Source organism: Halosimplex yunnanense, from assembly GCF_054504345.1.
Genome location: NZ_JBTJEL010000036.1, coordinates 446508 through 503121, shown reverse-complemented (window position 1 = coordinate 503121; position 56614 = coordinate 446508). Strand labels below are relative to the sequence as shown.

Sequence of the window (56614 nt, the reverse complement as noted above, 5' to 3'; positions counted from 1 at the left end):
AGGGTGTTCTCGCGGGTCAGGCCCACTTTCTGGAAGTAGTCTTCGACGCCGCTGGCGCGAGTGAGGTAGCCGTTCTCGGCGAGCCACTCGTTGACGTAGAACTCGGTGGTCGTCGCCGCGGCGCCGTGGTCGGACATGACGACGAGGTTAGTGTCTTCCAGTTCGGCGAGTTCGCCCAGCCACTCGTCGACGAGTTGCCACGCGCGCTTGGTCGGCTCGTCGTCCCAGAAGAAGTGGTGCAGGACGTTCAGGTAGAACAGTGTGACGTGGGTGAATTCGAGATCCTCTTCGAGGAAGAGGTCCCGGGCGACTTCGAGGCGGAGTTCGAGCAGGCGGAGGATCTCCTCGACCTCGGCGCCGCGTTCCTCGTTCGAGGACAAAAGCGGGTCGGGGTGGACCTGATAGTCGTAGCGGTCGGCGAGTTCCCGCTCGAACTCGGGCGGGTGCGTGTAGCCGGTGTCGAGCGAGCGGTACTCGCCCTCGACGGCGTCCGGCCCCCCCGAAACGACGTACCCGTCGATCTCCCGGGGCGGGTACATGGAGGGCATGTTCACGACGCCGGCGCGCTGGCCGTCGGCGTTGAGGTAGTCCCACAGCTCGGCGGTCTTGTAGTCGCTGCCGCTCATGATGTCGATGCGCTCGTCGGCAAGATCGATGCGCTCCCACCAGAAGACGCTGTGTTTGCCGGGGTTCTTGCCCGACGCGTAGCACTTCCAGTTGGGATAGGTCACCGGCGGGAGGCAGCTCCGGCTCGTCGCGTACGTGCCGGTCTCGCGGAGTTCGGCCAGGTTGGGCAGGAGCCCCTCGTCGATCCAGGGCTCGGTCAGCAGCCAGCTGGCACCGTCGAGGCCGACGACGAAGGTCCGCGTCATCGTCCGAAACCCCGCGAGGGTTCCCGATATACGTTTCGTTCGTCCGAACGGTAAGTGCCGACTACGGCTCGCTGTAGCGGGTCCGCGAACGGTGTCGAGCGGTCGCGAGGGTCACCCGTCTTCCCCGCGCCGCGCGAGCACGTCGGCCATGTCGAGGTTCGCGGCGGGGAGCCAGCCCAGCAGCGCGGGGAGGTAGACGCCGAACGAGCGGTCGACGAGGATCACGACCGGCGCGAGTTCCGGCGCGACGCCGAGACTCACGAACACGGCCGTCGCCGAGGCCTCTGCGACGCCGACACCGCCCGGCGTCAGCGGCAGGACGGTCACGCTGTAGGCCATCACGAGGACGACCGGCAGGAGGACCGCCGGCGAGAACTCCCCGCCGAGCGCAGTGAGCACGAGCCAGACGCGCAGCGCGGGGAAGACCATCAGGGTCCCCGCCCACCCCAGCGCGTAGGGGACGACGACTGACGGGCGGGTGGACAGCGCCCGGAAGATGCCCGCGGAGTCGGCCGTGAACGACGGGAGCGCGTCGGCGACGCCGGCGAGGCGGTCGCCGATCTGCGGGATCCGACCGAGCAGTCCCCCCAGCCGACTCGCCAGCCGGCCGGCCACGTCCATGCGTCGCCCGGCGAGCAGGACGAGCGTCCCCGCGGCGAGGTAGATGCCCGTCGAGAGGAGGATGACGACGAGCCAGCCGCCCGCGAGCTGCGTCGCGAACGCGGCCAGCCCGATCAGGGCCACCAGCCCGTAGAGAGCGGCGTACAGCCCCGTGTTCAGCCCGGCGATGCTGACCGCCTCGGTCCACTCGGCGTCGGTGTAATAGCGCAGGACCAGCGGCGCGACGGAGTGGCCCGACGCCTTCGACGGGACGACGTGGTTGACGAACTTGATGACGAGATCGACGCGGGCCGTCGTCCCGAAACTCGTCGGTTCGCGCCCGTTCAGCAGCGCGTACCACATCGAGAAGCGCGACCCGAACTCCAGTGTCGTGATGAGTAGCACGCCGCCGACCACGAGCGGCCCGAGCGTGCTCAGCTCGGCCAGCGTCGCCTGCCAGTCGACGTCCCGGGCCACGTACCAGAAGGCCCCGACCGCGACCGCCCACTGAACGATCTTGATGACGGTCTTCCGCCAGTTTCGGCCTCTATCGGGTGATTCGGTCGAGGAGCGACCGTCGGGGCTCCGTTTACTTCCACTCCCGCTCTCGCTCCCGCTCACGGTCACTCACTCCCGGTCGGCCCGACTCGCGCGGCGAGGTCGCCCACCGGGACGAATTCGAAGGGCTCGTCGAGGATCCGGCGGACGGCCTGACGCATGTAGGCGCCGGTCCGGACGTACACCCGCTCGGGGACTCCCTCGACGGCGGGTAAATCGACGAGTTCCCAGGGATGGACGTACAGTACGGGCGGGATACCGCGCCGTGCGAGCAGGCGCATGCCGAGGATCGTGTAGCTGACGCCGAAAAACCGGATCCAGGTGCCCGTCAGCGGTAGCCGCAGTCCCGGCATCACCGACACCGGGACCTCGGCGACCTCCGCAGGGGCTTGTGGATCGACCTCGCGAGCGGGCGACGGCAGTTCCGTCTCGAACTCGCCGCCGTACCAGCCGGGGATCGACCGGCAGGGGACGACGCTGGAGTCGTACTCGTAGCCCCGATCGGCGAGCGTCCGGAAGTGTTCTGGGCCCATGTCGAACGACGGCGCGCGGAAGCCGACGACGTCCTGACCCGACGCGTCCTCGAGGCGCGCTTTCGACGTTTCCAGTTCTTCGCGACGTTCGGCCGCGGAGAGCTCCGAGAGGTGCTGGTGGGTGTGCGTGTGCGACCCGACCTCGTGCCCGGCGTCGGCGATGCGACCGAGCACGGAGGGGTTGGTGTCGGCGATCTCGCCGACGGTGAAGAACGTGCCCGTCGCGTCCGCCCGCTCGAAGGCGTCGAGGAGGCTCGTCACCCCGTCGAGACCGACTTCCGGCAGGTCGGTGGTGCCGCGGGCGCCGCGGTAGGCCGGCAGGTGGGTGAAGTACTCGAAATCGACGGAGAGTGCGGCCTGTGGCGTTGACATCGACGGGTCGACCTGTCGACGGCTACACTCCCGCCGTACTTGGACGGTGCGGTTATCGATCAGCGTCCTGATGGATCGCGCGAGCGACTCATTCATTTCAGCCGACGTATTCACATGGATCGGCAGATTCAAATTCCAGACACTCGACGGACTAAACAGGCATGATAGCCGCTGGTTCGGCGCTTTTCGACGCCTTTCCTGGATTAGAGAACCAGACACTGACACTGCTGTTCGTCGGGCTAGCGGTTGCGGTGCTGCTGTGGGGATTCGACCGGTACCGGACCACGTTCTCGAAGGCCGAGTTCGGCCTCGCGATAGCCGTCGCCCTCGGACTCCTCACCGTCGGACTCGCCCCGGGAATCTACGGGACGCTCGCGAATGCGTTCAACCTCGAAAGCCGGTTCCTGCTCATCCAGATCTTCGTCGACGCCACCTTTCTGTTCCTGATCCTCTATCTCGTGAGTCGAATCGCCAATACACGGTCTGTCGTGAACCGACTCACGCGAAAACTGGCCGTCGAGCAGGCGCCTCGCGAGGACGAGTACACGCGGAAATCGATCCATATCGTGATCCCGGCCTACAACGAAGCTGACACCGTTGGGGACGTGTTAGCCTCCCTGCCCGAGACGGTTCGCGAGCACACGGTTCGACCGGTCGTCGTTTCCGACGGTTCGGACGACCGGACGCGGCGGGTCGCGGAGAGTTACGACGCGATCGTCGTCGAACACCCACTGAATCAGGGGCAGGGCGGGGCCCTGAAGACCGGGTTCGAGATCGCCCGCCAACACGGAACTGACGTCGTCGTCACCATGGACGCGGACGGACAGCACCCGATCGACCAACTCGAAGCGCTCGTCTCCCCGATCCTCGACGACGAAGCGGACTACGTGATGGGGTCACGCTACCGAGGACGGGACCGGTCAGGCAACTCGGTGACCCGGAGAAGCGGGATCCGTGCGTTCACCTGGCTTATCAATCGGCTCACCAAGTCCGAGATCACCGATTGTACGAACGGATTTCGGGCGATCCGTGGGTCCGCTCTCGGCGACCTGACACTGACCGAGGAGCGGTTCTCAGCCCCGGAACTCATCATCGAGGCTCGCAAGAACGGCCTCCGGATCCGGGAGGTTCCCGTCACCATCCACGAGCGTGAAGCCGGGCAAACGAAAAAACCGGGTCTCGGATACGCAGTCGGACTGGCCCGGACGATCGTCGTCACCTGGATACGGTGAGAACGGTTCACCCGCCCGTCGGTCTCAGCCGGCGTCCATGTACCCGAGGTCCTGCAGTTGTTCCTCGAGTTCGCGGTCGACGTCAGCGCGCGCTACCTCATCCAGATTTCCGCCGGCCTCGATACTGACGTCCGCGTCGCTGGCGACGATTTTCGTCTCGTAATCCTGCCAGGCGACGGTCGCCGTGTCGTGCCACGGTGCGACCGTGATCGCAAACGGGGATTCGGTCGACTGCAGATCGGTCCCGTCCCAGGAAGACGGTGCGTCGACGCCGACGGCCTCTACCAGCGTCGATGGGATATCCAGCAGGCTCATCGGTCCGTCGACGTCGAGCCCGCCGAAGATAACCGGAACCTCCGTGATGTAGTCCGCGACGGAGCGTTTGTGACCCTGATGGAAGTAGAACCCGTCTTCACCGAACGCCTCGCCGTGATCGGACGTGACCGCCAGTAGTGGATCGGCCTCTATCTCCTCGATTAGATGGCTGATATCCCCGTCAGCCCGTTCGATTGCGTCACGGTACGAGCCCTCGATCTCGGCTTCTTCGTCGTCGGTGAGCTTCTCGGGCTTGAAGAACGCTTTCTGGTCGAGCTGTTTCGATATCGCGTCGTCACCGACACCGTAGGGACGATGCGCTTCCATCAGATGGACCCAGAGAAATCTGGGCGGTTCGGCGTCGTTGAACGCCTCTATTGCCGTTTCGATGACCTCACGGTCCCGGGGTCGGTTCTCGCTTTTGGCCTGCGGGGGATAGATCTTGTAGTAGATCCACCGGAGCGCATCGATGCTGCCAAGATATTGCCGGAGTTTGCTACCACGGTTTCCCGGCTCGACGAACGTCTCGAAGTCGTCGAAGCCGCGGTCGAAACCGAACCGGGAATCGGTATTGGGGGTCGGTGCGTATCCGAGACAGGTGTATCCCGCGTCGGAGAGCACTTCCGCGATCGTCGGTGAGACGACTTCCGTCTTGATGGCCGCCCTGTAGTCTGCAGACAGTAGGCTTGCCAGACTGGGGCGCGTGTAATGGCTGGCCGTCACGCCGGTCTCGACGCCCTGAGGAGCGAACGACGAGAGTGCGTCGGCGTGGTCGCGACGCACCGAATCGATAGTAACCAAGACGATGTCGTCCATTGCGTCGTACAGTACTGTCGTCACGCGGATATACAATACCTTCGAACTCAATGAAGCGACATATCCAGAAATCGACGCCACGTTCGTGTAACCGCGTCCATTAGACGTTCACGACGCGTCGTAGCTTTTCACGGACCCGACCGGAAATCCCGACGAGGGTCGAACCGTAGATCGCCGCTCCGGTTACGACGGCGAGAAGGGTCCCACCCAGTCCACCCGGCAACAGGGGAAGGATCGGCTGTAGGGCGACCGCCATCACGACGGCGGCGAGGAATTGGCGAGCGATCTCGCCGACCGGGAGTTCGACGTGGCCCACCTCGGCGACGAGGAGACGCCAGGCTACGAGCAGATACAGCACCGTCGACGAAAGGGTCGCGATAGCGGCCCCGTACCAGCCGATAGCCCAGACGAGGACGAAATTGAGGACGACGTTCGAGCCGAAGAACACGGCGTTGATCCGGAAGGCGACTTCGGGGTAATCGAGGCCATTGAGGGCACCGGCGAACTGGCTCCCGAGGCCCTGAAACAGGCGCGCAGCGATGAGTAACACCAGAATATTCGCACCGATCGCGAACTCGCTTTCGTAGACGGCGAGTACCCTGTCACCGACGATGAGTGCGCCGAACACGCCGGGAATGAGGAAGATACCGGCGAACATCAGCCCGTCGTTGATGAGGCTGGTCGCCCGGTCGTAGCGTTCGTCGGTTCCGAGTTCGCTGAACTCGGGGAACAGCGTCTTCTTTATCGATTTGTTCGCCAGCGAGAGAAACGAGGCGAGCGTCCACGCGGCGGTGTAGATCCCGACGAGATCGTCGCCGACGAACAGCCCGAGTACCAACACGTCCATCCAGTTGAGGGCAACACCTCGGAGGTTCCCGAGCCAGGAGTACTGTGCGAAACGACGCAGATCGGTGAAATCGCTCGCGCTCGGGATCACCAACCGGTCCCGAAGCAGGAACAGGCCGATCAGCGTGAAGACGAACAGTGAGACGATGTGTCCGTACACCAGTCCGATGACCAGCGCCCCGCCGAGGACGAACGCGACCTGGCTGATAAGTCGAAGGATCTGCTCGAAGGTCCCGAGCCAGCCGGAGATGGCGACGCGTTTGCGCCCGACGAACCCACTTTTGACGAGGTCGAAGACGATGTTCACCGCTAGCAACAGTATCAGGAAATGCGTCGCATCAGCCCCGAGATAGCTGTTGACGTATCCCTCGAGCGCGATGGCGACGACGCCGACTGCGACCCCGTATCCGAGGGCGGCGATCAGACCGGCCGAGAAATGGCCGGTTCGCTGGTCGGTTTCGGACATCCGCTTGGAGACCGCAGTCTTGATGCTATTGCTCGGAAGCTTCAGCCAGAACAGGAGCGCCAGTATCTGCGAGTAGAAGCCGACTCCACCGGCTCCGAAGTATCGTGCCGTGAACAGCGTCGTCCCGAACCCCGCCAGCGACCGAACGATCTGGGCGAAGAAATGCAACACTGCCGTCCGGTCACGTCGCATGCCCGAAGACGGGTCAGCGTCACCAATAATAGATGCGATTACCGACGATATCACCCGTGTGAACACATTTCAATCGGCATTACCGCCGTGCCAGCGGGTCAGCGGAGGTATCCCAGGTCGGAGAGTCGTTCCTCGACTTCCGTTTCCACGTCGCGGTCGTCCGCGCTCCCCAACCTGACAGCAGCATCGGAGAACGATCCAAAGACCGACTCGACGACCTGGTCGTCGGTGTCGCTCAGTTTCCGTGTCGTCTGCGCGTTCGGAATTTCCAGTGTGATCGCGTCGTCGCCCCGGCGGGCGTACTTTCGGACTCCGTCTCCCGATTCCGCCGGTCTGTAGACCGCCCGCCACGGACCGAAATACTTCTCGCGTTCGGACTCCTCGAGAGCGAGTTCGTCGCCCGGAGGGCGGATACGGAACGTGGAACTGACCACGTCGCCCGACGGGCTGAAAGCCGCGATCGGGTCCGCACCGTCGAGTGCCGCGTCGACCGCCGCCGGAAACTGCGTAAGCGAAACGGGGTCGCGTATTCTGTTCCCGCCGTCTGCTTCCGGCGTCCGGACGAGCAGCGGGACGTGGGTGAGCAGTTCGTCGATGCCGTAACTGTGGTGGCGCAGTCGGACCCCGGAATCGAGTTCGCTCCGCTCGGCGAATCCCTCGCCGTGATCGCTGGTGACGACCAGGAGTGTATCGTCGAGGACGCCTCGTGTCGCCAACGCCTCGACCAGTCGTTCGACCACCGCGTCTGACTGCCTGATCGTCCCGTCGTACAGCGGCTCCAACGCTTGCAGGTCCCGCCAGAACTCGTCGGTGAACGGGTCCGGGCCGTCAGCCGATTCCATGCGGTCGCGGGCTTCGTGGGCGGATTCGTCGCTCCAGCGGTCGTGTTCTGGGTCGGGGACGAACGGCGTGTGCGGGTCCATCAGGTTCAGGCAGGCGGCCCACGGTCCGTCACTGCCGTCGACCCACGACAGGAGGTCATCGACGTACGCGTCCCCGTGCTCCGAGTCGGGGTCCTGACTGCCTCCACGGGATTCGAATTTCTTGTAGATGCCGTTGAGAACGGATCGAACGGGCGCATCGTCGGCAAGTGCCTCTCTGAGATACTCCTTCGCGGTGAGACTGCCCTGGATATCCAGCGGAGCGAGCCCTTCTTCGAAGAGGCGGAAATTCGCTCGTTTGGGCCCGACGTAGGTATCGAACGAGTCGGCGAGGTTCGACGTCTCGGAGACGATGACGTTGGCGGTGAACAGACCGGTTTCGTACCCCGCTTCGGCGAGGCGGTGCCAGACGGTCGCTTCGGGTTTGACGAACGACTTGTGCTCGGTGGCGTTGTGTTGCTCGACGTGATACCCGGTGAAGATACTCACGTGGCTGGAGATGCTGTGGATGCTGGGGGCTCGCGCCTGGTCGAAGACGACGGCGTCGTCGGCGAGTTCGGAGAGGAAGGGCGTCGTCTGGTTGTCGTGCCCATACAGGCTACAGTTCTTCGCGCGAACGCTGTCGAGGATCACCAGCAGGACGTTTGGCGCGGGCATCTATCGGGTAGAACTTATCCGGATTCGATTTATATCTCGCGATTTGAAGGACGTGACGGTCACTCGACAGTACGGCCGAGCGAACGGTAGACGTCGCGGTGAATGGTCAATGCTCGATCCAGCGTGAGGTCCATCTCTTCCATCGTTTCGAGGCCTCGCCGGCGCTGTGCCGCGTAGTATTCCCGGTCTTCGACTAGCTCTCTGACCGTCTCCAGAACCGCTTCGGGCGTCCGCTCGGCCCAGACGTAGGTTCCGCGGTCTCGAAAGACGCGTTCGATCTTGCCGGATGCGGTCGTGATCATGGGCGTCCCACACGCGATAGACTCCAGTCCGACGTTCGACGTCTTGTCCTCTTTTCGGGGCGCGACGGTTACGTCGGCGAGGTTGTAATACTCCGGCAGTTCTTTGTTGTCGACGAATCCGGCGAACGTGAGGTCCTCACGGTCACGAAACCGGTCTTCCAGCGGACCGGAACCGGCCACGATAAACCGATAGGTATCGTCGTCAGCCGCCAGCCTGGCCATCTCGCTGACGAGATGGGCCCCCTGTCCCTCGTTGAGCGTCCCGACGTACAGCACGACGGTTTCGTCGTCGTCGATGCCGTGCTGGTGGCGTAGCTCACGGATTCGCTCGTCGTCGTACGGGTAGAACTGATCGCGGTCGATCGTCGCGGAACAGACGACCGTCTCGTAGCCGGCGCGGTCCCACTTCTCGTCGATCTCGAGTCCCTTCACCTTCACGTCGATCCCCAGAAGCCGGCCGAGATACCGATGGAACGGCGTCGGTTGGATTCCGGGGCCGACCCCGGCGACCAGCGGACCGTAGTAGACGAGTCTCACGAACAGCACTTGGTAGACGTTGATGGGGACGTGGACGACGTCAGCGTCGGCGAACGCCCGACGCGTCGTCAGGAGAGTGCGACCGAGATCTGAGAGCGAGATGTGGCGAACGTCCGCGTCGGCGGTGATCTTCTCGGGCTCGTTCGTGAGGACCACTACCTCTTCGTCGCCACTGGCAGCGATCCCGTTGATGATGTCTGCCGCTCGCGTCCGGGGGCCGGTTCCCGAGAGACGATAACAGAAGTACCCGACCTTCATACGGTAGCCCCCGAGAGAAGGCAAGAAAAGGGTTTTGACCCTCCGCTTGGGTCGTCCACTCCCCCCTTCGTCTGCACAGCGGCGATCGACCGTGTGAGAACCCGAACGAGTTTTCCTCTTTGCCATAGAACGTCTCGACATGACCGTCGTCGTCTTGGGGATCGACGCACTGGACCCGGATCTGGTCGATCCCGAGAAGCATCCGAATCTCTCGCTTGACCACCACCGGTCGATCGAGACGCTGGTCAGCCACACCGGTGAACCGAGCACGCACGAGCTGTGGCCAACTATCATTACCGGGCTCCCCCCGTCCGAACACGGTCTCGAGCTCGACGACGACGGCGTCGCGTGGGGGAACCCGTTGCTGGAAGCCGGTAGCACCGTCGCCGATTACCTCCTCCCGGACAGTCTCCAGACCCGACTCGGGGCGTGGCTGCTGACGAACACCAGCAGTGACGCTTTCCGAACGCCGGTGAGCTACTACTCGGAACAGGGAATCTCGACCGTGTTCGACGGCAGCGAGGCGACCGCCATCGGGGTTCCGAACTACGTCGTCGACCCCGATACCGGGGACCGCGAACACGCGCTACGGCGGAGTCTCGGCGACCTCTTCGAGCGCGACCCCGAGGCCGCTGGCGGTCACGCTACTTCCGATCTAGACGCGTTTTACGAACAGTGTCTGGAGATGGCGATGATCCGGATCGCTCGTGCCCGGCGGGCGACTCGCGGTGGCCGGCACGAACTCGCGTTCGCCTACACGAGCGGGCTCGACCTCATCGGTCACGTTACCAGCGATAGTCCCGACGTGCAAATGCGAGCCTACGGGGAACTCGACGAATTCGTCAGTGAGCTCCGCGCCGACCTCGCCGACGGCGACGAGTTGTTGCTCGTCAGCGATCACGGCCTCCAAGACGGCGTCCATACCAACGAAGCGATGGTCGCCGGAACGGACGAGGGGATGGTCGAGGCTATCGAGAGCGTCTTAGACGTTCGGGCTGCCATCGAAACCGAACTCGACCAGTCCGACCACACTGCGTCCAGCCGCGACGAAGGGCTGGCGATCGAGAGCGACAGGGTTCAACAGCAGCTCGAAGACCTCGGCTACACCTGAGCGGCCCCGTCTCGACTCGCTGGCAAATTACGACGTGATACTGCGGTAGAGGTCGCGGTATCGCGTTGCCACGTGTTCGACGGTGTATTCGCGTTCGACGAGTGAACGGCCTGCCGCGCCGAGTTCGGCCCGTCGGTCGGGGTCGTCGGCGAGTTCGAGGAGGCGCTCCGCGAGTGTCTCGTGATCGCCCGGGGGATGGAACAGGGCAACGTCGTCGTACGGCAGCCTGAACGGCGGAATGTCCGAAAAGACCGCGGGCGTCCCCGAGGCGAGCGCTTCGACGGCCGCCGCGCTGAATCCTTCCCACAGCGACGGCATCGCGTACATGTCGACCGCTGCGAGCATCGCGTACACCTCGTTGCGGTCGATGCGTCCGAGGAAGTGAACGGCGTCGTCGATCCCGTGTTGGACCGCGAGGTCGCGGAGATCGTCCTCGAGCGGTCCGTCGCCGGCTATCACGAGCTCGATCGCGCTGTCGGACCGTGATCGTGCGGCCGCGACGCCACGTATCAACGTGGCCTGGTCCTTCTGTTCGTCCATGAGTCCCGCAGTGCCGACGAGGATGGCGTCGTCGTCGGGCGCTACGGGACTCTCGTTATTCGAGATCTCGTCGAGTGAGAGCCCGCCCTCCGTGGCCGCATCGATCCGGTCGAGGTTGACTCCGTTCGGGATGATCTCGATCTGCCCGTCGGAGAGTAACCACCGCTCCCAGCGGCGAAACGACTGCCAGACGGCCCGGGAATTACAGACGACCCGGTCCGTCAGCGGGTTCGTCAGCCCGTTCAATACGAGGCCTTCGCGAGTGAATCCCCGACGCATGTTTCCCTCGCGAGAGACCAGCGGAATCCCCTCCCGGGCGGCGATCAGCTTCGCAAACGACCCGGAGTGGTTGTGATGGGCCTGTACGATGTCGTATTCGCGGAATATCCCGCGTGCTCGTCGGGCGGTTTCGAGGTCGATCCCGAGCCTGGTATCGGGCGCGTCGAGACACGTGACGCCGATACGATCGTCGCCGTGGAACCCGTTCGCGTTGAACCACGCGAGGATATCGACCTCGATATCCGTGTGGTCGACGAGAGTGCGGGCGATGTCCGCTGGGACGCTGGTCTCGTCGACGGCGTTCACGACGTAGCAGGCCCGGAGTGACATGAGTCGGGATTATCCGGTCGGGAGTTTTTAGTTTTCGACGTAGCCGAGTGCAGCGAGCCTGTCGGTGACGTCGTCGGCCCCGTCGGCGTCGCTCGACGGTTCGAAAACGACCCAGGGCACCGCCTTCAATCCCGGTATCGACACGCCCATCGGGTGTTCGACGAACCCCCGCTCGCCGAAAACCTCCCCGTGATCGGCACTGATGACGACGCGATAGCCCTCGTCGGCGGCGGTTGCCGCGAACTCGCTTGCGCGCTCCCACGCGAACCGGACTGACCGCTCGTACGATCGACGAGCGGTATCGAGGTCGAGGTAGCCGTTGGTCAGCAGCGCCTGTAGCTTCTCGTCGTGTAGCTCCTCGTCGAAGTACCTCGGGTGAAGTCCACCGGGAATCGGGCGAGTACGACCCCCGATGTTGCAAAGGTGTGGATAGTGCGGTTGCAGGGTGTGGACAACGACCCCGTCACCGTCGCCGAGACGCTCCCTCGCGGCCTCGTACAGCGGTTCCGGGGGGACTGTCGCGAGACCGTCGTCCCAGCTGTCTTCGAAGGCAGGGACGTGTTCGACGTCCCCCGGGAGGTTCGCATCGGACTGCGGATTGCCGCTGACGTAGACCGTCCCGTCGAAGACGCCGCGTTCGCGAGCACGCTTGAGGAATTCGGGCGTCGCACTGGCCGGGGACGTCGTCCGCCCGATGACTGCATTCGAGGCGACGTCGTCGAGCACGTCGTATCGGCACGCATCGAGGAGAACGACGACGTCCCACTCGATCTCGTCGAGGCGGTCGAACAGATCCGGTCGTCGATTCCGAGCAGGGAGGCGTTGCCAGAGCCACTTCCAGGCGCGGTATGGGAACGGTTCCGATAACGCCTCATCGGCCTGGAGATCCTCTCGCCACAGTCGCCATATCTTGGCGGGATTGGGGAGTCTCATAGCTGGTGGCCGTACCGACCAAAAACGCCACTACACCGGTACCCGTACTGCATCGGTTCTCCGTACCGACAGCACACAGATAAAGGACTCTGTTCGAGTTCGACCCGGTCGTCACGGGGCAAGGACGGATAAATTCGCAATATTACTGTCTGACTTCGCGGCTCTCGTGCTCCCAGATGAGATCGAAGTACCGCTTGAGACCGGCGACGAACGCCCCGTTGTCGGTGATCGCGGCCTGGCGCATGTGGTTGGGAACGTCTTCCTCCTCGACGAGGAGGATCGCCCCACCGGTCTCGTACTCCATGCTCGGGTCGGCGATATTGCCGCGGAACGGGAGCTTCCCGGTCGAGAACCGGATTTCGACAGACGGATACTCGGTTCGGATTCGCTCGACGATCCCCCGCTGGATCGCCGGTTCGTCGCGCGGGTCGGTCGAGAGGAACTCGGGGACGAGCATCAGGATCGAGACGTCGACGCCCCGCTCCAGCGCGTCGGCGAAGGCCGGTTCGACCGAGTCGAAGTACTCGAAGCTCTTGGTGACGACGCAGACGCGTTCCTCGGCGTCGTGGTAGAGCTCGCGGGTCTCGCGCTCGCTCGGCTCGCCGACGTCGACGACGTGGAACAGTTCCTCGGTGGGCGTGATGTCCTCGCTGGCCTGCTCGTAGCGGGGCTGGAACTCCGCGAGGAAATCCTCGCGGAAGCCCTCGATCGTGCCCGCGAACTGCTCGTAATCCTGTCGGTGGTTCTCGACGGCACGGTCGAGAATGGCTTCCGGGGGCTTGGGCTGGTACTCCTTCGGTCGCCCGGGGATGATCTTGATGAAACCGCGGTCCGAGAGCGAATCGAGGACCCCGTAGATCCGCGCCTTCGGGATGTCCGTCGCCTCGGCGAGGTTGGGTGCCGTCGTCCGACCGAGCGTCAGCAGCTTGCGGAGGGCCGTCGCCTCGTATTCGGTCAGGCCCAGCGTATCGAACCACCCGGTGTCCTCGCCACTCATAGTTCCCCCTGTGCCTCGCCGCCCCCAAAAGGGCGCCGAAAGGTTATTAACTGACTGGGGCGTGGTTACTCACGAACTGAGTAACTATGGCAGAGTTAAACCGCGCGGACGGCGATGCGGTCGTCGAGGGGGACGGCGAAGACGTCGAGGCCGAAGCCGGGCGATCGGAGACAGCCCACCTCGAGAACGTCGAGGACGGCTGTGGCTGCACGGAGATCTGGGAACATTTGAGCGACCAGCGCGACGAGGACTGACCGGTCGCCGCGTCCGCGGGGTGGCCCGCCTGCGGCCAGCGCGAAAACCGCTGGGCCGCGTATTCGACGGGCCGAACAGGGAACCTTTTTCTCCGGCAACGTCGAAGCGGGGACGATGGTCGAGTACGACGACGTCTGCGTGCTGGTGCCCACGCTCAACGAGTCCGAGACGATCGGACCAGTCGTCGAGTCGTTCAGCGCCGAGGGGTTCGAGAACATCCTCGTGATCGACGGCGGTTCCACCGACGGCACCCAGTCGATCGCCGAGGAGAACGGGGCCAGAGTCGTCCAGCAGCGCGGTTCGGAAGGGAAAGGCCAGGCCCTGCAGGAGGGGTTCGAGATGACCGACGCCCCGGTCGTCCTCATGCTCGACGGCGACCAGACGTACCGCGCCGAGGACGCCCGGGCGATGCTGGAACCCATCTTCGAGGGACGCGCCGACCACGTCATCGGCGACCGCTTCGCCGACATGGAAGCGGGAGCGATGACCCGGCTCAACCAGTTCGGAAACCGGGTCATCAATCGGGCGTTCGCGATTATCCACGGACGTGACTATCAGGACATCCTCAGCGGGTATCGCGCACTGACGCGGGAGTCGATCGACCGCATCTCGCTGACGGAGGACCACTTCGGCATCGAGACGGAGATGGCCGTCGAGTGCGTCAAACACAACGTCCGCACGGAGGTCGTCCCGATCACCTACTGCGCCCGGCCGGACGACTCGGAGACGAACCTCCGGCCGTTCCGCGACGGGGCGGACATCATCCTCACGCTCTACAAGATGGCGAAGACGAACAACCCGCTGTTTTACTTCGGGAGCGTCGGGGCCGCTAGCACGGTCATCGGTCTCGTCCTCGGTGCGTACGTCGCGTACGAGTGGATCGTCCCCCCGAAGACCTCCCACGAGGTACTCGCCTTCCTCGGCGGGTCGGCGATCATCTTCGGCGTGCAGTTGCTGATGTTCGGCGTCCTCTCGGACATGATCGTCACGGTCAACCGCGAGCAGACGCGCCAGCTCGAAGACCTCGCACAGCGGTTGACGGACAACGAGACGGTCGGGAGCAGGTCGGGCCCGTCGACCCGCGACGCCGTCTCCCGGAGCGGCGAACCCGGCGAGACATCCGTCGACGGCGCGGCAAACGGCGACTCCCGCGTGGAAGAGCCCTCGCAAGCCGAACAGGGATAGGCCCACTAGAAGGGATTCTCGGGGAGGTCACTTTCGACCCGGTCCGGACTGCCGACCGGCGAGACCGGCGACGATCAGAAGGGAACGAGCCCGCGGAGCTGTCTGAGCAGGCTGGTCGAGGCCGCCTGTCGCTTGCGCTCGAAGACGGGATGGAGGGCGTTGAGCAGGTCCGCCTTCGAGTCGAAGGACTCGCGGTCGGTCTCCGCGAGCGCCTCGCTGACCGCGATCTCGTTGCCCGCCGCGTCGTACGGGACCGTCGCCGTCCCGAACTGCGATTCGAGTTCGTTCGCCGAGGCGGGAAACTCCGGCTCAGCGCCCTCGAGCCGCGCGTCGAGCGCCGCGATCCCGAACTCGACGACGTCCGGTTCGTCGTCCACGTCGTTCGACGGTGGCCGAACTCCCATTGGCGAACACCACGGCGTCGCCCACCGAAAATCCTGTGCCTGCCGGGTTCGGCGGACGGCCTCCCCGCGACTCACGGGTCCACGTCGCCCGAATCACACGACCGAACGCCGACGGCGCCACCAAGGATAACTTACCGGGATACTTTGTGGTGCGTATGTTGCAGTCGTCGTCAGCGTCGGTCTCGCGGTGGATTCTCGGGTTGCTCCCCTGGCAGCAGCTGTTCCTCGTCGTCGCCGTCGTCGGCTCGATAGCCGTCGCTCGCCGCCTCGCGTCCAGCGAACTGGGATGGGGCGAGCGCCTGCGTCGCCGCTGGGTACTCGGCGTGCCGTGGGGGACGCTGCTGACGGTGCTGGGCGTCCTGATCGTCTACTGGGTGGTCCAGGGTGGGTGGGAGCACCCGCGGAGTCCGATGGTCGTCCCTTTCCGCTCGTGGTCGTACTTCTACCCGCTGGGGACGATCGTCGCCGGATTCGCCCACAACGGCGTCGGCCACATCACCGGGAACCTCACGGGAACGGTCCTGTTCGCGCCGATCGTCGAGTACTACGTGGGCCATTACCCCGACGAGCGCGGCTCGGAGTCGTTCTCGACGCCGCTGACCAACCCGTTCATCCGACTGCTCGCCGTTCCCGTCGGGTCAGTCCTTGCCGGGATCTTCACCGGGCTGTTCTCGCTCGGACCGGTGATCGGGTTCTCCGGCGTCGTCTACGCGTACGTCGGCTTCGGGATGGTCACCCGGCCGATCCTGACGGTGTTCGTCCTCGTCGCCGAGCGGGTCGTCGACCTCGTCTACGCCGGCCTGCGCAACCCGCTTGTCACCCGGCAGCCGCGGCCCAGTTTCAGTTCGCCGTGGTGGGCCGACATCGCGATCCAGGGGCACGCCATCGGTATCTTGCTCGGCGTCTGCCTCGGGATCGCCTTGCTCGCGCGGCGCGAGGACTACCCCAACCCGCTGTCCCTCTGGTTCGCGGCGCTCGTCCTCGGCATCCGCCAGTCGCTGTGGGCGATCTTCACCCCCATCGGGTCGAACACGTACGTTCTCTTCCGGGCCATCGGGGTGGGAACGGTCTTCCTGTTCGCGGCGCTGATCGCCGTCGCCGCGTCCGCGTCGAACCGGTCGTTGAAGCCCCAGCTAGGTGAGTCGGGTTCGGACCGACTCACCCGCGGGACGGCCGTTCGCGCCCTCGTCGCGGCGCTCGTCGTGCTCAGCGCCGCCGCCGTCCCGTTCGGCCTGACGACCATCTCCGGCGACCTGCCGGGCGACGCCTCGACCGTGGAGGTTCGCGACTACACCGTCACCTACGTCGAGGGGGTACCCAACCAGTACGTCTCGCTGGTCAATCAGTACCTCTTCGACGACGCCCAGGAGATCAGGTCCAGCGGAGTCGTGGTGTTCAGCGAACAGCGTCGCGTCTGGATCGAAGCCGTCTCGAAAGGACAGCTCGGTCACAGGGGCCGCGCGACGGTCAGAGTCGGCGGCCTCGGCTGGCGGGAAGCAGTGTACGCCCAGCGGGAGGGGTGGTCGCTCGTCGACAACGGCTCGGCCTACCAGGTGACGCTTCGCCGCGAAGGGGGACGGGCGGTGTCGGCATACCGAACGGACCGGGTCAGGGCAGCGCCGACGATCGCCGGACGGAACGTTTCCATCGAGCCGAGCCCGCAGGGGTTCGACGCGGTCGTCACTCGGAACGGATCAGAACTCGGTCGGGCGCCCATCCCTGTCGCGTCGAACACCACGGCCGTCGGCGGACTGGCGCTGAATCGCACTGACGGGGACCTCTTCGCGATCCACGACGACACTCGCGTCCGGGTCGCAAGCAAGTCCGTCCCGCGGGCGCGGCAGAACTAACCGCGAGCGAAAAGCAGAGCGCGTCTGGTAGGCTCTCGGTTACTCGGCTTCGTCGTCCCACTCGATGCGGAAGACTTCGACGTCGATGGTCCGCGATTCGGCGTCGTGGAACTCGAACTGGTGTGGCAGGTCGAGTTCCGCGGCGAACGCGTGCGTGACCGTCCCCCCGTTGTCGCCGGCGAAGGATTCGACGAACTCCTCGCTGCCGGCGTTGTGGATCGAGTAGGAGACGTCGCTGATCTCGGCCGCGGCGGCGAGGAACCCGCGGTCTGCGTGTTCGTTCCCCGACTGCGCGCCGAACGGCGGGTTCATCACGACTGTGGTCGGTCCCTCGGGGTCGAGAGGTACTTCGGTCGCGTCACCGCGGACCCATTCGACGTCGGCAGCGGCCGCGACTCGCCGCTCGTTCGCTCGCGCCGTCGCGAGCGGATCGGGGTCGAGGTCGACGCCCACGACGGTTTTGGGGCCCCGGAGCACCGCGCCGAGCGCGAGCATCCCGGTTCCCGTCCCGAGGTCGACGACGATCCTGTCCTCGATGTCGCCGTGCAGGTCGGCCGTGTGAATCAGGTGCGCGGCGATATCCGGCGGGGTCCGGTACTGTTCGAGGTCCACCCGCGGGTCCTCGAATCCGGCGACCACGCCGAGTTGCTGTGCGAGGCGTGTCTTCGTGCTCATGGTCCCCTCCGACGTCGCTGGCGCCCCCTCGCGGCCGTGACAGTCATCGGCTACTAATTTCTCCTGTGTATCCAAAAACGTTGTTGAATGCATAATAGTAATCTCTCGATGGCGAGCAGTCCGTTCGTTCCTCAGCATTTATGTGTTCGGTCGTGTTTGCGACGAGGCATGAGTCTCTTCGTCGCGGTGGTGGCGGTGTTCGCGGTCGCGCTGGTGGGCTGGAGCGGGCTGTGGTACGCCAAGCGGACGCACGACCAGCTCGTCGACGCGCGGGAGAACTGCGAGACCGCGTGGAGCAACGTGGAGGTACTGCTCCAGCGGCGCCATGACGAGGTCGGCAACCTGGTGGAACTGGCGGGGGAGTACATGTCCATGGAACGGGACGTGCTCGCGGGCATCGTCGAGGCCCGCGACAGCGCGATCGAGGCCAACTCGCCCGAGGAAGCCGCACTCGCCGAGGCGGAGATCCGCGATTCGATCCAGGAGTTCTACTCCATCTCCGAGGAGTACCCCGAACTCAGGACCGACGAGAAGTTCGCGGACGTCCGCGACGCGCTACAGGAGGTCGAGCAGCGACTGGAGAACCGTCGCGAGTACTACAACGACGCCGTGAGGCGGTACAACGCCCTGCTGGAGAAGGTCCCCGAGCGCTACGTAGCCGCCCGCAGGGGGTACGAACCGCGCGACCCGTTCGAGGCCACGGAGGCCGCGAAGCAGGACTTCTCCGTCCGCGACCGCCTCGAAGCCGAATAGATGGTCCTCGGAGTCGTCCTCTACGCCGGCCTCGTGATCGGCTCCGGGTTCGGCGTCCTCTGGGGGATCGGGTCGCTGCTGATCGGATTCGATCGCTACCGGGAAGGAACGGCTATCCGGGACACTCCGATCTCGCCGCTCGATTCGATCGCCGTCGGTCCGGTGGCCGTCCGCGGCGAGATCGAACCAGTGGGCAGCCCGGAGACGCGCATGTACGACTGCCCGGAGTGCGTGGCCTACGACCTCTCGGTGCGGGACTTCGGTAGCGGCGACTCGCGGACGCACGTCGACCGGACTCGGGTGATTCCGTTCGACATCGCGACCGACGACGGGTCGATCCGGGTCGACGACGACGCGTTCGACTTCCTCGCCTCCGACGAGCGCGAGTGGAAGCGCGAACGCGAGAGCTACGAGTCGCCCGACGAGGACCTGTGGCACTTCGAGCGGTCGTGGGACATCGACGAACTCCGAACTGGTGACGAGCGGGTCTACGAGGCGACGTACCTCTGTCCCGGCGACGAGGTGTACGCTTACGGCACCGCCGAGATCGACGAGCGGCGGATCGACGACGCTGACAAGCCGCTCCGGCTGACCGACCGCGACGGGACCTTCTTCGTCTCGGACCGGGAGCCCGACGCACTGCGCCGGGAGCGGCGCTTCGCGCTCGCGAAGGAAGTTGCAGTGGGCGTCGTCGCCGCCACCGTCTCGCTGACCGCGTTCCTCTGGCTGACCGGCATCGCGCAGTTGTTCCTCGGCGCCTGAACGGCGGAGGACAGGTCACACCGGCCGAAACCCGAGGCGTCCCTTACTCGCCGGTTGCCGACCGGACCCGGCCGATCGCGCTCCGCCCGAGGAAGGCCAGGAGTCGCTTGGCCGTCTTGTAGAGATACCACGCGAGGACGAGCGAGACGAGGATAACCCCCCAGGCCATCCGATCCGACTGGCTCTCCCACGGTCCGAAGAAGAACTCGACGACGGGCAAGACGAGCAGGACCGAGACGAAAAAGGAGATCGCGAACCCGACGACCAGGCCGATGAACCGACCCGTGTTCGCCGCGTCGTGGAGGAGACTCTGCCAGAGGTAGTCCACTTTCCCTTGCTCCTCCGGCGGTTCGTCGTCGCGCTCGTCCGACGGGTCCGCGGCTGCGCTCGCGTTCGAATTCGCGCTCGGACTCGAATCCGCACTCGACCCCGAAGCGGTGTCGGCCGTCCCGCGCTCCACGTCGGGTGGCCACTCCACGCCCGCGAGCGCCGCACGGCAATCCGCGCAGGGCGACTCGTCGGTCAGGTCGAGTTCCCCGACAGTCGGGGCCGTAGTGAAGACGCACTCCCTGTCGTCGCACTGCTCCGCTCCGAGGAGTCTGCCGGCCTGTTTGACGGCCTGCTTTCGCACGCGCGCCTCCGAGAGCGAAGCCTCCGTCTCGGGATCGGTCAGTCGCGCGGTCGAGAGGACGGCGAACTCGCCCCCGAACGCGCCGACGCCGAAGACGTAGTTGCGCCGGTGTTCGAAGAGGTCCACGCCGGTCACGGCGAGGACCGGCGCCGTCCCGACGAACTCCCGGGCACCCCGGGCGAGGTCGCTGGCCCGGTACTGGTCGCGCGAGTCGTCGTAAGCGTCGTCTGTGACTGCGGACAGCGGGACCGATCCCGGTGCGGTCGTCGCGTCGAACGGCAGGTGTTCGTCGACCGCTGCGGCCGCCGTGGTGACGACCTCCTCGTCCACGTCGCCGACCGCCACGACGGACAGCTCGCTCGAATCTCCCGGCGTTCCGGGATCCCTGACCCGGACGCGCCAGTCGTCGGGCAGCAGCGGTGAGTCACGCCCTTCCAGCTCCGGTCGGCACTCGGCGCAGGGGTCCGGACCGATCCGGTCGAAGTCGGCCGGCTCGTCGGCGACTTCGAACAGACAGCCGTCCCCGCAGGCACCCATCCCGACGAGGTAGCCGACGTGCTGGGACGTGACGGTGCGAAGTCGGTCGTCGAAGGTCGAGTCGTCCGGATCACCGAGGCGAGCCGTCGAGACGATCCCGATGGACCCGCGGCGCATGGCGAGGCCGAAGGCCGGCTCGCCGCGCGGTTTCCCGATGTCGAGGTCGGTCACCGCGATCACGGTTCCCCGGCCGCTCCGCTTGCGGGCGTATCTGGCCAGATCGAGCCCGTGGACGAGTTCGTCGTCGATTCCCTCGAAATCCGCCCCGTCGAACCCGGCCGGATCGACCCGGTCAGGATGAATCCGTGCGTCGACGGGCAACGTCTGCGCCGCCCCGTCGGCAGCCGTTTCGAGTGTCTCGCGGTCGACATCGCCCACTCCGACGATCCACAGCGGCTCCACGTCCGTCGTGTCGCTCCCCCCGAACATCGCTTTCCAGCGGGTTTTCGGGGGCTGATAATAACGCTCCCGGTTCTCCGGGCGTCGAGGTGCCTACCAGGTGTCGTGGAAGGTGTCGAACTCCAGGGCCTCCAGCGGCTCCTCGCCGATGGCGATACGGTACTCCTGGGGCGTGAGCATCGGCTGCTTGAACTGCGGGCCGTCGTCGGTCGTGATCCGCGGACAGCCCGTGTTGACGTAGGCGTCGAGACCGAAGTTCGTCAGGCGGTCGGGCGTCACCTCGTCCATCGTGATGAGGTAAGCGTCGTCGTTCTCCTCGACGATCTCCTGGGCGGTCTCCCAGCGGCCTTGCCCGATCTTGGTGCAGAAGATGACACCCCACTCGTCGGCGTCCATCGCGCGGTGGACCGCGCCGTAGCGCTGCTTCATGAACTTCTCCGTGTCGGCGACGGAGACGGCGTTGTTGACGGGGTCGGCGATGACGACGTGCTTGTCGGGGTGTTCCATCGCGAGGCCGAGCGGGTGGAACTTGCCGCCGCCGACGTAGAGCATCTGGTCGGCGTCGACGTCGGCGCTGGCGTAGTTGCAGCCGAGCACCTGCCCCTCGTGGGTGAGCCGCTCGTCGCCCTTCCGCGTGTGGACGGTGTAGCCGCGCTCTTCGAGCCACGAGCGCATCTCGTCGAACTTGTTCATGTGCTGGGCGGTCGTCACGAGGCCCACGTCTGGGTCCTCGTCGGCCGGGGTGAGCTGCTCGTCGACCGCACGCTCCATGATCGGGAAGACGTCGACGTTCGAGAAGAGGGGGACGTAGATGATCTTGTCCGACTCCTTCATCGGGCTGTGGCCGAAGTGGACGAACACGTCAGTGCGGCGCATCAGGTAGGTGTCGAGATCGCAGGCGCCGTAGCAGGGCTGCCCGGAGATCATGACGCTGACGCCGTCCGGCAGCTCCGAGCGGAGGTCGTCGGCGACGCGCGGGCCCCTCCGTTTCAGTCCTTCGGGGAACTGCAGGCCGACCGTCTCGGCGTCGCGCTCTTCGACGGCGTCGACAATGCGGTCGAGTTCGTAGTCCCACTCGCGGTCGTGGCGGAGCGACATCCCCGTCTTGGTGAGGTCGCCCTCGGTGCGAGGCGCGTCGTCGGCCTCGCCGCGTGAATCCTGGCTCATTGACGCCTCGTATCCGCTGGCGGGGTAAAACCCCCGCGGTCGAGAGTTGCCGCTGTGAGAGCGTGACAGCGTCCGCTCTCCGTACGGACCGAGCGGAGAGGACGGGAGCGGGGTGGCGCCCTATGGGTCAGGGATCGTCGATGAGTAACGTGTCGTCACCGCTACCCGAGCGGGTCAGCGCAGAGACGATGGCGTCCTGAAACCGGAGGAACCCGAACACCAACACTGCGAGCAGCCCACCGACCACTAGTTCAGAGACCATGCTCCGCCTTTCGGGTGCCGGCCGGAAAAGCCCTCGGACAGCAGCGAACCACGCGGGATTCCGAGTCGGGTCGACCGATCCGAATCGACGGCCGGGGCATCACGTTTACCCGCTCTCGCCGGGTAGCGTCAATCGATGCTGGTCTCCGTCCCGGCGGTCCTCCGGATGGCGGTCGTCACCGCCGTCTCGTTCGCGCTCGCGGCCGGTAGTGCGGTCGCCGTCGTCCGGCTGGTCGTTCGGACTCGATTCTTCTCGGTCCCCGAACGCCTGCCGAACACGTGGCACGGGCGACCGTTGCACCGGGCCGACAGCGAACCACACGACGGGCTCAACCCGTTCCTGCTCGGGTTCGTGACCTTCTGGGTCGTCTTTGGGGTCGCGTTGATCGCGCTCGACGGACCGTCTCCCACGTGAAGGGACCGAGTCGATGACTCCCCTCGTCCGATTCCCGTGTCCGTGAATCGCCAGTCTCCTACCCGGTGCCGTTCCGGCGGACGTTTGCCTCCGGCGTCCGAAGGCCGTGTATGTCACTTCGGTCGATACCAGCGGCGACGGCGGATCTGCTACTCGCCGCTGCGGGACTCTACCTGTTCCTCGCGCCCGCGTTCACCGTCCTCTACGCGCTCGCGACGGGGACTGACCTGTTCGCGGGGCCGCCCCAGACGGCGGCGGCCGTGGTCGCGGTCGGTGGCAGCTATCCGTTCGTGACCGGCGACTGGTCCCACCGGCGGCTGGGCGTCGCCGTCGTCGCGCTGTACGTGGCGAGCGGCGCAGCGGGGCTGGCCGGCCTCGCCGTCCTCCGATCTGTCGACGTCTCCCTCCCGTCGCCGGTCATCGCCCGCGCGGGCGCGCTGTCCGCGGCCTATCCGGTCGCGTTCGCCGCCGCCTTCCGCAACCGGCTCCGCGAGCGACTGGGGTTCCGGCCGGTCGACGCGACCGACTCGGAGTGGCGGTAACCGCCCGGAGTCGGCACCTTGAAATCCGCGAGGGACGAAGGTGGCGTACAATGAGCATCGAGACCGACGCCGCACGATCGGAGGCGGGCGAGGACGTCGACGCGCTCGCTCGTGAACTCGGCGAGCGGATCGCGGACATGCCCCTCTACGAGCGCTATCAGGAGACCAAGGCGGCCGTCGAGGCCGACGAGGAGCTTCAGGAGGAGATCCTCGAGTTCGAGCAGATCCGCGAGGAGTTCATGCTCGCGCGCCAGACCGGCGAGGCCACCCGCGAGGACCTCCGCACCCTGCAGGACGCCCAGGAGGAACTCCACGAGAAGCCGAAGATGTCCGAGTATCTGGAAGCGCAGAACGAACTCGAGCTTCGCCTGCAGGAACTCAACGAGATCATCTCCGAGCCGCTGACGGTCGACTTCGGCGGGAAGGCCGGCGGCTGCTGCGAGGACTGAGACGGCGCGTTTTTTCGGACTCGGATTTCGGCGGGAGAGCGATCGACAGGGTATCCGTTCGTAAAGGCTTACTTACGGCCGTTCGCAGGGTGGCGTATGACAACGGATCCCGACTGGGGAGAGACGGCCGAGAGCGACTGGGGCGACTGGTTCCCGAAGGCGGTCGCGGAGGCCTCGCCCGATACCGTGGCGATCTGGTACCTCGGCTGTAACGGGTTCGTCCTGAAGGCGAGCGACGACACGACGGTGTTCATCGACCCGTACGTCGGTGCCGGGCGACCGCCGCGGACGATCCGGATGATCCCGGTCCCGTTCAACCCGGAGGACATCGCGGAAGCGGACGCGATCTTCGGAACCCACGAGCACGTCGACCACGTCCACGGCCCGAGTCAGGGGCCGATCCTCGCGGGCACGGGCGCGGACTACTACACGTCCGATTCGGGGCTCGACGTGATCGCGGAGGAGGACTGGACAGGTCACTGGGACGTGAGCGACGACCAGTTCAACGAGATCAGCGAGGGAGACACGGTCGAACTCGGCGAGTTGACCGTCCACGTCGAACCGGCGAACGACCCCGACGCCGAGCACCCGGTCTCGCTCGTCTTCGAACACGAGGCGGGCACGTTCTTCCACGGCGGCGACGCCCGGCCCGGCGAGTTCGAGCAGGTCGGCGCGGACTACGACATCGACATCGGCGCGCTGGCGTTCGGCGCCATCGGCAACATTCCCGACAAGCAGACCGGCGAGCCCGTGCGGACGCAGTGGTACAACACCGAGAACATGATCATCGAGGCGGCCAATCACCTCCAGCTGGACACGCTCGTTCCGACCCACTGGGACATGTGGAAAGGGATGACCACGGAACCGACCGTCCTCCACAACCACGCGGCGAGTTTCGACTACCCCGAGTCGCTGGAGATCGTCAAGATCGGCGACAGGTTCGACCTCTAACCGGCCGACTGGCGCGCTCGCTGCAGTCTCGTCGTGCGGTCAGTTTTCCGCGGATTTCCCGCTCGTTCCCCCGTCACACCTGAAATGACGGCGTCTGGACAATAAATAGGATTAAGTTGGTTGCTAAACGAGGGGGAACACATGAGCGATTCACAGCAGTACGAGAAAGTCTCTGTCTCCTCGGACGGGGTGACGGTGGACAAGCGGTTCGAGGAAGACGAGTTCCCGGTGCCGGCGATCGCCTTCGAGATACAGTCTGCGCGTTCCGAGACCGTGACGGTGACGCTGCTCGACGAAGTGCCGGAGGACGTGGCCGTCGAGGACCTCGGGTTCCATCCGGAGTACGGCAGCGAGTACTGGACGATCGACGAGGACCAGATCACCTTCGAGCGCGAGCTCGAAGCGGGCGCGGAGTACACGACGGTCTACGGCATCCGCGCGACGGGGACCGACAACGTCGAGCAGTTCCTCACGCAGCCGCGGATCGAACGGGTCGACCCGCCGCTCGAGGACGGCGGCGGGCCGGTCGTCGACGAGCAGGGCAGCGACGTCGTCCGCGACGTCATCTCGGGCGACAGCGACTCCGTCCCCGGTCTCGACGAGAGCGACGACGGCGACGATCCCGAGGACGTCGAGACCCTCGACCTGAAGGATCCGAACGAGCCGGCCGACGCCAGTTCGGGCGCCAGTTCGAACGGCTCGTCGAGCGACGCTTCCGACGGCGGGTCCTCCGGCGGGAGCGTCTCGCTCGGCGATGCCGACGTGGACACGCTCGTCGGTGCGCTGGCGACGGAGATCCGCAACCAGAACGTCGACGCGGACGACATCAAGCTCCTCCGCAAGGCGTTCGACCTCGCCGACGACTCCGGCGGCAGCGTCGACGCGCGCATCCAGCACCTCCAGACCGAGGTGTCGGACCTGCTGGCGTACACCGGCGCGCTGGAGGAGTTCCTCGACGAGAACGGGACGGGCGACGAACTCATCGAGGAGTTCCGCGAGCAGGTCGAGTCCTTCGAGTCCGAACTGGAGGAGGTCCGCGAGATGACCTCGGGTCACGAGGAGTCCCTGTCGAGCGTCGAGAACACCGTCGAGGGAGTCGAGTCCTCGATGGAGTCGCTGCAGTCGGACATGGACGAGGTCCTCTCGGAGGTCGAGGCCGTCCAGGGCGACGTCGATTCCGTCGAGTCGGACGTCGACGACGTGGAGGACGAACTCGAGTCGCTCGAATCGCAGATCGGCGACATCGACGTCGAGGACGTCAAGTCGGACATCGAGGACATCGACGACGAGATCGAGGAGCTCAAGGAGTGGCGCGAGCAGCTCTCGTCGGTCATCGGCGGCAGCTAACGGCCGCGAGACGGGCGATTTTCTGACGGCGAGCGAAGGGGGACTGGATCGGACCGACTTCCGACGGGCGTTCGGCGCCGTGTAATCGGCGAAATCGGCGAAGATCGGACTCGTTTTAGGGGCTGCTCGCGTGTCGAACACCAATGACGACCGTCAGCGTCGCCGTGCCGCGGAAGGGACGCCCGCTGGAAGCGGTACTCGACCGACTGGCCGACGAAACGGGCGTCGCCGGGCTCGCCGACGACGTGATCTCGACGCTCAGATACGAGAAGGCGGTCACGAAGGGCGACCAGTCGGCGACCGGCGACGTCTACGAACGGCTCGGGACCTACAGCGACGACTCGGACCCGACGGCGCCGGAGTATACCCTCGTCCGCGACGACCGGCAGGGGATGCCCCGGCGCATCGTCTTCGACAGCGTCACCGTCCCGGTCGACGAGGATCTGGACCTGCAGCTCGTCGGCCGGGAGGAGCCGTTCCGGGCGCTTCGCAAACACGAGATGCCGCTCGGGTTCGACAGCGCCGACCTCTTCCTCGAAGAAGTGGTCGAGCTCCGCGAGGAGCCGCTGTCGGAACTCGGCGACGTGAACGAGCGGGTCGACCCGCGGGACACCGACGTCCGCCTCGTCGCCGGCCTCGGCGACACGGTCTGGCACTCGCTGCTCGCGACGCCCGATGTCGCCGAGGAGTACGATGCCGACGTCGGGCGCGAACTGGTCGACGCTTACGAGGGGGAGTTCTGTATCTCGCCGCGGTACGAACGGCTCGTCGAAGCCGTGCTGGGGACCGACGCCATCGAGGGGATCGATTTCTGTTACCCCGGCGACGACGTGGAGGACGAGGAAGGAGCCATCGCCGAGACGGGCATCGGCATCTACCTCACCGTCTCGGGGTCGACGGCACGAGACCACGGGCTCGAAGTCGGCGAGCAACTGTTCCCGAGCGAAACCGTCCTCCTGCGGAGCGAACCGGAGGCGACCGATGCGGTCGAGCGCGTGGCCGACCTACTGGTGACCGCCGAGACGGGGACGCGGCTGGCGGCGCAGTGAGAACCGGCTGGCTAGTGCGGTTCAGTCGTCGTCTTCTTCGTCGCCGTCTTCGGTCTTCTCGGTCGCGATGACGTTGAGCGGCACGTCGCGGAGCGCGCCGCCCACGTCGCTTTTGGCGATACGCTGGGCGTGTTCCTCGCTCTCGGCGTTGAACACGTCCATCTCGAGGACGAGGCCGACGAGCGCGGTGTCGGCGGCGATGTACGCCGAGTCGAACGGCTCCCCGCAGGCCGGACAGTTCGTCGCGCCGACCCCGACCTCGACGTAGTCCATGTCCTGCTGGTTGAGCCGCTTGCCGGCCTCGCTGATGGCGACGCCGATGGCGTCGTCGATGTTCTCGACGTCGTGAACCAACCAGGCGGCTTCCATCACTACGATGTAGTTCATACAGCCCACTCGGCGTTTCACCGTAATCCTGTTTTTGATCCGCGTTCGACATCATCGTCCAGCGACATGCGCCGTCGAGAGCGCGGCGATCGTCCCTTGCCGTCTCTGCGACCGACAGTTCCGCCGGTGCGCACGTGACCGCAATCATGGCTATAACTTATGGCGATAACCCTCCGTACCAAGCCCAGCCTTACCCCGATCGCCCCGCCCTCCCCGTCTGATCGGCCCGAATTGTGAGTCGCCCGAAATCGCAAGACTGCGGCGCCGTGGTTCTTCATTATTTATTATCTGGCAGCGAAATCGGGGGGAAAGCTTATTTACTGGCACCGCTGGTGGACGACTACACCACGATGCGTTCCACCCTGAACCGTGCAATCGTCTTCGCACTGTACCAGTTGACCCTGTTCGCCGGCATCCTGCTGCTGCCGCTGGCGGTCGCCATGCGAAAGGTCGGGGTCACGCTTCCGGCACACCGCGCCGTCGCCCGCCTCGGCGACACCTACGAGGAGATGCACACGGACACCGCCTGATCGACGGCGAGCCACAGTTTTTCGACGGCCGTTTCGCTCACAGCCAGCGACTGCAATGCCCGGACGGCGACGGTCATTCGTGCGCGACCGCGGGCGATCGAAAAGGTGGTTTTATCAGCACAGGACTGGTACCTGATTCCATGCGCGACCCATTCGCTGGTTCGGAGTTCTCGCAAAATATGCAGCGTCACGACGCCGGGATCCCCGACCCGACCGAGCCCGAGATCGGCTCGTTCCCCGACGAGTCCCCGCAGGGCGACCAGAGCAAAGTCGCCGAGACCGGGACGACCACCATCGGGATCACCGCGGAGGACGGCGTCATCATCGCGACGGACATGCGCGCGTCGCTCGGCGGCCGGTTCGTCTCCAACAAGACGGTCCAGAAGGTCGAGCAGATCCACCCGACGGCCGCGCTGACGCTCGTCGGCTCCGTCGGCGGCGCCCAGTCGTTCATCCGCTCGCTCCGCGCCGAGGTCGACCTCTTCGAGGCTCGCCGCGGCGAGGACATGAGCATGACCGCCCTCTCGACGCTCGCGGGTAACTTCGCCCGCGGCGGCCCGTTCTTCGCCATCAATCCCATCCTCGGCGGTATCGACGAGGAGGGCAGCCACGTCTACTCCATCGACCCTGCCGGCGGCGTCATGGAGGACGAGTACACGGTCACCGGCTCCGGGCTCACCGTCGCCTACGGGACGCTCGAAGACCGTTACGAGGACGGCATGGACCTCGACGAGGCCCGCAGCGCCGCCGTCGCCGGCGTTCGCGCCGCCGCCGAGCGCGACACCGGCTCCGGGAACGGCGTCTACATCGCCGAGGTCTCCGAGGACGGCGTCGACATCGAGGGCTACCCGAACTTCGAAGGCGTCGAGTAACGCGCTTTCCTTCTCTCCGTTTCGCGTCGACCACTGCCAGCCAGCCGCGGCGCTGCCCTGACGCTCCCTGATTCGAACGCCGGCCCGTCGCGTGGGTAGCAGCGGTCGCGAACGGGAGCCACTACGATTAATTGGGGTCGCTCCGTGGGACGGATATGAACCTCTTCGGGACCGCGGGCATCCGCGGCGACGTGCAGTCGACGGTCACGCCGGAACTCGCACTGGCCGTCGGACGGGCGGCCGGCGCCGACGGCGACTCGTTCGTGGTCGGCCGCGACGGTCGCACGACGGGCGAGGGGCTGGCCGCCGCCGTCGAAGCGGGACTCCTGAGCGCCGGTGCGGATGTGACTCGCATCGGACAGGTACCGACGCCGGCGCTGGCCTACGCCGCCCAGCAGCGCCGCGGTGTCGTGCTCACCGCCAGCCACAACCCGCCCGAGGACAACGGGATCAAACTCTTCGCCGACGGCCAGGAGTACGACGACGCCGGCGAGGCACGCATCGAACGACGCGTCGAGGACGAACCGGACCCCGTCGCCTGGGACGAGTGGGGGACGAGCGAGCGCGCCGACGTGCTCGGCGCGTACCGCGACGCCGTCGCCGAGTTCGCCCGCGGCTACGGCGAGGCGCTGGACGGACTGGAAGTCGCGGTCGACTGCGGGAACGGGATGGCGAGCGTCGCCACGCCGCAGGTGCTCCGCGCGCTCGGCGCGGACGTGACCGCCATCCACGCCAACGTCGACGGCCACTTCCCCGGTCGCGAGAGCAAGCCGACCGCCGAGAGCCTCGAAGACCTGCGCTCGTACGTCGCCGACGGCGGCGCGCAGGTCGGGTTCGGACACGACGGCGACGCCGACCGGATCGTCGTCGTCGACGCGAACGGCGAAGTCGTCCACGAGGACACCATCGTCGCTATCCTCGCCGAGCACTACGTGGCCCAGAGCGACGCCGAGGACCCAGTCGTCGTCACCACGCCCAACGCTTCGGCGCGGATCGACGAGCGGGTACGCGGTGCTGGCGGCCGGATCGAACGAGTCCGCCTCGGCGCGCTACACGAGGGCATCGCCGCTGCACGCGAGGAGGGGACCGACGACACGGAGGTCGTCTTCGCCGCCGAGCCGTGGAAGCACATCCACACTGCCTTCGGCGGGTGGATCGACGGCGTCGCCAGCGCAGCGGTGCTCGCGCGGTTGGTCGCCGGCCCCGGTCTCGCAGTCCTCCGGGACCCCGTGACCGAACGGCCGTACCGGAAGGGCAACGTCGACTGCCCAGACGACCGCAAGGAATCGGCGATGGACCTCGTCGCAGAGCGCCTGCCCGGGGAGTTCCCGGACGCGACCGTCGACACCGAGTACGGCGTCAGGCTGGAGCTCCCCGACGGGTCGTGGACGCTCGTCCGCCCCAGCGGGACGGAACCATACGTCCGCGTCTACGCCGAGAGCGACGACGTCGAGTCGCTTCTGGAGACGGTCACTGAAGTCGTCAGCGGCGCGGTCGACGACGCCTGAGTCGACGCCGAAGCTATCGGAACGGCAAAGCCGACGGTTGCGGGACGGCCGCGGTCGCTGGCTATTAGTTCCGACCGGCCGTCTCCTCGGGCATGAGCGAGTTACTCGACGCGGCCCGCGAGGCCGTCGACGACGCCTTCGCGCCGTATTCGGACTACGCCGTCGGCGCGGCGCTCCGGACGGCCGACGGGAGCGTCTACACCGGCTGTAACATCGAGATCGCGAACTACAGCAACAGCCTCCACGCCGAGGAGGTCGCGCTGGGCTCGGCGGTCCGCGACGGCCACCGCGAGTTCGACCGCCTCGCCGTCTCCTCGGCCGCCGAGGACGGCGTGACCCCCTGCGGGATGTGCCGCCAGTCGCTCGCGGAGTTCTGCGACGAGTCGTTCGTCGTCGTCTGCGAGGGCGAGGACGGCCCCGTCGAGTACGAACTCGGCGAGTTGCTCCCCGAGACGATCACCCGGGAGATGGTCGAGGGATGAGCGGGAACGATGTCCCCGACAGCGAGGACCCCAACGAAGCGGAGCAGTACCACCTCGAAGTCGGTCCCGGCGACGTGGCCGAGAGCGTCCTCCTGCCGGGCAACCCCGAACGGGTCGAGAAGATCACCGACGGCTGGGACGACCACGAGGTCGTCGGCCAACACCGCGAGTACCGGACCGCCACCGGCACCTACGACGAGACGCCCATCTCGGTCACCTCAACGGGCATCGGCTCGCCGTCCGCGGCCATCGCCGTCGAGGAACTCGCACGGGTCGGCGTCGACACGCTCCTTCGGGTCGGTTCCTGCGGCGCGATCCGCGAGGAGGCCTCCGTCGGCGACCTGGTCATCACGACCGGCGCGGTCCGCCAGGAGGGGACCAGCAAGGAGTACGTCCGCGAGGACTACCCGGCGAGCGCGGACGACCGGGTCGTCGGCGCGCTCGTCGCCGCCGCGGAGCGACTTGACTACGACTACCACCTCGGCGTCACGGCCACCACCGACAGTTTCTACGCCGGGCAGGGCCGGCCGGGCTTCGAGGGGTTCGAGGCCGCCGGCAGCGACGACCTCGTCGAGAACCTCCGCGAGGCGGGCGTCCTCAACTTCGAGATGGAGGCCGGCGCGGTGCTGACGCTCGCGAACCTCTACGGGCTGCGCGCCGGCGCGGTCTGTACCGTCTACGCCAACCGCGTCACCGGCGAGTTCCGGACCGAAGGCGAGCGAAAAGCCGCGAAAGTCGCCAGCGAGGCCGTTTCGATCCTCGACGACATGGACGCCGCCGCCGCGGAGGCGGGTGCCGATCGCTGGTACCCGGGCCTCGGTCTCGGCTCGGAGTAACCGGTCGGCCGACGGGAAGGCGCCGTTTCCCGGCCGCTCACTCGCTCCGCTCTTCGGCTGGCTGCGAGTCGGGGTCGGCGGATTCGTCGTCCGCTTTTTCGTCGGGTTCTAGCGCTCGCGCTTCGACGGCGTCGACCCTGGCGCCGTCGACCGCCGTTACCGTGAATTGGTACCCGTCGACAGTCACCTCGTCGCCGGTCTCGGGCGCCCGACCGAGTCTGTCGAGGACGAGCCCACCGACGGTTCCGACCTCTCCCGATTCCAGCTCTGTGTCCAGCGTCTCCTCGGCCTCGGTGAGCACGACGCCGCCGTCGATGGCGAACGCGCCGTCGGCCAGCTCGTCGATCGTCGGTTCGCGCTCGGCCACGTCGAACTCGTCGCGGATGTCGCCGACGACCTGCTCGACCACGTCCTCGACCGTCGCGATGCCCTCGAAGCTCCCCCACTCGTCGATGACGGCAGCCATCTGGCGCTGTTCGGTCTGGAACTCCGAGAGGAGGTCGTCGACCGCGCCCGTCTCGGGAATCAGCGGCATCTCCCGGGCGAGGTCGCCCGCCGTCACCTCCTCGTCTATCGCTTCCTCGGCCTGCAGGAGGTCCTTCACGTCGATGAATCCCACCACCTGATCGGGATCTTCGGCGTCCAGCACCGGATAGCGCGTGTGACCGGTCTCGATCACCGTCTCTCGGAGCTCCGACAGCGTCGCGTCCGCAGTGACGCTCTCGACGTCGGGGCGCGGGACCATCACCTCTCGGACGGAGGTGTCGTCGAGTTCGAACACGCGCTCGATCATCTCGACCTCGTTCGCGTCGACGTGGCCCTTGCTACCCGAACGCGTGAGGACCGTCAGGATCTCCTCTTCGGAGAGCGTCTCCTCGGTCTCGGAAGCGGGCGGGATGCCGAGCATGCGGGTGAAGGCGTTGGCCGTCCCGTTGAGGACGACCAGTCCCGGGATGAAGACGTAGTAGAAGAACTTCATCGGCGGCGAGACGAACAGCGCGATCCGTTCGGCCTGCGCGATGGCGATCGTCTTCGGCGCCAACTCGCCGAAGACGACGTGCAGGAACGTGATAACGGCGAATCCGACCGCGACCGCGATGAGATGGATCACCTCTCCCGAGAGAAAGGGATCGAGAATCGGCTGGATGAGCGACGCGACCGCCGGTTCGCCGATCCAGCCGAGGCTCAGCGAGGCGATCGTGATCCCCAGTTGGGTCACCGCGAGGTAGTCGTCGAGGTTGTCCAGTGCGTTACGGAGCATCTTGGCGCCGCTCCGACCCTCCGCGACCATCTGGTCGACCGCGCTAGACCGGACCCGCACGTAGGCGAACTCGGAGGCGACGAAGAAGCCGTTCAACGCGACGAGAAACAGCGCGGCGAACAGCCGCCCCGCCGAGAACAGGAGGTCTACCATCTGTCCCTCCGGCAGGACAGCCGCAGGGCTCGCGTCTCGTTCATGCCCTCTCGTAAGGAGGGGGGACCGTTAACGGTGGTGGCTCCGGAGCGGGTCGATCACGGAGAAACGGTTCGGTCGGCGGCGGGATCCCGCCGTTGGCTCCTACATGTCGGACCAGGCGTCGGCGGCGTTGCCGAGGCCGGAGACGTCGGCGATCCAGCGGGCGGCGATGCCCTTCTTGAGGATCTCGGCGGCCTTGCCGCCGAACGTCGACAGCGGGAGGAACTTCACGTCGTGGGCGACGGCCTTCTCGCCGACGGAGACGACGGTCCCTTTGTCGTCGTAGGTCCACTGGGTGAGCGGCTGGCCCTTGACGCGGCGCGCGAGGTTCTCGCCGGCGACCTCCGCGGCCTGCCAGGCGGCCTGGGCGGTCGGCGGCGCGGGGTCGTCGCCGGGTTGGTCGACGATGGCGGCGTCGCCGATGGCGAACACGCGGTCGTCGTTCGTCTCGAAGGTCATCTCGGAGAAGATGCGGTTGCTCCGCTCGTCCTTGTCGACGTCGGCGTCGGCGACGGCCTCGCGGCCGGTGATGCCGCCGGTCCAGATCAGCACGTCGTAGTCCATCTCGGTGTCGTCGCCGATGTAGACCGTCTCCTCGTCGACCTCGCCGATGAACTCGCCGGTGTGGATGTTCACGTCGGCCGCTTCGAGGCGCTTGCGGAGCGCGCCCTGCAGTTCGGGGTCGCTGTTGGGCAGGATGCGGTCGAGGCCCTCGACGAGTTCGATCTCGACGTTTGCGCCGTAGTCGTCACGGTACTCGGCGATCTCGCCGGCGGTCTGGATGCCCGAGAGGCCGGCGCCGCCGACGACGATAGTGGCGGGGTCGTCGTGCGTTGCGGCGGCCGCGGCCCCGGAGACGGCGTCGTGGATCCCCAGCGCGTCGTCGAGGCTCTTGAGGGTGTGGGCGTGCTCTTCGAGGCCCTCGATACCGAAGAAGGCCGTGCGCGAGCCGATCCCCACGAGGAGGTAATCGTACTCGACGTCCTCGGCGTCTTCGAGTTCGACGATGCGCTCGTCGGTGTCGACGCCCTCCACGCTCGCCTGCAGGAACGTCGTCGAGGGGTCTTTGATCTCGCCGACGGGGATGGTGATCTTCTCGCGGACGCTGGGATCGCGGATGCAGCGGTGGGACTCGTGCAGCACGAGGTGATAATCCACGTCCGAGATCCAGGTGACGTTGGCCCGCCCGTCGAGGTGGGACTCGAGGCTCTTGACAGCACCCGCGCCCGCGTAACCGGACCCGAGCACGACGACGTTGTCGCTCATACCGCCGTCTCCGGCGGCGGGTGATACAAAGCCTTTGAATCCGGCACGGAAATCTACCGATCGCGGGCGTGTATGTCATGAACAAACAGGATCGACGGGCGAGAACTGACCGCTGAGAGAAGATGTTCGGGAATCGAAGGGGGCCGCGAGGGCGATGTCGACGCCCCGCGTCAGTGAGTGGGTTCGCCTGCCGGCGCGCGCATGTCGTCGATGGTGAGGATGAGTTTGTTGTTCGTGTCGTCTTTCCCTTCGAGCGAGCCGATGATCTGGAGCTTCGAGAGGGGCGTCGGACCCACGGTGATGGTGTCGCCCTCGTGGAAGTCGGCGATCGAACCCTGAAGCTTGATCTCCGCGCGGCACAGTTCGGGGTGATGGACGCTGGTGAGGTCGATCTCCTCGACGTTCGCGTCGGGGATGTCCTCGCCGTTGTGGGCCAGCGGCACGTCGGCGGCCTTGTCCATGTCCTGGATCTGAAGGGCGTCGTAGGCGGTGGCGGTCGGCTTGTATCCGCCCTTCGGGCCGGGGACGCCTTCGACCAGCTGGAGGGCTTTCAGACTCTGCATCTGGTTGCGGATCGTCCCGGGGTTACGGTCCACCTTCTCGGCGATGTCCTCCCCCTTCACGGCGCTCTCCGACTCCCGATAGAGATTGACGAGCTCCTGCAGGATGTTTTTCTGACTGGGCGTCAACTCGATTGATGACATAGAGAGTATTTGGTCATTGATTTTATTAAAGCCGGCGGTGGACGGCCGTGACGACGCCAAATTTCGCCGCGTTTCGAGCGGACTCGTCGCCGGACGGCGCGGGGAAATCGGTCCGAAACGTCCGGTAAACGGCGGCTATTTAATACCGGTCCGCCACCAGGGGCGCGTATGCAAGGCAACCGCGTTCTGGTGACAGGCGGCGCCGGGTTCATCGGTTCGAACCTCGCGAACTCCCTCGCCGAGGACAACGAGGTCCTCGCGCTCGACGACTGTTATCTGGGCACGCCCGACAACCTCGACGACGCCGTCGAGTTCGTCCAGGGATCGGTGCTGGACGAGGACCTCCCGACGGACGTGGACGTCGTCTTCCACCTCGCGGCGCTGTCCTCCTATGCGATGCACGAGGAAGACCCGACCCGCGGCGCGCGCGTCAACGTCGAGGGGTTCGTCAACACGGTCGATCAGGCCCGGCAGGACGGCTGTGACACCGTGGTCTACGCGTCGACCTCGTCCATCTACGGCGACCGGACCGAACCCTCGCCGGAGGACATGGACGTGACGGTAAACACCGGCTACGAGGCGTCGAAGCTCGCCCGCGAGCGCTATGCGGAGTACTTCGCCAACCACTACGACATGTCGATGGCGGGCATGCGTTTTTTCTCCGTCTACCAGGGCATGGAAGACGGCGCGGAGGAACACAAGGGCGAGTACGCCAACCTCATCGCCCAGTTCGCCGACGACATCGCCAACGGCCGCAACCCCGAAATCTGGGGCGACGGCACCCAAACCCGCGATTTCACCCACGTCGACGACATCGTCCGCGGCCTCGAACTCGCCGCCGACCACGAACTGACCGGCGTCTACAACCTCGGCACGGGCGAGCAGTACAGCTTCGACCACCTCGTCGACCGCCTCAACGAGGAACTCGGCACTGACGTCGAAGCAGTCTACGAGGACAACCCCATCCCCGAGGAAGTCTACGTCCACGACACGATGGCCGACGCCACGAAGATGCGGGAAGCCACCGGCTGGGAACCGCGGATCTCCTTCGACGAGGGCGTCGAACGCGTCTGCCGACAGTACGAGTAACGACCGATTATCGGCCCAGCGACGTCACCACGCCCGGATTCTACTCGGGTTATGCGATCGCTGACCAGTTTCTCGCCAGTCGGCTGCGCTCCGAGACCGTTTTGCCCGTCGGCTTCGAACCCCGGATATGAACCGACCAGTCCGTGTATTCGGTGTCCCCATGGACCTCGGCGCCGACAGACGCGGCGTCGACATGGGACCGTCGGCGATCCGCTACGCCGGGCTCGCCGACGAGTTCGCGTCGCTCGGGATCGGCTACGACGACGGGGGAGACGTCTCGGTCCCCAGCCCCTCGCAGACCGACCCCGAGTCAAGCACCCCGCTGGAGGGACGAGCGAAGTACCTCGGCGCGACAGAGCAAGTCTGCCGACGCCTCGCCGACGACGTCGCAGGGGCCGTCGACGACGGACGCGTCCCGCTCGTTCTCGGCGGTGACCACTCCATCGCCATCGGTACAGTGGCGGGCGCCGCGCGCGATCGCGACCTCGGTATCGTCTGGTTCGACGCGCACGCTGACTTCAACACGCCGTCGACGACGCCCAGCGGGAACGTTCACGGGATGTCGATCGCGGCGATCCTCGGCCGCGGTTCGTTCGCCGGCAGCGACTGGGCCGAGTCGCCCACCGTCGACCCGGAGAACGTCGCCATCGTCGGGCTCCGCAGCGTGGACGACGAGGAGGGCGCCGCCCTGCGCAACAGCGACGTGACGGCGTTCACGATGACGGACGTCGACCAGCGCGGCCTCCCGGCGGTCACCCGCGAGGCGATCGAGGTCGCGACCGACGGCACCGACGGCGTCCACGTCAGCCTCGACATGGACTTCCTCGACCCCACCGAGGCGCCCGGCGTCGGGACGCCGGTCCGCGGCGGCGCCTCCTATCGCGAGGGCCACACGGCGATGGAGATCGTCTCACGAAAGCTGGGCGGCGACCTCGCGTCGCTCGAGATCGTCGAGGTCAACCCGATCCTCGACGACCACAATCGGACTGCGGAACTGGCCGTCGAACTCGCGGCGAGCTGCCTCGGAAAACGGATTCTCTGAATCGGATTCACTTCGCACGACGGCTGCGACGAGGAAAAGTTGCTAGACAGCCGATCAGGACCGACGGACGAGCGCCGCGAGAGCAAGCACGAACGCGGCGGCCAGCACCGCTACCGGCCCGAATCCGGAACCCAGTCCGTCAGTCGACTCAGCGGTGTCGCCACCAGCGGTCGTCGCGTTCGGCGCGGCGGTGCCGTTCACCGCGGTCGTCCCGACGTCGGTCCCGTTTGCCGTAGCGGTCCCCGGTTCGTCGGGCGTCGCGGTCGGCGTCGCTTCACCGCGCAGCGTCGGCGGCGGCAGTTCGGTCGTCCCGACGGGACGGGGCGTCTCCGTGGGTGCCGGCGTGTCGGTCGGGGTCACCGTCGGCGTATCGGTCGGCGTCGCCGTCGGGACCGGCGTCCCGTCGATGTTGTCGGCCGATCGGAGATCGACGGTCAGGAACTGCGGGTCCCGCGGCGGTTCGGACCCATCGCCCGAGAGGAGGACGCGACCGGCGGTGTGGACCGACCGACCGTCGATCCGGTAGGGACTGTCGTCGGCCGGGTAGTCGAAGCGCCCGTCGCCGTCCTCGTCGCGGTGGACGGCGAGGACGACGATCTGGCTGTCCGTCACCGCGCGATCGAGGGAGACGTTCGTTCGGTGGACGCCGGGTTCGAGATAGGTCGAGCGACCGATCAGGTTCTCGTGAGTGACCTGCTCGTCCGGCGGAACGGCGTAGGCCGCGACGAACCCGCCCTCTTCGAGCGCCGCGCTGACGCCCTCGACGACGGTCTCCCGGTCGGCGTTCGGACTCTCGTACTCCTGGAACCACAGCGCCGTCCCGGCCGCGTCGCCCGTGGTCAGTAGCGTCTTCGTCTCCTCGACCTCTGCGGTCGAAAGGGTCAATCGCGCGTCCGCCGGCGCCTCCGAGAGGTCGACCGTCGTCGAGAACGACCCGTCGGCCTCGACCGTCGCCTGCGCCTGCGTCTCGTAGTCGTCGCCGATGGCCTCGACGTCGAGCGTGAGTTCGCTGTGCGGCGCGAGCGTGGTCTCGCCGCCGATGGACTGGCCGGCCGCGGCCTCGCGGCGGATCGGCTGGCGCGCCGGATCGTAGGTGACCTGTCGCTCGGTCACTCCGTAATCAAGCTGCTTCGTTACGTTCGATCCGGTGACGTGCGTTCCGCCGTAGAACGTATACGTCGCTTCGCCGGGCCGGACGAATCGGCGTTCGCTGTTCCCCGACCGCTCGACGCGCCGGAGGTCGGCGGTGACGTACAGCGTTTCGTTCGTCGAATCCGGGATCACCTGTACGCTCCCGTCCTCGATGCTCCCGGGCACGTCCGCTACCGGGCCACAGGGCCCTGTCCCCCGAATATCCAGGCTGAGCGTCCGCGGTGTCGCGCTCGCGTCGGCCACTGCGACGTAGTTGTCTTCGGCCGTCGCGCCGCCCTGAGCGGCCAGCAGGCCGTAGAGGCCGCTCGCGTTCAGCCGGTAGACCATCGTGTCACCGAGCGCGGCCGCGGGGCCGTCGTCGGTCGCCGTCGGCGTCGAGACGACGCCCGACTCCAGCCCTTCGGCGACGTCCTCCGACGTACTGAGGTTCTCGAATCGTTCGCCGGGCGCTCGCAGGAGCGTCAGGTCGCCTACCGACGGGTCGTCGATGGTCAGCCGCTTTGTCTCCGTCCCGGACCGCTTCTCGATAGTCACGTCGTAGGCGCCGGTCGGCATCGGCGCGCCGGTGACCGAGTCGCGGCTCTCGACGGCCACGCGGTCGTTGTCGCCGGCGGTGTAGGCCAGCCCGGCCACCGCGCTCTCGTTGCCGGCGAGGTACGTGTTGACGTACAGCGTCGCGGGCTTGCGCCCGTCGTTGTTCGCGAACGTCAGCGTCACGTTGAACTCGCCATCGACTGACTGGATCCTGACGGTCCCGGTCCGGGTCCGCCCCACACCGGTCTCGATCGCCGCGATGTCGCCGCGCGCGACGTCCATGTGCGGTGCGTCCGGGTAGCTCTCCCTGGAGTGGCTGCTCGCGGCGGCGCCCGCCGAGCCGGCGGTCGAACCCACTGTCGGACAGGCCGAGCGGTCACCGATAGCGGCCGCTGGACCGTCGCCGTCCGCTGGACCCGGCGAAGCGGTCGCGAACGCCGGGACCGTGATCGCGGCCGCGACCGCGATCGCGAGCACGAACAGGACGCCGTAGGTCGACACTCCGCGTCTCTCGAACGTCGTCGGTTTCGTCGAGTCCCCCGTCACTGCGTACGACTGCACGCGACGCTGCCAAATGTCTTGTGACGTTTCGCCGGCGAAGCCGAGTCTCGACGGTGAAATGTCGGGAAATAGAATTCGACGCGATAACCCCGTCAGCCCTTGTCTTCGGGGACTCCGACAGCCGGTTCGCGACCTGCGGTGGTCACGACAGTCGATCCGCGGTCAGGAGTCGTTCGCGTCGCCGTCCTCGACCGACTCGGGGATCACGTCGACGCTCGCGACCTGGTCGCCGTCTTCGAGGCGCATGACGACGACGCCCTTCGTGTTCCGGCCGACCTCGCTCACGTCGCCGGCGCGGATCCGCATGATCTGGCCGGCCTCGCTCATGATGAGGAGGTGGTCGTCGTCGGCGACGGCCTTGACCGTGCTGACCGGGCCGTTCCGGTCGTCGGTCTTGATGTCGATGAGGCCCTTCCCGTAGCGGGACTGCCGTCGGTACTCCGAGAGGGGCGTCCGCTTGCCGTACCCGTTGCGGGTGACCGTCAGCAGACACCGGTCGTCGTCCTCGTCGGTCGCGACCATGCCGGCGACGCGGTCGTCGCCCTGCAGGTCGATCCCGCCGACGCCGCGGGCGTTACGGCCCATCTCGCGGGCCTCGGTCTCGTCGAAGCGGATCGTCATCCCCTGCTCGGTGGCGATGAAGAGATCCTTGGTGTGGTCGGTCACCTCGACGTCGACGAGTTCGTCGCCGTCTTCGAGGTCGGCGGCGATGATCCCCGTCGAGAGGATGTTCTCGAAGTCCTCCGCGTTCGTCCGCTTGACGTAGCCGTTGCGGGTGACCATCGCGATGGACTCCTCCGGTTCGAACTCGTCGGTGTTGACGACGGCCGTGATCTCCTCGCCGTCGTCGAGGTCGATGAGGTTGATCGCGGACTTGCCGCGCGCGGTGCGGCTCATCTCCGGGATCTCGTAGGTCTTGAGCCGGTAGACCTGCCCCTGGTTGGTGAAACAGAGCAGGTAGTCGTGGGTGTTGGCCCGGAAGACCTTCGAGACCCGATCCCCTTCCTTGGGGTCGGCGCCGATGATGCCCTTGCCGCCGCGGCCCTGCGGGTCGAAGCGGTCGATGGGCATCCGCTTGATGTAGTCGTCCTCGGTGATGACGACGGCGACGTCCTCCTCGGGGATGAGGTCCTCGTTGGTGATCTCGTCGCTCTCGACGAAGTTCGTCTGGCGCTCGTCGGCGTACTCGTCTCTGATCGCCTGCAGCTCCTCCTTGATGACCGCGAGCAGTTCGGACTCGTCGTTGAGGATCGTGTTCAGCCGCTCGATCTCGTCCTGGAGGTCCTCGTACTCGCTCTCGATCTCCGCGGCCTCCATCGAGGTGAGCGACCCGAGCTGCATCCGGACGATGTGGTCGGCCTGGTCGGCCGAGAAGTCGAAGGCCGTCTGCTCGTCGAAGTGTTCGAACTCCGCGTCGAGTTCCGCGAGATCCACTTCGCCGCGGAGCGCGGCCTTGGCCTGGTCGCGGTCCTCGCTGTTGCGGATGAGGTCGACGACGGCGTCGACCTGCTCGAGGGCCTTCAGCCGACCTTCGAGGATATGCGCGCGGTCCTCGGCCTCGGCGAGTTCGTACTGCGAGCGCCGCCGGACGACCGTCTTGCGGTGGTCGAGGTACTCCTTCAGCGTCTCCTTGAGCGTGAGGACCTTCGGCTGGCCGTCGACCAAGGCGAGGTTGATGACGCCGAAGGTGGACTCGAGGTGGTGTTTGGTCAGCTGATTCTCGACGAGGTCGATGTTGGCGCCGCGCTTGAGGTCGATGACGACGCGGACGCCGTTGCGGTCGGACTCGTCGCGCAGGTCCGAGACGCCCTCGATTTTCCCCTCGTTGACGTCCTCGGCGATGCGCTCGACCATCCGCGCCTTGTTCTCCTGGAAGGGGATCTCGGTGACGACGATCCGCCCTTCCTCGCGCTCGAGTTCGTACTTCGCGCGGACGGTGACGCGGCCGCGGCCCGTCGCGTACGCGGAGTAGACCGCCTCGCGGCCGACGATGGTGCCGCCGGTGGGGAAGTCCGGCCCCTTGATCGGGCCGGCGGTGCCGTTGCCGCGGTCGTCGCGAGTGTCGACCAGGTCGTCCACGTCGCAGTCGGGATTGTCGATGAGGTGGACGACGGCGTCGACGACCTCGCCGAGGTTGTGCGGCGGGATGTTGGTGGACATCCCGACGGCGATGCCGGAGGAGCCGTTCACGAGGAGGTTCGGCACCTTCGCGGGCAACACCTCCGGTTCGGTCAGGCGGTCGTCGTAGTTGGACTGGAAGTCGACGGTGTCCTTCTCGATGTCGTCCAGCATCTCCTCGGCGATGGGCGCCATCCGGGCCTCCGTGTACCGCATGGCCGCGGCGGGGTCGCCGTCCATCGACCCGAAGTTGCCCTGCCCGTCGACCAGGGGGTAGCGCATCGCGAAGTCCTGGGCCATCCGGACGAGCGTGTCGTAGATGGCCGAGTCGCCGTGGGGGTGGTAGTCACCCATCGTCTCGCCGACGATCGACGAGGACTTGCGGTGGGAGACGTTGCTCGTGATCCCCATCTCGTGCATCGCGTAGAGGATGCGCCGGTGGACGGGCTTGAGCCCGTCGCGCACGTCGGGGAGGGCGCGGCCGGCGATGACGCTCATCGCGTAGTCGATGTAGCTCTGCTCCATCTCGTTCTCGACGCGGACGCGGTCGACTTCCGCGGCCGGCGTCGGGTCGGAATCGGGTACGTCTGAACTCATTGTGTCACCTGTGTGGTTTTCGCGGTGGTGATCGCGGCGTCAGTCCGCTGGGGCCCGCTGCCCCGGTCGTCCGTCCGGATCGACATCAGATGTCCACCCATTCGGCCTCGGGCGCGTGGTCCTTGATGAACTGCTTGCGCGGCTCGACGGCGTCGCCCATCAGCACCGAGAACATCTTGTCCGCGGCGGCGGCGTCCTCGATGGTGATCTGCTTCAAGATCCGCTGTTCGGGATCCATCGTCGTGTCCCACAGCTGCTGGGGGTTCATCTCCCCGAGGCCCTTGAACCGCTGGACCTGCGTGGGGTTGCCGTCGCACTTCTCCTCGACGATTCGGTCGCGCTCGGCGTCGCTCATCGCGTCGTAGGTGTTCCCGCGGTAGCGGACGCGGTACAGCGGCGGCTGGGCGGCGTAGACGTAGCCGGCCTCCAGCAGCGGGCGCATGTGCCGGTAGAAGAAGGTCAGCAGCAGCGTCCGGATGTGCGCGCCGTCGACGTCGGCGTCGGTCATCAGGATGATCTTCTCGTAGCGGGCGTCCTCGATGTCGAACTCGTCGCCGATGCCCGTCCCGATGGCCGTGATCATCGCCCGGATCTCGTTGTTCTCCAGGATGCGGTCGAGGCGGTGTTTCTCGACGTTGAGGATCTTCCCGCGGATGGGGAGGATCGCCTGGAACTCGGGGTTGCGGCCCTGCTTCGCGCTCCCGCCCGCCGAGTCACCCTCGGTGATGAACAGCTCGGCGTCTTCGGGGTCGCGGGTCTGACAGTCCGAGAGCTTGCCCGGCAGCGCCGTCGACTCCAGCGCGGACTTGCGCCGGGTCAGTTCCTTTGCCTTCTTTGCGGCCTTGCGGGCCTTCGCGGCCTCGACGCCCTTGCGGACGATGACCTCGGCCGTCTCGGGGTTCTCCTCGAAGAAGGTACCCAGCCCCTCGTGGACCGCCGACTCGACGATGCCCCGCACTTCGGAGTTGCCGAGCTTGGTCTTGGTCTGGCCCTCGAACTGCGGGTCGGGGTGTTTGACCGAGATGACGGCGGTGAGACCCTCGCGGATGTCCTCGCCCTTGAGGTTCCCGTCGATCTCGCCGAGCAGGCTGTTCTCCTCGGCGTAGTCGTTGACGATGCGCGTCAACGCGGTCTTGAACCCCGTCAGGTGGGTCCCCCCCTCGCGGGTGTTGATGTTGTTGGCGAAGGCGTGGATGGAGCCCTGCAGCTCGTTGGTTCCCTGCATCGCCACCTCGACGTGGATGTCCTGCTCCTCGTCCTCGAAGTAGATGACGCCCTCGTGGAGCGGCTCTTTGGTCTCGTTGAGGTACTCGACGAACTCGCGGATCCCGCCGTCGTAGCGGAACGTGTCGGCGGTGTCGTCGCGCTCGTCGGCGAGGGTGATCTCGACGCCGGAGTTGAGGAAGGCGAGTTCGCGCAGGCGCGATTCGAGCGTCGAGTAGTCGTACTCGTCGGCCTCGAAGATGCCCGTGTCTGGCCAGAAGCGGATCGTCGTGCCCGTCTCCTCGTCGTCGTCCATGTCGCGGACGCGTTCGAGACCTCCGGCCTGTGGTTGGCCCTTCTCGAAGGACTCCCGCCAGACGGCGCCGTCGCGCTTGACTTCGACCTCCAGCGACTCGGAGAGGGCGTTGACGACGGAGACGCCGACGCCGTGCAGGCCGCCGGAGACCTGGTAGGACTTGTTGTCGAACTTCCCGCCGGCGTGGAGGATCGTCATCACGACCTCGACCGCGGGTTTGTCGTACTTTTCGTGGGTGTCGACCGGGATGCCCCGGCCGTCGTCGGAGACGGAGACGGATCCGTCGTCGTGGATCGTCACCGAGATACTGTCGCAGTATCCCGCCAGCGCCTCGTCGATCGAGTTGTCCACGACCTCGTAGACGAGGTGGTGGAGCCCCCTGTCGTCCGTAGACCCGATGTACATCGCCGGGCGTTTGCGCACGGCCTCCAGCCCTTCCAGGGCCTGGATCTGCTGTGCGCCGTACTCATCAGACTCCCGTGACATATAATCTGTGTACCGGTAGTAGACCACCGTCCTTAAAGCTCTCGCACGCGCGCGAGCGCGAGACTGGCGGTGGAGACGCCGTCTCCACGGCGAGATCACCCGGTTTCGTCTACCGCCCCTCGTCAAACGGTGATATTCGGCCCGATCGCAGGAGGCCGCTCGATCGGTCGGGACCGCCGACGAGGTAGGTTCCCGGTGGGGCGGTTTCACTTTCACTCTGCCGGCGAACGCCTTTTAAGCCGTCCGGCAGTAGGGGGTCGCACGGATGACATCGTATCAGTCGCAACTCGGCGAGGGAGAGGGGATCGCCGAGGAGCTGGCAGAGAGCCAGCGGTCGATCTCCATCGCCGAGTTCTTCGAGAAGAACAAGCACATGCTCGGGTTCGACAGCGGAGCCCGGGGACTCGTGACCGCCGTGAAAGAGGCGGTCGACAACGCCTTGGACGCCTGCGAGGAGGCCGGCATCGCCCCCGACATCTACGTCGAGATCCAGGAAGCCGGCGACTACTACCGCCTCATCGTCGAGGACAACGGGCCCGGCATCACCAAAGAGCAGATCCCCAAGGTCTTCGGGAAGCTGCTCTACGGGTCGCGGTTCCACGCTCGCGAGCAGTCGCGCGGTCAGCAGGGTATCGGTATCTCCGCCGCAGTGCTGTACTCGCAGCTCACCTCCGGCAAGCCCGCGAAGATCACCTCCCGCACGAAGGGCAACGTGGACGCCGAGTACTTCGAGCTCATCATCGACACGGACACCAACGAGCCCGAGATCGACGTCGAGGAGACGACCACCTGGGAGCGACCCCACGGGACGCGCATCGAACTGGAGATGGAAGCGAACATGCGCGCCCGCAACCAGCTCCACGACTACATCAAACACACCGCGGTCGTCAACCCCCACGCACGCATCGAACTCCGGGAACCCAGCGAGCACCTGAAATACGAGCGGGTGACCGACAAGCTCCCCGAGGAGACCGAGGAGATCCGCCCCCACCCCCACGGGGTCGAACTCGGGACCCTCATCAAGATGCTCGACGCCACCGAATCCTACTCGGTGTCGGGATTCCTCCAGAGCGAGTTCACCCGCGTCGGCGGCAAGACCGCCGACTCGGTCATCGACAACTTCCGCGACCGCCACTACGGCCGCGAGATGGCCTGGCGACCGCCCGAGACCCACGAGGACGCGGACGTGGCCCGCGCGCTCGACGCCGCCGTCGCCAACAAGGGCGCCGACGCCACCGCCGAGTTCGCCGACCGCGTCTCGGACGCGCTGGACGGCTACGAGCGCGTCTCCCACCACGAGCTCTGCGACCTCGTCGACGACGTGGCCGACGACATCGAGGAGAAACACGACGTGACCTTCGGGTCGACCGTCCGCGAGAACGCCTGCGAAGCCGGCTGGGAGGCCGTCGTCGGTCTCGACGCCGACGGCGACCAGGAGTACGAGCACCTCCGCTCGGATCTGTACGGACTCATCGACTCGGTGACGACCACCCAGAAGGACGACGCGACGATCCAAGGGATCGCCGACCGGCTCGCACCGAAGTTCGGCGACGCCGAGGACGTACGCCACCGCTTCACCCACGACGAGATCCGCGAGTTCGTCCGTCGCGCCGCCGAGGCCACCGAGGAGTACGACGACGCGACCTTCGGCGAGACGGCCCGCGAGAACGTCGTCGAGGCTATCTGGGAGGCGGCCGAGCGCGTGCCCGACGACGCGCCGAACGTCAACGAAATCGCCGACGACCGCGACACCTCCAGCGAACTGCTGGAAGCGATGCGCGAGACGGACATCATCGCGCCGCCGACGGACTGTCTCTCCCCGATCGAGTCCGATCTCATCGAGGAGGGGCTGCGCAAGGAGTACGACGCCGACTTCTACGCGGCGTCGACCCGCGACGCCTCGGTCCACGGCGGCGACCCGTTCATCGTCGAGGCCGGCCTGGCCTACGGCGGCGACGTCGAGGCCGAGGGCAAGGCCGAGGTGATGCGCTTCGCCAACCGCGTCCCGCTGGTCTATCAGCGGGGCGCCTGTGCAACGACCGACGTGGTGAAGTCGATCAACTGGCGCAACTACAACCTCGACCAGCCCGGCGGCTCGGGCATCCCGAACGGCCCGGTCGTCGTCATGGTCCACATCGCGTCGACGAACGTGCCGTTCACCAGCGAGTCGAAGGACGCCGTCGCGAACGTCCCCGAACTCGAATCCGAGATCGAACTCGCCATCCGCGAGGCGGCCCGCGAGCTGAAGTCGTTCCTGAAGAAACGCCGCTCGATGCAACAGCGCCGCGAGAAGCAGGACAAGCTGGCGACGATCCTGCCCGAGATGGCCGAGAAGCTCACGCAGGTCACCGGCAGCGACGAACTCGACATCGACGACACGCTCGCGCGGATCATGAACAACGTCCTCGTCGAGCGGTCGGTCGACGACGAGACGGTCTCGCTGACCATCGAGAACAACTCCGACCGCAGCGCGGACGTGGAGATAACCGACATCGTCGCCGGGAGCGAGCCCGCGCTCGCCGACGGCGACGCGACCGTCGTCGAGATGGACGGCGAGTGGTTCGTCAAGTGGTCGACCACCGTCTCGGCCGGCGACGAGGCCACGCTGGAGTACGAGATCGACGGCGACGCGGAGTTCGACGTCACCGTCGACGGCCTCGAAGACGAGAAACTGACTATCGACGCATAACAATGAGCACAGACACCGACGCAGACGCGCGAGAACAGCTGATCGACCTCGCCGAGGAGTTCTACGAGCAGTTCGACGAGGGCGACGTCCCGAAGATGCGGATCCCGACCCGGACGAAGTCCAACATCGAGTACGACGAGGACAAGAACGTCTGGGTGTACGGCGACCGCGAGAGCACGCGGACCGCCAAGACCATCTCCGGCGCCGAGAAGCTCTTGAAGGCGACGTACACTATCGACTTCCTGGCCCGCCAGCTCGATCAGGATCGGTCGTCCACCCTGCGTGAACTCTACTACCTCAGCGAGTCGTGGGACTTGGACGAGGCGCAGTTCAACAGCCAGGACGAGTCGAACAACCTCATCGAGGATCTCGAGATCGTCTCCGAGGTCAAACGCGAGGACTTCCACATGCGCCCGGAGGAGTCCGGCGCGAAGGTGATGGGGCCGCTGCTCCTCCGCGAGCAGACCAACCGCGGCGACCGCGAGATCCACTGCCAGGACGACGTGGGCCAGGGCGGCTACCAGATCCCGAACAACCCCGACACCATCGAGTTCCTCGACAACGACGCGGAGTTCGTCCTCTGCGTGGAGACCGGTGGGATGCGCGACCGGCTCGTCGAGAACGGCTTCGACGACGAGTACGACGCGCTGGTCGTCCATCTGGGCGGCCAGCCCGCGCGGGCGACCCGCCGGCTTACCAAGCGGCTGCACGACGAACTGGACCTGCCGGTCACGGTGTTCACTGACGGTGACCCGTGGTCGTACCGCATCTTCGGCTCGGTCTCCTACGGGTCGATCAAGAGCGCACACCTCTCGGAGTACCTCGCGACGCCCGAGGCCCAGTTCATCGGCATCCAGCCCGAGGACATCGTCGAGTACGACCTGCCGACCGACCCGCTGGCGGACTCCGACGTCAACGCCCTGGAGAGCGAACTGGAGGACCCGCGCTTCCAGACCGACTACTGGGAGGAACAGATCGAACTCCAGCTCGACATCGGCAAGAAGTCCGAACAGCAGAGCTTGGCCTCCTACGGCCTGGACTTCGTGACCGACACCTACCTCCCCGAACGCCTCGACGAGATGGGCGTCCTCTGATCGGGTCCGACTGGCCCGCCGGGAGCCTTTCGACTGAGTAATTTTTATTATCCGGGGGCTCACCCGTCGTGTCATGTCGAACGAAGGTGACGACGGACACAACATGCTGCTGGTCATCGCAGTCGTGGGGATTGGGCTGATGGTCCTCGCGGCAGTGGTGGTCGTCGGGGCAGCGGTCGTGGGATCGTTCGTCCTCGGGATGGGTGCAGAACAGGGGCCGATGGAACCTGCCGCCTCCTTCGGAGTCGAGGCGACAACGGACGGTGCAATGGTCACGCACGAAGGCGGCGACAGCATCGACTCGTCGAAACTCGTCGTCCTCGTCGACGGCGAGGAGCGAGGGACCTGGGCGGAGTTGGCCGACTCGTCGGAACCGGTTAGTGCCAACGACGAACTCACTGTCGAGAACGTCGAATCGGGGGCCGAACTTACCATCGAGTGGCGAGACGGAGACGAGATGGCCGTGCTGATCAGGGCCCAGGTCGGGTCGACGTAAATCGACGGTAGACTGGGAAACTATCGCTCGTCGAGGACGACCGGGACGCCGCGCTTGGCCACGTCTCGAGCGAACGCGCCGCTATCGCCCTCCAGTGCCTCGAAGGTGTTGTAGTGGATCGGGAGCACGAGGTCCGGGTCCATCGCCTCGGCGAGGTCGGCGGCGTCGTGGCGGTCCATCGTGTACGACTGGGAGATCGAGGGGACGAACAGCGAGGCGTCGAGTTCCTCGTGGCCGTCGAGCGCGTCTGAGTCGCCCGTCCAGAAGACGTTCGTGTCGTCGACCGAGGCGACGAACCCGCAGCCGATTCCCTCGGGGTGGATCGGCGTGCCGTCGTCGTTGACGTTCTTGCCGTCGGGGTCGTTGTACGCCGGTACCGTCATGATCGGCACGCCGTCGACGACGAGTTCGTCCTCCATGCCGACCTCGATAATCTCGTAGGGGAGGTCGTCGATGGGCGTCAGGTCGCGGTCGCTGTCGGTCACGTCGATACCCTCGTAGGCAACTATCGTCGCGTCCTCGCTGGCGACGCGTTCGACGCCGTCGCTGTCGTAGTGGTGGATGTGCGTGACGCAGACGATGTCCCCGTCCTGAGCGTCGTACTCCCGAGCCGGCGGGTGGCCGACGCCGGGCGTGTCGGGTTCCCACTCGCCGGTCAGGGTCCCGTAGCGCCCGGGGTCGAAGTAGACGACGGTGTCATCGTTCTCGATGCGCAGGGTCGCGTAGCCGAGCCAGTCGACCGTGAGGCCGTCGTGTCGAACAGTCATACGTCCGCGTTCAGGTGTGACGGCGAAAAGGCTTCGCCTCCGGGTACTCGCTTCCGATACCGCCGATCGCCGGCGGCCGCTCGCTCACTGCCGCTCTGCCAGTCGCTCCACGCGCTCCAGCGAGTCCGCGTCGTCGGGGTCCTTGTCGTCGCGGACGCCGAGGAACCGCGGGAACCGGAGGGCGTAGCCCGACGAGTAGGTGGGCGAGGCCTGGATCTCCTCGTAGCCCACCTCGAAGACGACGGCGGGGTCGATGTCCACGTCGGTACCGTCCTCGGCGACGACGTGCGGTTCCAGCAGGTCGGTCAGGGATTCGAGCTCCTCGTCGGTGATCCCCGTCGCGACCTTCCCGAGCGTCTCGAAGCCGTCGTCGGTGCGGGCCGACAGCAGGAAGGTCCCGAACAGTTCCGCGCGCCGGCCCTCGCCCCACTCCGCACCGGTGACGACCAGGTCGAGCGTCTCCACGTCGGGTTTGCGCTTCAGCCAGTTCTTCCCGCGTCGGCCGGGCGTGTACGCCGAGTCTGGGTTCTTGAGCATGATCCCCTCGTGTCCGGATTCGAGGGATTCGGCCTCGACGTCGGCGATTTCGTCGGGATCACTCGATAGTTCCAGCGCGGAGAGGGCGTCGGCCCCTTCCTCCCCGAGCAGGCCGTCGAGCCGGTCGTGACGGGCGACCAGCGGCTCGTCGAGCAGGTCGTCGCCGTCGGCGTGCAGGCAGTCGAACGCCCGGAACTCGACGGTGACGTCCTCGCGGGCCTTCGCCACGTCGTGTTTCCGGCGGAACCGGCGCAGGACTTCCTGGAAGGGGAGCGGCGAGCCGTCGTCAGCCACGGCCACGACCTCGCCGTCGAGGATGGCCGGCCGATCGAGGGCCTGGTCGACGAACTCGACGACTTCCGGGAGCGGGTCGGTCACCTCTTCCATGTTCCGGGAAAACAATCGGGTGGACGGCTCGTCGGCCGCTGCGTCGGCGTCGTCGGCCGCGGGGTCGTGGTGGACCTGCACTCTGGCGCCGTCGAACTTCCACTCGACTGCGGCCTCCTCCCACTCCTCCAGCGCCTCGGTGACGGTGCCGGCCTGCGCGAGCATCGCGCCGACCGGCCGGCCGATTTCGAGGCCGAGCGCGTCGAGGCCCTCGGCGCCTTCGTCCCGGGCGACGACCGCCACCTCGCCGTAGTCGTTGGTAACCTGCAAGGCGCGCTCGACCTCGTCGACCGGCACGTCGAACGCGTCGGCGATGGCGTCGCGGACGGTCCCCTCGCCGACGCCGATGCGCATCTCCGCGAGCACGAGCCGGGCGAGATAGCGCGCTTCGTCGCCCTCGGTCCGGTTGAAGAGTCCGAAGAGGATGTCGCGTTTCGTGTCTTGACTCCCCGACCCCTCGGTCGCGGCGAGTTCGCGGAGGTCCGCGTCGACTTCGGCGACGGTGAGGCCGTCCGAAGCGCCGCCTCCGCTGCCCCCGTCGCTTCCGCCGCTGCCCCCGCCGAACGCGCCGAGGCCTTGCTGGCCGCCGAAGTCGTAGCTCGCGGCGACTTCGCCCACGTCGCCCAGCTCGGCGACGCGGCCTTCCACGTCGTCGGCGGAGACGTTCGGGCCGGCCGCCTTCGCGATGGCCTCGTAGCAGAGCGCGGGACCGATGTCGAGCTTCGTCGAGTCGTGGGCGGGGAAGACCCGACCCTGCACGTACCGGGCGACGACCGGGAGGTCCTCGCCGGCGGCCGACAGCAGATCGGTCACGCGCTCGCGGATCTCGCTGTCGGCGCTCTCGGCTTCGATCGCTCGGGCTCGCTCCGCGAAGGCGGCCAGTTCCATCGCCACGTCGGTAGGACGGCCGGCCGCCTAAAACCCGACGAACCGCGGGCGAACGATGTGACTCGCTCCAACGCTGCGGATGGAACCCGCCCGATCCGCGCTGGCTGCCCGCCGTACCTGCGCCACATCGTCGATCCGCGTCCGCTCGGTCGGGTAAGTGCGGTCGACGGACCCGCCGGTGTATCCGAAGCGCTCGTCGCCGTCGGTGTCGAGGTGCGGGACCGCGTACAGTTTCATCTCCTCGGCGTACGTGGACCGGAGTTCGATCCGGACGTCCGTCTCGTCGCCCGGTTCGATGTACTCGCTGTGGCCGATGATCTCGCCGTCGGCGGACTTGGCGTGTATCGCGACGTATCCTCCCTCCGAGAGCGCGACCGAGTCGACCGTGACGGCGTCGCCGGTCATCGTCTGGTCGGAGAAGGTCACCTGCGCGACGGGCGAGGAGAGGAGCACGAGCGCGCCGTAGGCGACCGCGAGCATGATCGCCGCGTGTTTCGCGCCGTCCTTCAGCGAACCCTCGCCGAGCTGGCCGGCGATGAACCCGGAGAGGACGGCCTGGATGATGGCGGTGTGGAAGAACACGAGCGTGTAGGCGGCCTTGTTCACCCGTCCGAAGCGGGCGAACGCCTCGACGTCGACCGCGAGACGGTTCGTGTTCTCGGGCGTCGGGACGTTGTTCGGCAGGCTCGGGACGAGCACTTCCTGGACGGCGACGATGATGACCAGGAACACCAGAAACGAGACGTAGATGACGACGAGGTAGGTGAACATCTGCTGGCGGCGCTTGCGACGGAGTTTCAGCTCCGCGGAGGCCTGCTGGCCCGCGATCCGCAGGACCGGACCCACGTTCCCGCTCGCCCGGAGCGCGTTCGTCAGCAGCGTGACGACCCGCGTCGTCGCCGTCGTCCGGACGCGCAGGCCGAACCGGCGCAGCGCGTCGTCGATGGTCGCGCCGTAGACGAGGTCTCGATGGATCCGATCGACCTCGACCGAGAGGACACCCAGATCGCTCTCGCGGACGCGTTCGAACGCCTCGACGACGGACATCCCCGCCTCGTTGAGGCTCGCGAGTCGGTCGAGCAACTCCGGAAGCGCGGCCTCCATCCGCCTGATCCGGCGGGCGTAGTACTCCCAGACGACGGCGAACGAACCGACGACCAGCAGTGCCGCCTGGATGAGCACGTCGTCGAGCAAGCGAACCTGCACGTCCCCGACGAACAGTCCCGGCGCGCGGAAGGCGATCGAGAGGACGGCTATCGGGACCGTCACGAAGAGGATCGTCGTCGGCCGGCGGAGCAGGGTCTGGAGGGGCCGGTCGAGGAACGTGCGGACGCGAGCCAGCGAGTCGTAGGCGGCGAGCTGTCGGCGGTTGGACGCGTCGGTGGCGTAGCCGCTGTCGCTCGCGCCGGTCGCGTGGCCCCCGTCGGTCGCCGGCCGATCCGCGCCACGCTTCGCGACGGCGTCGGGTACGCCCCCGTCGCCGCGTATCGACTCGGCGAGGCCGCCCGTCTCGGCGCCGCCGCCGACGCCGAGGAGGTCGAGTTTCCCCGAGAGGTAGACGACGAACAGCAGGTTCGCCAGCGGGATCATCACGTACGCGAGCAGCCGCAGGAAGTTGATCGTCTGGGTCGTCGTCAGCCCGAAGACAAGCAGGATGGTCATCAGGAAGAGCGTCCCGGCGACGAGCACGGTGACGTACGCCTCGGCGATGGTCGCCAGCAGTTCGAGGACGTCTTCCTGTCGGTCGAGCGCCTCCTCCTGGTACCGGTCGTACTGCTCCCGCAGGAACCCCGGCAGGTTCTGCCCGCTCTGGAGGACGCTCGCGAGGTTCTCGCCGAAGGTCTTGAACTCCTCGCTCGGCGTCCGCTTCGTGACGCCCCGGACGGCCGTGATGATGTCGCGGCCGAACAGATCCATCTGCCGGACGGCGACGCCGATCTCGTCGGCGCCGTGACCGTAGACCTCCCGGTTTCGCGAGAGCGTCCGCATCACCTCCGGCATCGCCATGCCGCCGCGCGAGAGCGCGTAGACGAACGCGACCGTCCGGGGAAGCCCCTCGTTGATGCCGCGCCGCCGGACCTCGGCGCGGCTCCGCGGGCGCTCCCAGCGGTACCAGTACGCGACGCCGGCGGAGACCAGCCCCGTCACGGCCCCGCCGGCCGTCAGGACCGCGAACACCTGTCGCGGCGTCAACACCGGGTCGAGTTCCGGTCGCCCGAGGGCGTTCGCCATCGCGTTCGGAAGCTGGTTGATGAACTCGCCGACGGCGGGGAGGACCACCAGCGCGCCGCCGGTGAGATACACCCCGACGATGGCCCCGGCCGCAGCGACGGTCGCCGTGACGAGGTACGTCTCGGCGGCGTAGGCCCGATAGGTCTGGTCGACGTACGCTTCCTTCAGCCGGCGGCGGCGATTCGGCGCGTCTTCGGGGACGTACCGCGCGAAGTACCGGCGCGAGACCCGAACCGAAACCGTGCGGAGGCCCCGGTGAAGCGGCACGAGGGCGAGGAGCGCGAACAGCCCGAGACCGACCAAAAGCGGCGCGAGTCCGGCGAGCGTCCTCATGAATCGGCGAGGCTCACCCCGGCGTCGTCGATCATGTCGACGACCTCGCCGGGGTCGGCGTAGTACTTGTTGACCATCGCGGTGAACCGCCTGAAGTCGGTGATGTCGTGCTGGCGCAGGTACGCGAGAAAGCGCCGGCGGTTCCGGAACTCGCGCATCAGCTCCGCGCGCGTCCAGCCCTGCTCCTCGCGGATCTCCTCCAGCAACTCGCTGTTGTTACGCTCGAAGGTGTCGCTGGTCCCGTCCCACGAGTAGGTGTTGGAGTAGTCGAGTTCGCCCGTCCGCTGGTCGATCCCCTCGATCTCGGAGACGGTCTTCGCGCGGCGGACGCGTTCGCCGTTGGATCGCGTCAGCACCTGCACGCTGAGCACGTCGAGCGACTGGACCATCGGCCGCGGGACGTTGATCGGCTCGTTTTCGAGGCGGTTGATGACCGTCTGGACGGAGTCGGCGTGCAGCGTCGAGAAGGTCGTGTGCCCGGTGTTCATCGCCTGGAACAGCGTGATGGCCTCCTCGCCGCGGACCTCGCCGACAACGATGTACTCGGGGCGGTGGCGCAGCGACGAGCGCAGCAGGTCGTACATCGTGATGTCGCCGTCGCCCATCCGCTCGCGGGTGACCGACGACAGCCAGTTCTCGTGATACAGCGACAGCTCGCGGGTGTCCTCGATGGTGATCACCTTCGAGCGCGGCGGGACGAACATCGAGACGGCGTTCATCGAGGTGGTCTTCCCCGCCGCCGTCCCACCGGCGAAGATGAGGCTCTTGTTGTTCTCGATGCACAGCCAGAGGAACGCGAGCATCCGGTTGTCGTAGGTGCCGTAGTTCAGCAGGTCGACCGGCGTCATCGGCTCGTCGGCGTACTTCCGGATGGTGAACGCCGACCCGCGCGGGGTCACCTCCTCGCCCAGCGCGAGTTCGATTCGGGAGCCGTCCGGGAGGGTCGTCGAGACGACGGGATCGCTGACGCTGACGTGTCTCCCCGAGCGCTGGGCGAGCTGGACCACGAAGTCGTCGAGCGCGTCCCGCTCGAAGGCGACGTTCGTCTCGACGTCCGTATACGCCTCGTGGTAGACGAATACGGGCAGGGAGGCGCCGTCGCAGGAGATGTCCTCGACGTGCGCGTCGTGCATGATCGGGTCGAGTTTCCCGTAGCCGAGGAACGAGCGGTGGAGGTAGTAGAACAGCCGGTAGAACGTCTCGGTCGGCACGTCGACGCCGTACTCTTCGAGGCGCTGGCGCAGCTCCTCGCGGAGCGCGTCGGCCGGGTCGTCGCTCACTTCGTCGCGGTAGATCAGCGGGTCGCGGACGTCGTCGAAGACGCGGCCGAGCAGATCCAGTTCCGTCTCGTCGAGCGACGGTTCGACGACTCGATAGCGGTGCTCGTCGTCCTCGTCGTCGTAGCTGATCGTCGCGTAGGCGAACGGAGCGTTGAGCCAGTAGCGCTCGACTTCGCGCTCGCCGGTGTCCGGCGGGTCGGCGACGAGTCGGCCGTGGCGTTTCGGGTCGTAGTTCGGCACGTGGATCCGGGTGCCAGTGAGCGCCGTCGTCGCCCGAGAGAGCCACTGCTGGAGTGCTTCGAGGCGACCAGCCCCGGCTCCCGTTCCCTCGGCGGCGTCGCGTGACATGATAGATCCGTGACCGCGGGTTACCCGAGCTATCCCGGCGACTCACTTAAACTCGAACCCCCAGTAATCACGGATGAAACTGACGAGGCGAGGACGCGTAGCGGCGGGCCGAGGGGGCGGGCGCGTTCCCGTCGTTAGACCGTGAACAGGTGGCCCTCTTCGGGCACGTCGAACAGGCCGATGCGGGCGCCGGCGTCGAGCCAGGCGTGGCCGTAGGAGAACGAAGCGAGCGCGTTCACCGGATCGCCGTCGTCGCGGAAGTGGCGGCCGTCTTCGAGGTACGAGCGAGCCATCTCCTCGCACTCGGCGGCGGCCTCGGCCATCGGAGTTCCCTCGGGCGGTGCGACCTCGGCGGCGTCGAGCGCCTCGGCGAGCAGTCCCTCGTAGCGGTCCGTTTTCTCCGCCAGATCGGCTGGCATAGTCGAATCGAGCGGCGGCGCGCCCCTAAGCGTTCGGTCCGAGCCCGGGTGTGGCGACGCCGCAGAACCCTCTTCGGCCGTATCATGCGAGCATTCAGGTGTTCGGGACTGGCGAGCGAGCGCAATCTACATACGGGATACTCCATTACCGTGTAGCAATGACTTCCGAGCCGGCCGAACACAGACGGCTGATCATCGCGGGTTCGGGCATCGCAGGGCTGACGGCCGCCATCTACGCGGCGCGGTCGAACCTCGACCCGCTCGTCCTCGAAGGCGACGAACCGGGCGGACAGCTCACGCTGACGACCGACGTCGAGAACTACCCCGGCTTCCCCGACGGGGTCGGCGGCACCGAACTCGTGAACAACATGAAAGAGCAGGCGACGCAGTTCGGCGCCGAAGTCGAACACGGCATCGTCGTCGACGTCGACGACGAGGTCCGTCCCTTCGAGGTCGAACTCAACACGGGCGAGACGTACACCACGGACGCGTTCATCGCCGCCAGCGGCGCGAGCGCCCGTACCCTCGGCGTCCCCGGCGAGGACGAACTGATGGGCTTCGGCGTCTCGACGTGTGCCACGTGTGACGGCGCGTTCTTCCGCGGCGAGGACATGCTCGTCGTCGGCGGGGGCGACGCCGCCTTCGAGGAAGCGGACTTCCTCACCCGCTTCGCCGACACGGTCTATCTGGCCCACCGCCGCGAGGAGTTCCGCGCGGAGGACTACTGGGTCGACCGCCTGATGGAG

The 56614-nt window shown here is 66.6% G+C and carries 51 protein-coding genes (2 of these 51 only partly in view); 24 read left to right on the top strand and 27 right to left on the bottom strand.

The features are described from left to right. The 3 genes from AB2U09_RS18590 to AB2U09_RS18580 form a co-directional block, all read right to left on the bottom strand. Positions 1–872, bottom strand: the 5' portion of a protein-coding gene (locus AB2U09_RS18590) for an alkaline phosphatase family protein (RefSeq protein WP_459194225.1). The gene continues 676 nt to the left of window position 1, outside the view; the window shows 872 of its 1548 coding nt (coding positions 1–872); the start codon lies at positions 870–872; the stop codon falls past the left edge of the window. 111 nt (positions 873–983) lie between these two features. Then, positions 984–2093 (bottom strand): lysylphosphatidylglycerol synthase transmembrane domain-containing protein, encoded by a 1110-nt coding sequence (locus AB2U09_RS18585; protein ID WP_459194224.1) that lies wholly within the window; start codon positions 2091–2093, stop codon positions 984–986. 2 nt (positions 2094–2095) lie between these two features. After that, on the bottom strand, positions 2096–2935 hold the full coding sequence (locus tag AB2U09_RS18580; RefSeq protein WP_459194223.1) for a polysaccharide deacetylase family protein: 840 nt from the start codon (positions 2933–2935) through the stop codon (positions 2096–2098). 161 nt (positions 2936–3096) lie between these two features. On the opposite strand from AB2U09_RS18580, the gene AB2U09_RS18575 reads away from it, so the two are divergent. Then, positions 3097–4167, top strand: coding sequence for a DUF2304 family protein (locus AB2U09_RS18575; RefSeq protein ID WP_459194222.1), 1071 nt, complete (start codon positions 3097–3099; stop codon positions 4165–4167). 24 nt (positions 4168–4191) lie between these two features. Here AB2U09_RS18575 and AB2U09_RS18570 read toward each other — a convergent pair whose 3' ends face one another. The 4 genes from AB2U09_RS18570 to AB2U09_RS18555 all read right to left on the bottom strand — a co-directional run bounded on the left by AB2U09_RS18570 (position 4192) and on the right by AB2U09_RS18555 (position 9437). Continuing rightward, positions 4192–5298, bottom strand: coding sequence for a sulfatase-like hydrolase/transferase (locus AB2U09_RS18570; RefSeq protein ID WP_459194221.1), 1107 nt, complete (start codon positions 5296–5298; stop codon positions 4192–4194). Between the two features lie 100 nt (positions 5299–5398). Continuing rightward, complete coding sequence (locus AB2U09_RS18565) at positions 5399–6802, bottom strand: oligosaccharide flippase family protein (protein ID WP_459194220.1); 1404 nt, start codon at positions 6800–6802, stop codon at positions 5399–5401. Between the two features lie 98 nt (positions 6803–6900). Next, positions 6901–8340: a sulfatase-like hydrolase/transferase gene (locus AB2U09_RS18560; protein WP_459194219.1), complete on the bottom strand. Its 1440-nt coding sequence runs from the start codon at positions 8338–8340 to the stop codon at positions 6901–6903. Positions 8341–8399: 59 nt separating this feature from the next. Beyond that, positions 8400–9437 (bottom strand): glycosyltransferase, encoded by a 1038-nt coding sequence (locus tag AB2U09_RS18555; protein ID WP_459194218.1) that lies wholly within the window; start codon positions 9435–9437, stop codon positions 8400–8402. Between the two features lie 139 nt (positions 9438–9576). Between AB2U09_RS18555 and AB2U09_RS18550 the strand changes: the two genes are divergently transcribed. After that, positions 9577–10548: an alkaline phosphatase family protein gene (locus tag AB2U09_RS18550; RefSeq protein ID WP_459194217.1), complete on the top strand. Its 972-nt coding sequence runs from the start codon at positions 9577–9579 to the stop codon at positions 10546–10548. A 27-nt stretch (positions 10549–10575) separates the two neighbouring features. Here AB2U09_RS18550 and AB2U09_RS18545 read toward each other — a convergent pair whose 3' ends face one another. The 3 genes from AB2U09_RS18545 to AB2U09_RS18535 form a co-directional block, all read right to left on the bottom strand. Next, entirely contained in the window at positions 10576–11697 is a 1122-nt protein-coding gene (locus AB2U09_RS18545) for a glycosyltransferase family 4 protein (RefSeq protein ID WP_459194216.1), read from the bottom strand. A 27-nt stretch (positions 11698–11724) separates the two neighbouring features. Then, entirely contained in the window at positions 11725–12630 is a 906-nt protein-coding gene (locus AB2U09_RS18540; protein ID WP_459194215.1) for a hypothetical protein, read from the bottom strand. Positions 12631–12772: 142 nt separating this feature from the next. Continuing rightward, the gene (locus AB2U09_RS18535; RefSeq protein WP_459194214.1) at positions 12773–13627 is read right to left on the bottom strand and encodes a TrmB family transcriptional regulator; all 855 of its coding nucleotides are present in this window, start codon (positions 13625–13627) and stop codon (positions 12773–12775) included. A gap of 86 nt (positions 13628–13713) precedes the next feature. Here AB2U09_RS18535 and AB2U09_RS18530 point away from each other — a divergent pair, with 86 nt between their 5' ends. Continuing rightward, positions 13714–13881: a DUF8595 family protein gene (locus AB2U09_RS18530; RefSeq protein ID WP_459194213.1), complete on the top strand. Its 168-nt coding sequence runs from the start codon at positions 13714–13716 to the stop codon at positions 13879–13881. A gap of 115 nt (positions 13882–13996) precedes the next feature. Then, positions 13997–15067 carry an S-layer glycoprotein N-glycosyltransferase AglJ gene (gene aglJ, locus AB2U09_RS18525; protein WP_459194212.1) on the top strand — a complete coding sequence of 357 codons (1071 nt, stop codon included), beginning with the start codon at positions 13997–13999 and terminating at the stop codon, positions 15065–15067. A gap of 74 nt (positions 15068–15141) precedes the next feature. Here aglJ and AB2U09_RS18520 read toward each other — a convergent pair whose 3' ends face one another. Beyond that, positions 15142–15471 carry a hypothetical protein gene (locus AB2U09_RS18520; protein WP_459194211.1) on the bottom strand — a complete coding sequence of 110 codons (330 nt, stop codon included), beginning with the start codon at positions 15469–15471 and terminating at the stop codon, positions 15142–15144. A gap of 155 nt (positions 15472–15626) precedes the next feature. Here AB2U09_RS18520 and AB2U09_RS18515 point away from each other — a divergent pair, with 155 nt between their 5' ends. Further along, entirely contained in the window at positions 15627–17321 is a 1695-nt protein-coding gene (locus tag AB2U09_RS18515) for a rhomboid family intramembrane serine protease (RefSeq protein WP_459194210.1), read from the top strand. Between the two features lie 39 nt (positions 17322–17360). On the opposite strand, the gene AB2U09_RS18510 is transcribed toward AB2U09_RS18515, so the two are convergent. Continuing rightward, a complete protein-coding gene (locus AB2U09_RS18510) occupies positions 17361–17996 on the bottom strand; it encodes an METTL5 family protein (protein ID WP_459194209.1) in 636 nt (211 codons plus the stop codon). A gap of 168 nt (positions 17997–18164) precedes the next feature. Between AB2U09_RS18510 and AB2U09_RS18505 the strand changes: the two genes are divergently transcribed. Further along, a complete protein-coding gene (locus AB2U09_RS18505; protein WP_459194208.1) occupies positions 18165–18749 on the top strand; it encodes a LemA family protein in 585 nt (194 codons plus the stop codon). After that, entirely contained in the window at positions 18750–19511 is a 762-nt protein-coding gene (locus AB2U09_RS18500) for a hypothetical protein (RefSeq protein WP_459194207.1), read from the top strand. Between the two features lie 43 nt (positions 19512–19554). Here AB2U09_RS18500 and AB2U09_RS18495 read toward each other — a convergent pair whose 3' ends face one another. The 3 genes from AB2U09_RS18495 to AB2U09_RS18485 all read right to left on the bottom strand — a co-directional run bounded on the left by AB2U09_RS18495 (position 19555) and on the right by AB2U09_RS18485 (position 22507). Further along, a complete protein-coding gene (locus AB2U09_RS18495) occupies positions 19555–21108 on the bottom strand; it encodes a hypothetical protein (RefSeq protein ID WP_459194206.1) in 1554 nt (517 codons plus the stop codon). A gap of 63 nt (positions 21109–21171) precedes the next feature. After that, complete coding sequence (gene dph2, locus AB2U09_RS18490; RefSeq protein WP_459194205.1) at positions 21172–22245, bottom strand: diphthamide biosynthesis enzyme Dph2; 1074 nt, start codon at positions 22243–22245, stop codon at positions 21172–21174. A gap of 127 nt (positions 22246–22372) precedes the next feature. Continuing rightward, a complete protein-coding gene (locus AB2U09_RS18485; RefSeq protein ID WP_459194204.1) occupies positions 22373–22507 on the bottom strand; it encodes a hypothetical protein in 135 nt (44 codons plus the stop codon). A gap of 135 nt (positions 22508–22642) precedes the next feature. Here AB2U09_RS18485 and AB2U09_RS18480 point away from each other — a divergent pair, with 135 nt between their 5' ends. From AB2U09_RS18480 to AB2U09_RS18455, 6 genes are all read left to right on the top strand, one after another. After that, positions 22643–22921 carry a hypothetical protein gene (locus tag AB2U09_RS18480; RefSeq protein ID WP_459194203.1) on the top strand — a complete coding sequence of 93 codons (279 nt, stop codon included), beginning with the start codon at positions 22643–22645 and terminating at the stop codon, positions 22919–22921. 110 nt (positions 22922–23031) lie between these two features. Continuing rightward, a complete protein-coding gene (locus AB2U09_RS18475; RefSeq protein WP_459194202.1) occupies positions 23032–23463 on the top strand; it encodes a hypothetical protein in 432 nt (143 codons plus the stop codon). A 50-nt stretch (positions 23464–23513) separates the two neighbouring features. Next, entirely contained in the window at positions 23514–23912 is a 399-nt protein-coding gene (locus tag AB2U09_RS18470; protein ID WP_459194201.1) for a YlbF/YmcA family competence regulator, read from the top strand. A gap of 96 nt (positions 23913–24008) precedes the next feature. Beyond that, positions 24009–24863, top strand: coding sequence for an MBL fold metallo-hydrolase (locus tag AB2U09_RS18465; RefSeq protein ID WP_459194200.1), 855 nt, complete (start codon positions 24009–24011; stop codon positions 24861–24863). A gap of 141 nt (positions 24864–25004) precedes the next feature. Next, positions 25005–26210 carry a hypothetical protein gene (locus tag AB2U09_RS18460; RefSeq protein WP_459194199.1) on the top strand — a complete coding sequence of 402 codons (1206 nt, stop codon included), beginning with the start codon at positions 25005–25007 and terminating at the stop codon, positions 26208–26210. A 143-nt stretch (positions 26211–26353) separates the two neighbouring features. Beyond that, entirely contained in the window at positions 26354–27259 is a 906-nt protein-coding gene (locus tag AB2U09_RS18455) for a phosphoribosyltransferase HisG-related protein (protein WP_459194198.1), read from the top strand. Between the two features lie 21 nt (positions 27260–27280). Here the strand turns inward: AB2U09_RS18455 and AB2U09_RS18450 are convergent, their stop codons facing one another. Next, the gene (locus AB2U09_RS18450; protein ID WP_459194197.1) at positions 27281–27646 is read right to left on the bottom strand and encodes a DUF555 domain-containing protein; all 366 of its coding nucleotides are present in this window, start codon (positions 27644–27646) and stop codon (positions 27281–27283) included. 332 nt (positions 27647–27978) lie between these two features. On the opposite strand from AB2U09_RS18450, the gene AB2U09_RS18445 reads away from it, so the two are divergent. The 5 genes from AB2U09_RS18445 to AB2U09_RS18425 all read left to right on the top strand — a co-directional run bounded on the left by AB2U09_RS18445 (position 27979) and on the right by AB2U09_RS18425 (position 31874). Further along, positions 27979–28176 carry a hypothetical protein gene (locus AB2U09_RS18445; protein ID WP_459194196.1) on the top strand — a complete coding sequence of 66 codons (198 nt, stop codon included), beginning with the start codon at positions 27979–27981 and terminating at the stop codon, positions 28174–28176. Positions 28177–28316: 140 nt separating this feature from the next. After that, positions 28317–29048 carry an archaeal proteasome endopeptidase complex subunit beta gene (psmB, locus tag AB2U09_RS18440; RefSeq protein ID WP_459194195.1) on the top strand — a complete coding sequence of 244 codons (732 nt, stop codon included), beginning with the start codon at positions 28317–28319 and terminating at the stop codon, positions 29046–29048. Between the two features lie 155 nt (positions 29049–29203). Next, positions 29204–30556: a phosphopentomutase/phosphoglucosamine mutase gene (locus AB2U09_RS18435; RefSeq protein ID WP_459194194.1), complete on the top strand. Its 1353-nt coding sequence runs from the start codon at positions 29204–29206 to the stop codon at positions 30554–30556. 92 nt (positions 30557–30648) lie between these two features. Next, complete coding sequence (gene cdd / locus AB2U09_RS18430; protein ID WP_459194193.1) at positions 30649–31038, top strand: cytidine deaminase; 390 nt, start codon at positions 30649–30651, stop codon at positions 31036–31038. Beyond that, positions 31035–31874 (top strand): nucleoside phosphorylase, encoded by an 840-nt coding sequence (locus AB2U09_RS18425; protein WP_459194192.1) that lies wholly within the window; start codon positions 31035–31037, stop codon positions 31872–31874. The genes cdd and AB2U09_RS18425 overlap by 4 nt, the downstream gene beginning before the upstream one ends. Positions 31875–31911: 37 nt before the next feature. Here the strand turns inward: AB2U09_RS18425 and AB2U09_RS18420 are convergent, their stop codons facing one another. The 3 genes from AB2U09_RS18420 to AB2U09_RS18410 form a co-directional block, all read right to left on the bottom strand. After that, positions 31912–33288: a hemolysin family protein gene (locus tag AB2U09_RS18420; RefSeq protein WP_459194191.1), complete on the bottom strand. Its 1377-nt coding sequence runs from the start codon at positions 33286–33288 to the stop codon at positions 31912–31914. Between the two features lie 144 nt (positions 33289–33432). Continuing rightward, positions 33433–34596, bottom strand: coding sequence for an NAD(P)/FAD-dependent oxidoreductase (locus tag AB2U09_RS18415; RefSeq protein ID WP_459194190.1), 1164 nt, complete (start codon positions 34594–34596; stop codon positions 33433–33435). 170 nt (positions 34597–34766) lie between these two features. Continuing rightward, entirely contained in the window at positions 34767–35300 is a 534-nt protein-coding gene (locus AB2U09_RS18410) for an HTH domain-containing protein (RefSeq protein WP_459194189.1), read from the bottom strand. A 168-nt stretch (positions 35301–35468) separates the two neighbouring features. On the opposite strand from AB2U09_RS18410, the gene AB2U09_RS18405 reads away from it, so the two are divergent. Further along, positions 35469–36389 (top strand): NAD-dependent epimerase/dehydratase family protein, encoded by a 921-nt coding sequence (locus AB2U09_RS18405; protein ID WP_459194188.1) that lies wholly within the window; start codon positions 35469–35471, stop codon positions 36387–36389. Positions 36390–36516: 127 nt separating this feature from the next. Continuing rightward, the gene (gene rocF / locus AB2U09_RS18400) at positions 36517–37431 is read left to right on the top strand and encodes an arginase (protein WP_459194187.1); all 915 of its coding nucleotides are present in this window, start codon (positions 36517–36519) and stop codon (positions 37429–37431) included. Positions 37432–37485: 54 nt separating this feature from the next. Here rocF and AB2U09_RS18395 read toward each other — a convergent pair whose 3' ends face one another. The 3 genes from AB2U09_RS18395 to gyrB all read right to left on the bottom strand — a co-directional run bounded on the left by AB2U09_RS18395 (position 37486) and on the right by gyrB (position 44398). Then, positions 37486–39663 (bottom strand): DUF7282 domain-containing protein, encoded by a 2178-nt coding sequence (locus AB2U09_RS18395; RefSeq protein WP_459194186.1) that lies wholly within the window; start codon positions 39661–39663, stop codon positions 37486–37488. A gap of 177 nt (positions 39664–39840) precedes the next feature. Beyond that, positions 39841–42393 (bottom strand): DNA gyrase subunit A, encoded by a 2553-nt coding sequence (gene gyrA, locus AB2U09_RS18390; RefSeq protein WP_459194185.1) that lies wholly within the window; start codon positions 42391–42393, stop codon positions 39841–39843. An 85-nt stretch (positions 42394–42478) separates the two neighbouring features. Further along, on the bottom strand, positions 42479–44398 hold the full coding sequence (gene gyrB / locus AB2U09_RS18385; RefSeq protein ID WP_459194184.1) for a DNA topoisomerase (ATP-hydrolyzing) subunit B: 1920 nt from the start codon (positions 44396–44398) through the stop codon (positions 42479–42481). A 265-nt stretch (positions 44399–44663) separates the two neighbouring features. Between gyrB and AB2U09_RS18380 the strand changes: the two genes are divergently transcribed. The 3 genes from AB2U09_RS18380 (at position 44664) to AB2U09_RS18370 (ending at position 48677) form a co-directional block, all read left to right on the top strand. Beyond that, positions 44664–47087, top strand: coding sequence for a DNA topoisomerase VI subunit B (locus AB2U09_RS18380; RefSeq protein ID WP_459194183.1), 2424 nt, complete (start codon positions 44664–44666; stop codon positions 47085–47087). 2 nt (positions 47088–47089) lie between these two features. Continuing rightward, the gene (locus AB2U09_RS18375) at positions 47090–48181 is read left to right on the top strand and encodes a DNA topoisomerase IV subunit A (RefSeq protein WP_459194182.1); all 1092 of its coding nucleotides are present in this window, start codon (positions 47090–47092) and stop codon (positions 48179–48181) included. Between the two features lie 73 nt (positions 48182–48254). After that, a complete protein-coding gene (locus tag AB2U09_RS18370) occupies positions 48255–48677 on the top strand; it encodes a type IV pilin domain-containing protein (RefSeq protein ID WP_459194181.1) in 423 nt (140 codons plus the stop codon). Positions 48678–48697: 20 nt separating this feature from the next. Here AB2U09_RS18370 and AB2U09_RS18365 read toward each other — a convergent pair whose 3' ends face one another. The 5 genes from AB2U09_RS18365 to AB2U09_RS18345 all read right to left on the bottom strand — a co-directional run bounded on the left by AB2U09_RS18365 (position 48698) and on the right by AB2U09_RS18345 (position 55868). Then, entirely contained in the window at positions 48698–49444 is a 747-nt protein-coding gene (locus AB2U09_RS18365; RefSeq protein ID WP_459194180.1) for an MBL fold metallo-hydrolase, read from the bottom strand. An 84-nt stretch (positions 49445–49528) separates the two neighbouring features. Further along, positions 49529–51256 carry an ATP-dependent DNA ligase LigA gene (gene ligA / locus AB2U09_RS18360; RefSeq protein WP_459194179.1) on the bottom strand — a complete coding sequence of 576 codons (1728 nt, stop codon included), beginning with the start codon at positions 51254–51256 and terminating at the stop codon, positions 49529–49531. Between the two features lie 27 nt (positions 51257–51283). Then, positions 51284–53821 carry a type II secretion system F family protein gene (locus tag AB2U09_RS18355; protein WP_459194178.1) on the bottom strand — a complete coding sequence of 846 codons (2538 nt, stop codon included), beginning with the start codon at positions 53819–53821 and terminating at the stop codon, positions 51284–51286. After that, entirely contained in the window at positions 53818–55449 is a 1632-nt protein-coding gene (locus AB2U09_RS18350) for a type II/IV secretion system ATPase subunit (protein WP_459194177.1), read from the bottom strand. Before AB2U09_RS18350 ends, AB2U09_RS18355 begins: the two co-directional genes overlap by 4 nt. 134 nt (positions 55450–55583) lie before the next feature. Continuing rightward, positions 55584–55868 (bottom strand): DUF357 domain-containing protein, encoded by a 285-nt coding sequence (locus AB2U09_RS18345; protein WP_459194176.1) that lies wholly within the window; start codon positions 55866–55868, stop codon positions 55584–55586. 158 nt (positions 55869–56026) lie between these two features. On the opposite strand from AB2U09_RS18345, the gene AB2U09_RS18340 reads away from it, so the two are divergent. Then, on the top strand, positions 56027–56614 hold the 5' portion of the coding sequence (locus AB2U09_RS18340; RefSeq protein ID WP_459194175.1) for an NAD(P)/FAD-dependent oxidoreductase. It continues 471 nt past the right edge of the window; 588 of the gene's 1059 nt are visible here — the first part of the coding sequence; its start codon is at positions 56027–56029; its stop codon lies beyond the right edge, outside the window.

Coding starts and splice junctions, on each gene's coding strand:
- AB2U09_RS18580 (WP_459194223.1), bottom strand. CDS start 2,935: ATGTCAACGCCACAGGCCGCACTCTCCGTCGATTTCGAGTACTTCACC.
- AB2U09_RS18575 (WP_459194222.1), top strand. CDS start 3,097: ATGATAGCCGCTGGTTCGGCGCTTTTCGACGCCTTTCCTGGATTAGAG.
- AB2U09_RS18570 (WP_459194221.1), bottom strand. CDS start 5,298: ATGGACGACATCGTCTTGGTTACTATCGATTCGGTGCGTCGCGACCAC.
- AB2U09_RS18565 (WP_459194220.1), bottom strand. CDS start 6,802: ATGCGACGTGACCGGACGGCAGTGTTGCATTTCTTCGCCCAGATCGTT.
- AB2U09_RS18560 (WP_459194219.1), bottom strand. CDS start 8,340: ATGCCCGCGCCAAACGTCCTGCTGGTGATCCTCGACAGCGTTCGCGCG.
- AB2U09_RS18555 (WP_459194218.1), bottom strand. CDS start 9,437: ATGAAGGTCGGGTACTTCTGTTATCGTCTCTCGGGAACCGGCCCCCGG.
- AB2U09_RS18550 (WP_459194217.1), top strand. CDS start 9,577: ATGACCGTCGTCGTCTTGGGGATCGACGCACTGGACCCGGATCTGGTC.
- AB2U09_RS18545 (WP_459194216.1), bottom strand. CDS start 11,697: ATGTCACTCCGGGCCTGCTACGTCGTGAACGCCGTCGACGAGACCAGC.
- AB2U09_RS18540 (WP_459194215.1), bottom strand. CDS start 12,630: ATGAGACTCCCCAATCCCGCCAAGATATGGCGACTGTGGCGAGAGGAT.
- AB2U09_RS18535 (WP_459194214.1), bottom strand. CDS start 13,627: ATGAGTGGCGAGGACACCGGGTGGTTCGATACGCTGGGCCTGACCGAA.
- AB2U09_RS18530 (WP_459194213.1), top strand. CDS start 13,714: ATGGCAGAGTTAAACCGCGCGGACGGCGATGCGGTCGTCGAGGGGGAC.
- aglJ (WP_459194212.1), top strand. CDS start 13,997: ATGGTCGAGTACGACGACGTCTGCGTGCTGGTGCCCACGCTCAACGAG.
- AB2U09_RS18520 (WP_459194211.1), bottom strand. CDS start 15,471: ATGGGAGTTCGGCCACCGTCGAACGACGTGGACGACGAACCGGACGTC.
- AB2U09_RS18515 (WP_459194210.1), top strand. CDS start 15,627: ATGTTGCAGTCGTCGTCAGCGTCGGTCTCGCGGTGGATTCTCGGGTTG.
- AB2U09_RS18510 (WP_459194209.1), bottom strand. CDS start 17,996: ATGAGCACGAAGACACGCCTCGCACAGCAACTCGGCGTGGTCGCCGGA.
- AB2U09_RS18505 (WP_459194208.1), top strand. CDS start 18,165: ATGAGTCTCTTCGTCGCGGTGGTGGCGGTGTTCGCGGTCGCGCTGGTG.
- AB2U09_RS18500 (WP_459194207.1), top strand. CDS start 18,750: ATGGTCCTCGGAGTCGTCCTCTACGCCGGCCTCGTGATCGGCTCCGGG.
- AB2U09_RS18495 (WP_459194206.1), bottom strand. CDS start 21,108: ATGTTCGGGGGGAGCGACACGACGGACGTGGAGCCGCTGTGGATCGTC.
- dph2 (WP_459194205.1), bottom strand. CDS start 22,245: ATGAGCCAGGATTCACGCGGCGAGGCCGACGACGCGCCTCGCACCGAG.
- AB2U09_RS18485 (WP_459194204.1), bottom strand. CDS start 22,507: ATGGTCTCTGAACTAGTGGTCGGTGGGCTGCTCGCAGTGTTGGTGTTC.
- AB2U09_RS18480 (WP_459194203.1), top strand. CDS start 22,643: ATGCTGGTCTCCGTCCCGGCGGTCCTCCGGATGGCGGTCGTCACCGCC.
- AB2U09_RS18475 (WP_459194202.1), top strand. CDS start 23,032: ATGTCACTTCGGTCGATACCAGCGGCGACGGCGGATCTGCTACTCGCC.
- AB2U09_RS18470 (WP_459194201.1), top strand. CDS start 23,514: ATGAGCATCGAGACCGACGCCGCACGATCGGAGGCGGGCGAGGACGTC.
- AB2U09_RS18465 (WP_459194200.1), top strand. CDS start 24,009: ATGACAACGGATCCCGACTGGGGAGAGACGGCCGAGAGCGACTGGGGC.
- AB2U09_RS18460 (WP_459194199.1), top strand. CDS start 25,005: ATGAGCGATTCACAGCAGTACGAGAAAGTCTCTGTCTCCTCGGACGGG.
- AB2U09_RS18455 (WP_459194198.1), top strand. CDS start 26,354: ATGACGACCGTCAGCGTCGCCGTGCCGCGGAAGGGACGCCCGCTGGAA.
- AB2U09_RS18450 (WP_459194197.1), bottom strand. CDS start 27,646: ATGAACTACATCGTAGTGATGGAAGCCGCCTGGTTGGTTCACGACGTC.
- psmB (WP_459194195.1), top strand. CDS start 28,317: ATGCGCGACCCATTCGCTGGTTCGGAGTTCTCGCAAAATATGCAGCGT.
- AB2U09_RS18435 (WP_459194194.1), top strand. CDS start 29,204: ATGAACCTCTTCGGGACCGCGGGCATCCGCGGCGACGTGCAGTCGACG.
- cdd (WP_459194193.1), top strand. CDS start 30,649: ATGAGCGAGTTACTCGACGCGGCCCGCGAGGCCGTCGACGACGCCTTC.
- AB2U09_RS18425 (WP_459194192.1), top strand. CDS start 31,035: ATGAGCGGGAACGATGTCCCCGACAGCGAGGACCCCAACGAAGCGGAG.
- AB2U09_RS18420 (WP_459194191.1), bottom strand. CDS start 33,288: ATGGTAGACCTCCTGTTCTCGGCGGGGCGGCTGTTCGCCGCGCTGTTT.
- AB2U09_RS18415 (WP_459194190.1), bottom strand. CDS start 34,596: ATGAGCGACAACGTCGTCGTGCTCGGGTCCGGTTACGCGGGCGCGGGT.
- AB2U09_RS18410 (WP_459194189.1), bottom strand. CDS start 35,300: ATGTCATCAATCGAGTTGACGCCCAGTCAGAAAAACATCCTGCAGGAG.
- AB2U09_RS18405 (WP_459194188.1), top strand. CDS start 35,469: ATGCAAGGCAACCGCGTTCTGGTGACAGGCGGCGCCGGGTTCATCGGT.
- rocF (WP_459194187.1), top strand. CDS start 36,517: ATGAACCGACCAGTCCGTGTATTCGGTGTCCCCATGGACCTCGGCGCC.
- gyrA (WP_459194185.1), bottom strand. CDS start 42,393: ATGAGTTCAGACGTACCCGATTCCGACCCGACGCCGGCCGCGGAAGTC.
- gyrB (WP_459194184.1), bottom strand. CDS start 44,398: ATGTCACGGGAGTCTGATGAGTACGGCGCACAGCAGATCCAGGCCCTG.
- AB2U09_RS18380 (WP_459194183.1), top strand. CDS start 44,664: ATGACATCGTATCAGTCGCAACTCGGCGAGGGAGAGGGGATCGCCGAG.
- AB2U09_RS18375 (WP_459194182.1), top strand. CDS start 47,090: ATGAGCACAGACACCGACGCAGACGCGCGAGAACAGCTGATCGACCTC.
- AB2U09_RS18370 (WP_459194181.1), top strand. CDS start 48,255: ATGTCGAACGAAGGTGACGACGGACACAACATGCTGCTGGTCATCGCA.
- AB2U09_RS18365 (WP_459194180.1), bottom strand. CDS start 49,444: ATGACTGTTCGACACGACGGCCTCACGGTCGACTGGCTCGGCTACGCG.
- ligA (WP_459194179.1), bottom strand. CDS start 51,256: ATGGAACTGGCCGCCTTCGCGGAGCGAGCCCGAGCGATCGAAGCCGAG.
- AB2U09_RS18355 (WP_459194178.1), bottom strand. CDS start 53,821: ATGAGGACGCTCGCCGGACTCGCGCCGCTTTTGGTCGGTCTCGGGCTG.
- AB2U09_RS18350 (WP_459194177.1), bottom strand. CDS start 55,449: ATGTCACGCGACGCCGCCGAGGGAACGGGAGCCGGGGCTGGTCGCCTC.
- AB2U09_RS18345 (WP_459194176.1), bottom strand. CDS start 55,868: ATGCCAGCCGATCTGGCGGAGAAAACGGACCGCTACGAGGGACTGCTC.